Genomic DNA, 56,349 nt, shown 5'->3' on the forward strand with positions numbered 1-56,349 from the left:
GAAAAATTCAACATCACGAGCTTCAACACGCAGGTCGGAAACGTGTCGTTGACGCGTCTCACGGCCGAACAGGCGGCATGGCTGCAACAAGCGAATGCCGATCGCGCGACGTACGGTGCTTCGCCGTTGGTCTTCGACGAAATACTCGAAGAAGGGGCGCGACACTGGGCCGGCTATATGGCCGCGAACGGCCTCTATCAGGAAACGTGTCCGGCGAGCGACCCGTCGTGTCAAACCGCGCTCGCGTACGAGCAAAGCCATGCGGGAACGTACACGTCGAACGGAAGCAACATCGATTCCAAACAACCGCCGAGCACGTGGCAATCCGCCGAAGCCGACTTTCTGGCGCAGGCGAACAATTGTCCGCCGCCCGCGAACGCGGCGACCTGTCCGAACAACGCCGGTACGAGTAAATTCCTCAATCTGGTAAACGCGCGCTTCATCTGGGTCGGACTCGCGCTCGCGCCGAACGGGCGAGGAAGCGTTCCGGGAAGCTTCGCCGACTACTACGATGCCGAGTTCGGCACGCCGTATCAGTAAAGCCCCGAGGGAGGAGTTCCTTCCGGTTCGGAGCTAGTAGCCGAGGTGCACGACCTTGGAATCATCGCGCCGGTGCCGATCAAGAACCGGCGCGTCTGGCGCGATCTCGCGAAGATTCTTTCCACGGTGTTCAACCCGTTTCTGACGGCGCTGGCGCTCTTTATCATCCTGGCTCACGCCCGGGCGTTCGATACGACCAACTTTTGGTGGCTGCTCTTCTTGAGCACGTTCTTCACCTCGATCGGTCCGATGCTCTTCGTGTTCTGGCTCTATGCCACCGACCGCATCTCCGATCTGGATATGTCGATCCGCGAAGAGCGCGAACGCGTCTTCGGAGCCTTCGTCATCTTCTATTTGCTCGGCACGCTCGCGCTCTGGTTCACCCGCTCGCCTGCTCTGCTGATCGCTTCGATGGCGGGGTATACGCTCTCCACGATCGTCGTGCAGTACATCACCCGCTACTGGAAGATCAGCACGCACGCGCTTGGAATCACCGCGCCGCTGGTCGCGCTGACCCTGCTCTACGGGCGCGAATTGCTGCCGTTCTTCATACTCATACCGATGGTCTGCTGGGCGCGCGTCTATCTTAAAGCTCACACCTTCATGCAGGTGGTCGCAGGATGTGCGCTCGGGACCTTCTCGGTGATGTTCTTCTTCCGCCTCTTTCACATTAGCACGCTCTAGCGGGTCCTTCGGCCCAAGGACGCGCGTTCGGGCCGCTGAACCTTGCATGCAGTGCTCAACGAGATTCCGTCGGACGTCCTGCTCACCGCAACCGATGCGGCGACCGATTTTGTCATCCTCACCGACGCCACCGCCCCATCATGCGGCGGCCCGTTCATCACGTACGCTAACGCGCGCTTCCTCACCGAGACCCAGTACAAGGTCGACGACGTGCTCGGCAAAAGCCCGACGATGTTCTTCGGGCGAGCAACCGACACGAACGTGACGCTCGCCATTCGCACGGCGATCGAGGAGCAGCGCACGGCCAGCGCGCGGCTCGTGATCTACCGTCGCGACGGCAGCGCATTTTGGGCCGAATTCAACGGCTCGACGGTCCCCGGCGAGCACAACGATATCCGCGGCTGGATCGCCATCGGTCGAAACATCACCGAGCGAAAACGCGACGAAGATCAACTCGCGATGTTGTCCGCCGCGGTCGACAACACGTCGGATCAAATCGCGATTTACGCGATCAATGCGGTCGGGCGCCGCGCCCCGCGCCTGGTTTTCGTGAATGCAGCGATGCTCGCGCATACGGGATTCTCACGCGCCGAACTCTTCGCCGGGCGCACCGGCGTCGGTCCCGAGACCGACATGCGCGTTGTCGAACGCGTAACTGCGGCGCTGCGCAAAGGGGTGCCGATTCGCGAGCGCATGCGGCTCTATCGCAAGGACGGCAGCGCCTACTGGGGTGAGCTCGCCGGCCATCCCGTTCTCGACCCGTCCGGTCGCGCGACGCACTGGATAACCGTCGAGCGCAATATCGACGACGCCGTCCATCAAGAGCTGGCGCTGGCCGAGTTGAGCCGCATGCAGAACGATTTGATCGCGATGCTCGCACACGACGTGAAAGGCCCGTTGACGGTGATTGCGGGCTACGCGCAGCTGCTGCGCGAGAGCTTGCCGGCCACCGAGGACGCGTTGAAGGCACTCGACATCATCGACGAAACGGCCGAGCGTTTGACGCGCTTGGCCGACGAAACGCTCAGCATATCGTCGATCGAGAGTTCCGAGTTTCAGATCGAAAAAACGCTCTTCGACCTCGGGGAACTCTTGCAGCGCGTCGTCGACGAGCGCTCGGCACGCCATCCGATCAGCCTGTCGTATCCAAAAGGTGCGGCCCCGATAACGGCCGACCGTGAAAAACTCTATCAAACGTTCGATAACATCGTGAACAACGCGATCAAGTATTCGAAGAGCGCTGCGACCGTCGAAGTGAAGCTCTCGAGGCTCGGCGGTATCTATCAAATCGTCGTGACCGACCACGGCATCGGCATTCCGCGCAAGGAGATCGACTATATCTTCGGCCGGTTCGCGCGCGGCTCGAACGCCAAGGCGCAAGGCGTGCCGGGTACCGGTTTCGGCCTCTATCTCGTCAAGACGATCGTCGAATTACACGGTGGGACGGTGCGTGCCGAAAGTAAGGAAGGCGCGTGGACCTCGATCACCGTCCAACTCCCCATTACGCTAGGAACGTAACGCAAGCGGCGCGACCGCTTCGATGCGATCGCGCTCTGGGAGAGGGCCCATCAATCGCTCGACGTTCGCGCGAAACGCGCCAAGATCGCCGTTGGTCGTGTAGTGCGTGATGCCCGAACCGGGGGCCAGGCCGCGCTCGCGCACGAGCGTCGCCGTACGCTCCGCCTGAACCAGCGCCGGATCGACCCGCACGACGCTTTCGCCGAGAGCGCGCGCGAAATGCGCGTCGAGAATCGGGTAGTGCGTGCACGCGAGCAAGACGGCGTCCAGATCGTGCGGCAGTTGCGCGCAGTAATCCGCGACGGCTTCGCGCGCCGCCGCGCCGTCCGCCAGCCCCGCTTCCACCAACGGAACGAGTTTCGGTGCGCCGATCTCGGTGACGCGCGCGTCGGGAACGCGCAGGCAAATCTGACGCGCGTACGACCCGCTGCGCGCGGTCGCCGCCGTAGCGACGACGCCGATCTTCTTATAGCCCGCGCGTTCCGCCGCGATCGCGGCCGATTCGATCAAATCGAGCACGGTCGCCCGCGCGGGCGGCCAACCGGCACGATCCGCGACGGCGCACGATGTGTTGCACGCCATCACGATCGCCTCGACCGCCCGACCGTCGAGCCAGCCCACGTTGTGTTCGAGCAGCCGCACCAGTTCGCCGTCGCTGCGGTCGCCGTACGGAAGATGCGCTTGATCGGCAAAAAACAACAGATCGTGCGCGGGCAAGAGTTCGCGTACGCGACGCAGCACCGTCAGGCCGCCGAGGCCGGAATCGAAGAGTCCGAGCACTATTGCCCGCTGTCTTGCGAACCGGCGGGAGGCGCTCCGGCATAATCGCCGATACCGTCGGCGATCGCTTGGGCGACCTTTTGCCGCCAATCCGCCGATGCCAGCTTGGCAAAATCGTCGGGGTTGGTAAGAAACGCCGTCTCGACGAGAATCGCCGGCATCGCCGAATGCAGCGTTACGTACAGTTTGCTTTTGACGATGCCGTCGTCGCTGGTGCCCAGCGTCGTCGCGAGCCGTCGCTCGACGTCTTTGGCAAACGGAACGTCGGAGGGCTTCGAGTAGTACGTCGTCGTGCCGTGCGGACCGGCATTGATAAATCCGTTGACGTGAATGGAGACGAACATTCGCGCTCCGGCGTGGTTGCCGATATCGACGCGCGCTTGCAGTTCGTCGTGCGCCGAATCGTACGGACCGAAGACGTCTTTATCCGTGTCCCGCGTCATCGTGACCTGCCACCCGCGCCCGACCAGAAGCGTGCGCAGTCGCTTGGCCATATCCAGCGTGAGATTTTTTTCCTCGAGTCCGCCGCGCACGGTTCCGCCGTCGCTGCCGCCGTGTCCGGGATCGATCACGATCAGACGCGGATTCTGCGCGGCGTAGGGCTTCGCGCTATCCTCGGGTCGCGGCGAGAATTTCCACGCGTCGTTGCTATCTCCGGCGGGCGCATTCGCAATTGCGGAGCTGCCGATCGTGCCCGATCCGCTCTTCGGCGCATTCGCTACGTCGGCCGCGGTGCCGGATACGTCGATCGTAAGCCCGCTATCGGTCGGCCGCACGTCGACCGTGTCGTAATCGGTCAGGCTCAAGGCAACGCGCACCGTGCGATCGGCGGCTTGTCGTACGCGCACGGTCTGCACCGGGCCTTCGCCAGTTTGATCGCTCGGCGCCATACCGAGACTCGCTTCGTGAATGTCCACGTACCAGCGATTATCCGGTGGCCGAAGGCGGTGCCATTCGTAGGTGGCGTTTCCGCTGACCGCGATCGTAATATGATATCCCGCGGCCGTCGCGCTGCCGGTGACCGCATCCACGGTAACGCCCGACGCTTGGGCCGGCGCCGGCGTCACCGTCGCCGTTTGATCCGCCGGCTGTTCGGGCGTTGCCGCCGGCTGCCCGGCTATGGCGCTACCGAATCCCATCGTGAAATCGCGCTGATCGTCGGTCGACGGCGGCCCGTGCGCGGTTCCCGGCACGAGCGCGAGCGTCACGAGCGTCCGCGGATCGCGTACGGTGCCCTCGGTGCGAATGTCGATCTCACGTAAGCCGCTGGCCTGCACTCGCCGCGAGCGTTCGAGCGTCGTTCCGAGTCCTTCGAACGCGAGCACGATGCGATCTCCCGTTGCGCTCACTATGTGCGCGTCGATCGGAACCGCGGCGTGGGCGACCAGCTGCGTGCCGCCGCCGCTGCTGCGTATATCGATGCCGGCCAACTGCGGCTGAAGCACGACGTCGCTTCCGTCGCGTTTCGGCGCGAGATCGAGCGCGCGCACGAGTTCGTCGAGCGGCACGTACGCTTCGCCGTTCTTGATGAACGGTGCGAACGGCGCCTGTTGTTCGACCGGACCGACATCGTATCGCGTGTCGCCGACGGCAAAACTTACGACGATCGGCTGCGCCGTCGTCACCAGTACGTAGCGCTCGCCCGACTGCCACGTTACGGTAGCGCCGAGAGCCTCGAGCAACGCACGTAATCCGGGATCGTTGATGCCGATCGCTTCGCGGCCATTCTGCGAGTAGAGATGCGAGAACGTCAGCGGCTTTCCGGCGAAGACGTATGCCGAGCGCTGCTGCGCGGATGCGGGCACGGATGCGCCGCCGGCAACGAAGAGTGCCAGCGCTAAAGCGCTAAAAATCCGAACGCTGTAACGGTTGATCCAGCTCAAGATGCCCCCCAGGCAGCGTGCTAAGCTTTTCGCCGGCGATGCGAACGCCGACGGCATGAATGCCGGGCAAGCCGGTCAGCGTCCAGACGAGCGACTTGAACTCGCCGCTCTCCCCGAACGTACCGGTCTGACTCTCGACCTCTTTGGAGAGATCGACGACGGCCGTCGAACCGGTAACGTCAACGGAGAGGACATGCGTTCCAGTCGGGAACCGAACGGCGTTGACGTTGCTCGCAGGGCCGGCAACCGCTTGCGTCGCGGCATAGAGCGCCGCGTTATGTAGATGTTCGGCCGCGCTCTCACCCGAAGCTTGCGGACGCATCGAAACGCTCCACGGGATCTCGCTCTGACCATCGGCCTTGGTGTAATACACCGTGAGTTGACCGCCGACCGGGCTGCTCTGGCGAGAGAGAAAGAACCACGACGCCGCCGACACGAGAACGAGCAGCGCGATTAGAGACAGTATCCGTGTAGCTCTCACGGACTCCGCACTTCGGCGATTGCGCGGAAACGGCCTTGTGGGCAGGAACGCTCCCGTACGCACGCGATAGGCGATACATGGGTATCGCGCGCCGCATCGCTCTCGTGCTGCTCGGAGCATTCTTTATTGCGGCCGGCATCAATCATTTCGTGCATGCGGCATTCTACATTCGCATCGTTCCCCCGTGGCTGCCCGCGCCGGGGCTGCTGGTGGCAGTCAGCGGCATCTGCGAGGCTCTCGGCGGAGCGGGCGTGCTGGTTCCGGCAACGCGTCGTATCGCCGGCATCGGCCTGATCGCGTTGCTCGTCGCAGTCTTTCCGGCCAACGTGCAGATGGCGCTCCACCCGCAACTCTACGGCGACGTCGGCTCGCCGACCGCGTTTTACGTTCGTTTGCCGCTCCAGGTGGTCGTTGTCGCATGGGTATGGTGGACGTGCTTGCGCTCGCGCTGATCGTTCTCGCGCTCTCCATTTGGATCGTGCTGCCGGGTCCGAATTTGCCGCTCTTCGCGCTGACCGTTGGAGCGAGCGAGCTTTGGCCCATTCTCACGATCGTGGATATCGTCGCGCTCGCGGCGATCGTTCGCTTCGCGCGCGGACGGCTGCGCGCATTGCCCATCGCACTTGCCGCCGTCGCACTCGGATGCACGCTCGTCGTACCCGAAGCGTACGTCGCGTACGGACCGCACGTTCCGTTACAGGCGTTCTTTCGCGCGATCCCGCCGCGCAACGTCGCCTCGCCGCCGCCCGGTGCGCCGGTCGTCGTTGCGATTTACGGCGGCGCGTGGCAGCGCGGTTCGCCCGCTAACGATGCGGCGCTCAACGCAACGATCGCGTCGTGGGGCTATCGCGTCGTGCCGATCGATTACCCGCACGCGCCGCAAGCGCGCTGGCCCGCGCAGCGCGATGCCGTGCTCCGGGAGATCGACGCGATCGACGCGCGGCGAATCGTGCTGCTCGGTCACTCCTCGGGCGCGCAGCTCGCCTTGATCGCGGGCGCTCTGCGCTCGAAGCGCGTGAGCGCCATCGTCACCTACGAAAGCCCCGTCGATCTGCGGCTCGGCTACGAGTACCCCGCGCAGCCCGATATCATCCACGCGCGCGCGATCATCGGCGCGCTCTGCGACGGGCCGCCCGTTCGCAAGCCGGCGTGTTATCGCAGCGCGTCGCCGCGCTACGCCGTGCACGCCGGCATGCCGCCGGTCATGCTGATCGCGGCCGGCCGCGATCACGTCGTCAACCTGCAATTCGAACGTTTCCTGCGCGACGAGTTGCGCGGCGACGGCGTCCCGGTTACCTACCTCGAGCTGCCCTGGGCCGACCACGCTTTCGAAACGGTCGCCGGCGGCTTCCACGATCGAATCGCGCTATGGTACCTGCGCCGATTCCTAGCCCGAACGGCCGGTACTCAAGCGGGCGTTTCGCGCGATTCGTGGAACGCAGGCGAAGATGCTCGCTCTCTCTCACGTCGTCCTGCACCTCACGCTCGCGTGTAAGTCCACCGCAAAACTTTCGGCCGAAGCGGCGGTTCCGATTCACGTCGTGCTCGCCTACCCCGTGCGCGCGCCGGAGATGGATCAAACCTTCAAGGTCCAGCGCGATAGCGACAACGTCGCGATCGTGGAATTCGATGCTCCGCAGGGCGTGTACCGGCTATTCGCCGACATCGGCGGTAAACGGCGGTGCGGCGGCGTGGATTACCTCGTCGTGTTGCCGGATCACGATCGCTCCTTCGCGCTAACGCTTACCGACCGGCCGGTGCCGCCGATTACACCGGCGCTCGTTGCCGGCTCGGCGGAGATGATCGCGCATCCGACGGTCGTGCTCTTTCCCAAGAATACCGCCTGCAATAAGTCCGTCGGCGATCCGTTGAGCGAGCCCGTCGATAACGAGATCAGCCCCGGTGCGTACTATGCGGCGGTCAACTCCGCAATCGGCATTCACGAGCGCGGTTCGCGCATCATCGCGGTTCGGCTCACCGATTCGAGCGGCGGCTTTCATTACATTCGCGTGCGAATCGATTTTCCGAATTATACGAACGGGTGGCCGACGTTCACGCACTTCAACGTTTCGACCGATCTGATCGAATATGCGGCGGATAAACCCGAAGATACGCTGCTGTGTCCGCCGATGTATCGAACCTCAGTAGGCGGCCCCGGCTAACGCTCCGACCACCGCATCGCTCGAGCGTACGATTCCCATGCGGCGGAAAACTCCGCCGACGGCGTGCGCGTGTTCCTCGGCAGTCATTGCGGCCATCGCGTCTTCCACGAAAAGGATCGGGTAGTTGCGCTCGTAGGCGTCGCGAGCCGTTGATTCGACGCCGATGTTCGTGCTGATCCCGCAGAGTACGATGCGCGTTACACTGCGGCGGCGCAGTTGCAGATCGAGGTCCGTACCGTAGAACGCGCCCCAATTTCGCTTGGTCACGATCGTATCGCTCGCGCGCGCGCCGAGGTCGGGAACGATCTCGTCCCAACCGGCTGGTCTGGAGGCGGCCGCGACGGCGTCGTCGAGCAATGGCGCGAGCGCGTCGCCGCCGCCGGCGTCGAACGAGACACGCACGAAGACGACCGGCAATCGCTTCCCGTGGAATGCCTCCACCAGGCGACCGGTTCTCGTTACGACATCCTTCGCCGTGTGCGGAGCGGTTTCGCGATCGACCACGCCCCTCTGCAGATCGATGACCACGAGCGCGGTTAAGCCGCTAAAAAACTCGCGGGTATCGATCATCGTTGCGGTCAGACTCGACCGGCCATATGGAAACCGAGCCAAATGGTTCCTACGATGACGAGCAAGCCCACGGCGGAGAGGATGAGCGCGGCGTTCTTGTTACCGCGATCGCCGAACCGTCGCGCAAACACGTAAGCGAGCATCGCGGCGATGGCACCGAGGATATGCGCGATGATCTCCGGCGGCAGCGGCCGGTGCGAGGCGCCCCACATGCCGGCAACGATCAAGCCGACAACGACCTGCAAGCCGATGATTCCGACCATGACCCGCCGGCCCATCGGTACCCACCCGACGAAGATCGCCAGCAGCAGGACGAGGTAAGCAATCACGAGGTGAATTTCCAAAACGATACTCAAACGATAACCTCCGGCAAGCGAAGCGGCGACTTGCCTTACTCATACGTGCACAACTCTTGAAGCCCTTGCAACGTGCGGCGCACGCATGCTCGCGATTCTTTCGACGGCTGCCATCGGCAACGTTCATTCGGCCGTCATGTAACGGGTCTATGCTGTGTTCAGAGCCCGGGACATCCAGCACCATTAGGAGACAATCCATGACGACCAACAAGAAATTTCTGGCATTCGCGATCGCCGCCTTACTCGCCGTACCGGCCGGTTTGGCGATGCAGCACGCGGCTGCAGCGGCGACGCCGCCCGCGACGCACGCAACGATGACGGCTCCAGCCGCCGCCGATGCGGAGACCGCCGATGGCCCGTCGACGGGCGCCGACAAAGCCGATACCGAGCAACCCGGCGACAAGGCCGATACCGAACAGGGCGCCGCGAACGATAGCGAAACGAACGATTCGGGCCCCGATGGCGGCGAAGGCAACGGCTAGAGCCTAAATCCCCTGGGGGGAACAAAAAAAGAGCCCGCCGATCGGCGGGCTCTTTTCTTGTAAGCTTTACAGCTTAGCGGTAGCTCGGACGGCTCGCGAAGCAATCGCGGCAGTATACGGGCTTGTCGCCGCGCGGTTGGAACGGGACTTCCGCCACGCCGCCGCACTGGCTGCACGTTGCTTGGAACATCTCGCGACGCGCGCCGCCGCCACCGGCAGCTCCGCCGCCGCTGTAGTTACCACGGCCGCCGCCGCCACCCTGATTCGCCTTGCGCGCGGCGCGGCAATCGGGGCAACGATTCGGCTTGTTCTGGAAACCTTTGGCAGCGTAGAACTCTTGCTCGCCGGCAGTAAATGCGAACTCGCGCGAACAGTCAACGCAGTTCAGTTTTTCATCTTGGTACATGGACGAGGACTCCTTAGTCTTCTTCTAATTGATGGTGTGATTGGTATCGACTCGCCTAGCACGCTAAGATGGTAACCGACTTCGAAACCTTAGGTGGCCAGGCTATCACGCTCGAGCCGAAAAAGCAAGGTATTCCTTTTCCGGCTCCTATGGCCACTCCCACCCTGAACCCCTGGCCCGGCCCTTTGGTTGCCGCTCCCGGCAAGCACTACGCCCTCGGACGGGTAAGTAGAGCGCAATGAGTCGTATGAAGGCCCTCTTTTGTTGCTTGGCCGCCTGCGCCGCGATGGCGGCGCCCGCGAGTGCCCAGCTCTTTCCGGGCTTTCCGGGCACCTCGTCCGCACCGGTCTCGCCGGGCGGAATTCGTCAAGAGGGCGTCTATACGACGGCTCCGGTCATGCTCGATGGCCAGGTCCTCTTTCGGATCGCCTCGCTAACGTCGGCGCCCAGCGACTCGATGCCGCTCGGCCTGCGCCAGAGCTCTATCCAAAATGCGCTGGCGGAAATTGTCTCGGCGCAGGGCGCCGGGACGGCCTACGACCCGCAGAGCTTGCGGGTCCAAATGCGGATGGTCGGCGACCAGGCGCTCCTGGAAGTGGTCGACGCAAAACATCGCGACCCGCTTCCATTGCTGACGATTACCACCGTCGATGCCAAATACCATCAGCAGGCGGTCGCACACGTTGCGAAATCGTGGCAGAATACGGTACAAAAGGCGCTCGAAGCGGCACTTCGCATACGCGAGCCCGCACAGGTCCGCGATAACGTCGGCGATGTCGTGCGTCTGGGCATTGCGCTCGTCGTTCTCACGCTCATCGTGTGGGGAATCATGGCCGCCGTGGGGCGCAAGATCGCGGCCATCGAGGCGCTATCGGCGGCACGAGATCGCGAGCTGGAAAACGAGCAAGCGCGCTCCGCCCCGGAGCAGCCGCAGGCCCCCGAGAACCGCCGCCGTTTTCTGGCGCTGGCCTTACGCGCGGCCTCGCCGGTTCAACGCCTGCGGGTCTATCGCGCGATCGACGGGATCTTGCTCTGGGGTACGCTCCTGGTCTGGGTTGCCGCGATCACCTGGGGGCTCTCGCTCTTTTCGCAAACCACGCCGTACGCGCACGCTCTCGCGCGCGGCGCACTGGGCGTGCTCGCGATCTGGGTCGTTGCCGGACTGCTCGACCGCATACTCGACGTCGTTATCGCCCGATCGGCGACGGCGTGGCACTCGGGTTACTCGATGACCGCCGAAGAACGCGCGCGGCAGCTCCTGCGCATTCCGACGATCACCCAAGCGCTCGCGGGCTTCAAGACCTTCGTCGTCGTCTTTCTGGCCGCGCTCGCGAGCTTGAGTCAAATCGGTATCCCGATCGGATCGGTCGTCACCATCGGCGGCGTCGCCGCCCTTGCGGTGACCTTCGCAGCGCAGAATTTCGTCCGCGATTTCGTCGGCGGTTTTTTGATTTTGTTCGAAGATCAGTATGTGGTCGGCGACTACGTAACGATCAACGGGCACAGCGGATTGGTCGAGCAGTTAACGCTGCGCATGGTGCAGATCCGCGACGGCGCCGGCAATCTCATAACGATCTCGCACAGCGCCGTTACGCTCGTGATCAACCAATCACGCTACTGGTCGCGCGTGGACTATCGCGTCTCGGTCGATCCGGCCGCCGACATTTCGAAAGCGCTTGCGGCTCTGCGCGAAGCCGTCGAGGGACTCGCAACCGATCCGCAGTGGCGCAACGCCTTTCTCGGTCCGGTGGAATGGATCGGCGTCGAAGCGATGACGCGCGACTACGTCGCGATCCGCGCCAGCATTAAGACCGCTCCTCTACGACAGTTCGACCTGCGCCGCGAACTCAACGCGCGCGTTCAGGCAACGTTCGCCCGCGCCGGCGTGGGCTTCGGCGCCCCGCTTCCCGAGACGCTCTAGCGGAGCGGGTCTTTTCAGGGGCCGCATCATCCAATAGGTCCCGTCGTGGCGTATGCTAATCGTGTACCATGGGATACCAGCCGTTGCTCAACGATCTCGCGGACGATAAGGACGCGCTGGCGCGCGCCTTCGCGGCGCACGATCGGACCGCGTTCGAGGAGGCCTACCGCCGCTACGGGGCGCTGCTCTATTCCGTCGCGTACAACGTGCTCCACAATACCGACGACGCGCAGGATTGCGTTCACGACAGTCTCGTCCGAGTCTGGCGAAACGCCCGTGCCTACAGCCTGCAGCGCGGCGCACTTCGCTCGTTCTTGGCGGTCTGCGTCCGCAACGAAGCGATCTCCCGGCAGCGCACCGCAACGCGGCGCAGCCGCCTGAGCGAACGGATGGAACGAGAGGCAACGGTGAGTGAAGAGTTTGCGATCGAGGACTTCGTGGAAAATCGCCGGCTTCACGATGCGCTCGCGACGCTTCCCGAAGAGCAGCGTCTTCCGCTGCTGCTGGCCTATTTCCGCGGCAAGACGCACGTTGAAATCGCGCAAGAACTCGGGGCGCCGCTGGGCACGATTAAGAGCCGCATCTCCCACGGCCTGCGCAAGTTAGGCAGCACCCTTCAGGTAGAAACGGCGCCATGAACGATCACATCGACGAACTTGCCGAACTCTATGCGCTCGGTACGCTGGACGCGGCGGAGCACGCCGCGGTGGAACGTCACATAGCGACGTGTGCGGCGTGCGCGCGGCGTTTGCGCGAAGCCGAGGCGACGGTGACGGCGATGGCCGAACTTCAGCCGCGTCATAACCCGCCCGAGCCCTTGGGCCGCCGCATCCTGGCGAGCATTACGCCGCGCGGCACGCGATTCGATCCGCGCGCGTTCGGCGGCGCATTGGCCGCCGCGCTCATCGTCGCCGTGGGGGCCTTCGGGTACGCGAACGTTCAGATCGGCGGCATGCATCGCGCCATGTCGCAGGACGATCGAGCGCTCGCGCAAATCGCCGCCGGGCCGTTCGCACACGTCGCCTTCGAAACGCGAGCGCGACCGACCTCGGCGCAGGTGCTGTACTCGCGCGACGGTGCGTGGTACTACGTGGTCGTGATGCATCCCGATCCCGCGATGCAGATCGCTTACGTGCACGATCATCGCATGGAGATGCTCGGCCACGTGCGCATGCACGGCAGCAGCGGTACGCTCTACCTCCCGGTCAATCACAAAATGGACGATCTCGCGCTCATCGAGGACGGCACGGTGATAGCCGACGCGCACCTCACCTACTAGAAAGAGTCGAATCGAAATGAACGTGTTCTTGAGCGCCGTACTTACGGCGAGCCTTCTGGCGGGCGCGAGCGCCCTCGCGGGGCATTCCACCTCGCTGCCCTCGCTCCAACCCGTTTTGCAGGACACGCGCTGGTATAACGGGCGCGCCGACGCAGCCTCGCTCAAGGGCAAAGTCGTTGTGGTCGACGTGTTTACCGTGGATTGCATCAACTGTCAAAACGTCACGCCGGAACTGCGGAAACTTCACGCAAGCGACGCGCGGCGCGGCCTCGCCGTCATCGGCGTTCACACGCCCGAGACCTCGTGGGAGAAAAATCCGCGCCACGTGGCCGCCGGCTTGGCCCAGCTCGGGGTCACGTGGCCGGTCGCGATCGACGACGATCGACGCATTTGGAACGCCTATGGCGTAAGCGCGTGGCCGACTCAGCTGATTTTCGACCGTCACGGCGTGCTGCGGGCCACAATCGTCGGCGATTCACAAGACGCGCAAGTCGAGCGCGTGGTAAATGGCTTACTCTCGCAGCGTTAGCGCGCGCTCGAACATCGCGCCCACGGCGGCGACGATCCGCGCGACTGCGGGCGGCTTGTACGGGAAGCGCTCCGGAGAATCTTTCGCGTGCACGAACGTTGCGGCGTCGGCTTCGAACACGAGCAGTTCGCCGCCATCCGTGCGCGCCGCGTCGATGCCGAAGTAGTCGAGGCCGATCGCCGCGGCGAGAGCCTCCATTGTCTCGATCCAATATGGAAATACCGCGCCGGGATCGTTGAGGAAGGCGGCTTCTTCGTCGCGCATCCACTGGCAATCGAACATCGCGCTCGTCTTGTAGTGAATCATCCAGTTCGGCGAGATCGCCAAATGATACGGGTACGCGAGACCGTCGACGAACATGATGCGATACTTGCGGTAATATCCGTCGGCGCTGCGATACTCCACGTACTCCGTTACATCGAAACCCGGTTCGCTCGGCCGATCGGCGATGTAGGCCGCCAATTCGGCGTTGTTTTCGACCCGTTCCAAATCGCGCCCGGCATGGCTATCGATCGGCCGTGCGAGCAGCGGAAAGCTCGCTGCGTCAAGCGATACGTCGCGGGCGAGTCGCCGCGTCTGCGGAACGATGCAATGCGGGACGTCCCGTAACGCGGGCGCCAACGACGGCCGCGCCGTCTTCCACAGGTTGCGCGGATGATTGAATACGGGCTTGCTCTGCGAGTCGATAAACTGCGCGGCGAGCCCGACGGCGCCTGCCGCCGCCTCACTCTCAGAGACGGCATTGAAAATCAGGTCGTACGACGGGAGCGGCGACGATAACGCCGCGGTGTCGTCGTTGGGCAGATACAGCCGGTGGATCGCGATTCGTTCGTGATCGACCACGAAGTCGAGCGGAACGTTCGCGCTGCCCGGCGCCGGACGGGCAAGCACGAGCACCGAGCGGCGCGCGCCTTGCGGAGCGGGAGTGCTAAATAGAATGCACCGGGCGAATGCGTTCGCATAGTGATAGCGCGCGCTTTCCAGATCGTCGAAGTTGTATTCTATCTCGGCCGTCGCGAGTTGCGCGTCGGCCGCATCGGGCTCGAGCAATACCGCGCGGCGATACGCCGCCAGCGCTTCGGCGAAAGCGCCGGTTCGCGCGAGCACGTTGCCGAGCGCCGCGTGCGCGGCGCCGTTGCCGGGATTCAAGGCCACGGCTTCGTCGAGGAGAGCGCGCGCGCGATCGAGCGCGGGGAACGCCGGCAGCGTTCCAGGCGCGAGATGGTGCGCGGCAATATCCGGCCGAAGTTCGCAGGCGGCGGCAAACGCCGCGTCGCCGGAGGCTCGCGATGGGAACGGCGCCAACGCTCGATCGAGATCGGCCCTTGCGCGCGTGTGCTCCGGATCGACGAGCAAGGCGTGACGCTGGAATCCGATCGCGGCAACCGCATCGCCGCCGGCGCCGCAGAGCCGGCCCATCAAGTTGAGCGCGTCGGCATCGTCGGGCACTGCGCGCAGAGCGTCGGCGCAGAGTCGAAAGCTTTCGAGCATCCGGCCGGCCCGCTCGGCCTCGAGCGCCGCGCGCAAAGGAACCATGCCGTCGTCTACGGCGGCCAGCCGCCCAACCCTCGCCGGGCCTCGCTAGTTTTTACGTCGAGAACGTATAGAGCGGGTAGGCGCTGCAGTAACCGTTGCTATTCTGCTGCAAGCCGACGTTCCAGGTGCGGCCGCTCGGCAGCGACTGAATCGACGCCGAGTAATAAAAATCCGACCCATACGGGTGCGGGCCGTTCGGATCGCTGACCAAATTGAGCTGCGAGCTTTGCATTTGCGGGTCGACGTTGTCGCTCAGCACCAGGCTCCAATTACGATACGTATTGAAGAGCGTGTTGTTATTGCCGTTCGCGACGATCGTGATCGAGCCGATGTTCGGATTCACGCCCGACTGCCCGTTGGTTGGATTGGCAAGCTGGACTTGCGTGCCGGGATTACATTGAAAGCCCGAACCGCCGAATATCCCGCCCAGTGCGCCTCCGCCGCTGCCGCAGGCGGTTAGAGCAAGCAGGGCAACCCCGAGAGCCAGCGCGCGCGCATAAGACATGACTCAATACCTCAAGCAAGGAAGTAGTAGTCTTGCAACGTGAGGATTATCGGTTTTGTTCCGAGGATGCGAGCCGCGCGTACGCCGGCATGTCGCAGACCGAACGTGAGCGTCCTCGCACCTGCAGTAAGCGTGCGCTACCGAGAACCAGCCCGGGACCACAGCGGAGCGACGAGAGGCGAGGTATCGCGCGTGGCGGTCGTCGTCCACAGATAGTCGGACGGCAACGGATCGCACTTCGAGTACACCGTGGATCCATGAGCACGATTCCACGCAAGCGACGTGTGACTCGGACGAACCGGCTTGAATCCCGAAGTCTCCGTCATCGGATATTTCTCGGCGCGCGCGGTCGCCAGCACCGCATCGTCGAGAGACGCATTTCCGCTCGGCGTCACGACGGCCGCGCCCGTTACGGAACCGGCGGCATCGACGTGCACGCGAACCGATGCGGTCAAGGTGCTCGACTCATTTCGCAGCGATGCCGGAAACGCCGGGACGCCGGTGTGAAGCACATTCGGCACCTTGCACGATGTCGGGTGGAGCGCTCTCCAGCCGGCTGGATACGACGGAGTGACCATCGAGAGCGTTTGGTCGCGCGGGTTGCCGCGCGCTCCAACGTACGCGCTCATTCGGAGCGTCGAGGTAATGGCGGCGCAGTCGTGCAAGGCCGGCTCGTACGTTTCGTGCATGAACGTGCGCGCGATCATTTCCACAAGGCCGGGAATGGAAGGTGCCGAAACGACCGCGAGCTTGCGCACCACCCCGGCTGCATCCACCGTCAGGTCGACGGTCGCAATGTGGGAGGCTCCTAGCCGCCGCACGTATTTGCTCGGATCGGCCGGTCCAACCCAATACCTTTCAACGCTCGCCGTGCGGTCGATTTCCATCATCATTCGAATTCCGCGATTCGGTGACGCACAACCGCTCGCGAGTTGGAGCTGCGCCGGTAGCGGCGACGGTGCATACGCGAGCACCGGAGAGACCGATTGAAGAACGATCGCGATGAGGGCGAACAGCATCAGCGTACCTCCTAGGGCGGAAAGCGAGAGGCGAAGACTTCGGGGCCTAGCGTCGAGGAGGCGTTCGATTCGCGCGACGAGGGAGTGACGCGAGCCGACGGCGCTCGGGGCGGCGAACGGAGCGCGGGTACCCGCGCGGTTCGCCATGGCCGCTAAAGTCCGCGCGAACACGTCTCCCGCGCCGAGTCGCGCGACGACCCAGTCGTCGCATGCGATCTCGCGCTCCGTCGCGAGCCGGTTCAAAACGAACCACGCAGCCGGGTTAAGCGCAACAAACGCTTCGAGAATTCGCGCGAGCGCATTCGTCCACACGTCGTTGCGCCGCAGATGCGACGTTTCGTGCATGACGATCGCGTCCAGAGCGTCGAGCGACTGCTCTTCCACGAGCGAGGCGGGCAGGATGACGGCCGGACGCAGGAAGCCCATGGCGAACGGAACGCGGGCGCGCTCGGAGAGCAAGACCGGGTAATCGTGCGTCAAAGACCAGACTCGCGCTTTGCGCCGAAGCGTTGAAAGCTGGAAAAGATTGAACGCGAGAAGAGCGCCTCGTGCGAACGCCACGAGCACCCAGACGAGCGCGAACGTGATTGCGAGCTTCTGCGAGACAGGGATGCGCGGCGCTTGCGGCGTTTCGATCGACGGCGCAGCAGGCAGCGCAACGTCGGGTAGGTTTGTGAGCGCGGACGGAGCGGAAACCCCGGCCGGAGCCGCGATGCTCGCGGGGGCGGAACGCTGTGGCGATGCGGGCACCGAGACCGTCGCCAGCGGAACGAGCACGAGCGCTGCCAGCGCGCACAGCCAAATCGCGTAGCGCGTCGCCGCGCCGAGTCGCGGCAAGCAGCGCAGGCCCAGCCACACGAGGCCGACGATCAGCGCGCCTTCCCATAGGCTGTCGAACAACGCACCGGAAATAAAGAGCGCCGCCTGCGCTACGATCGTCATCATTTCCGTCCCTTCGGTTTGCGCTCGAGCAATTCGCGAATCGCTTTGCGATCGGCGTCGCGCAATGGAACGTCGTCGAGCAGGCTGACGGCGAGCGCGTTCGGAGAATTCTGAAAGAACCGCGACAGCACATGACTCACGGCGGATTTCGCGGCGTCGCTTCGCTCGACGAGGGGACGATAGGTGAAGGCGCGGCCGGTCTCTTCATGGGCGACGTAGCCCTTTTGTTCGAGCGTCCGCATTGTAGAAAGCACGGTGTTGTACGCCAACGGCGGCGGCGCCAGCGCCGATGTAACCTCGGAAACGGTCGCTCGGCCCTTGGCCCAGAGCGCGTCCATCAATCGCAACTCGTGATCGGTGAGCACCAGAGCCTTCTTACGCGGCATTAGCACCTCCTAGTTTCCTAGTTGCATAATACGTCGCGAAAGAACGCGTGTCAACTAGTATCCTAGGAGTCCGACTAAGGCCACGAGCGGCCAGCGCAGCAGACGGTGCTATATTGACAATATTCAATATTAGCGTAGTATCGAAGTATGTCAATGCAACGGTGCTGCCCACCGGCATCGGTCGTGAACGACGACTTCAACGACCGGGCCTCCCTTCTAAAGGCAGTCGCAGACCCATATCGACTCATGATGCTCTCGACAATGGCGGCCAGCGAAGGCGAGGTCTGTGTGTGCGACTTCACCGAGGCCCTTCCGCTTAATCAGCCGACGGTATCACATCACCTCCGCATCCTAAGGGAGGCAGATCTCGTGACCTGCGAACGCCGAGGCACCTGGGTGTACTACCGACTCGCAGCGGATGCCAAGGCGCGCCTAGACGATGCATTGACCTCCATTTTTCGACAGAAAGTACAAGCGTGAAGACCCACCTGAACCTTGCGACCACTGACCTCGCCAAAAGCGTGGAGTTCTACTCCACGTTACTCGACGCAACCCCGGCAAAACTTCTGGGAGACTACGCACTCTTCATCACCGAGCAACCGGGCCTCGAACTCGCCCTTGATTTGCGAGAATCCGTTTCCCCGACGCTCGATGCGCACTACGGCGTGTATGTCGAAACGGATGGCGACGTCGAACGCGCTATCACGCGCCTGCAGTCGGCGGGTCTTGCCTCGTCCATCGAGCGTGAAGAGACGTGCTGCTACGCCAATCAAACCAAAGTCTGGGCGACCGATCCGGAAGGCCGGCGTTGGGAGGTCTACACCGTTCACGAAGATACGGAAGAACGGGATAACGAGGAAACCACTTGCTGCACGAGCGACACCGAAGCGCAACGTTCATGCTGCGTCCAATAATGGCTGCACTCCTTGGTACACCTCGGAGCGCAAGGGCTCGCGTCGAGATCCACGTGCTCTTCCTCCGATGAATGGAATGCCTGCGTGACTTTACTGAAAAGAAGCGTCGCGGAAGCCTTAGGTACGGCATTCTTGCTAGCGGCGGTGGTAGGATCGGGAATCATGGCTCAACGTTTAAGCGGAGGGAACATAGCGATTGCACTTTTAGCCAATACGCTTGCCACAGGCGGTGCGCTCTTCTGCCTCATCTCTGCGTTCGGGCCGATTTCCGGAGCGCACTTCAATCCCGCGGTCACCCTGTGCGACGCATGGCAGAAGGGCTTACCATGGCCGGAAGTTCCGGCATACGTTGGTGCCCAAGTGATTGGCGCGTTGACGGGAACGGCGATGGCTAACCTGATGTTTGGGCTGCCGCTTTTCTTCCCGTCGCATCACATCCGCACCGGCGGCGCGCAGTGGCTTGGCGAGTTCGTCGCCACGTTTGGGTTGCTCGCCGTGATTTGGGGATGCGTGCGCTTCAAGAACGGCCTGGTCCCCTTCGCCGTCTCGGCGTACATCGTCGGAGCGTATTGGTTCACGTCTTCCACGTCGTTTGCTAATCCGGCCGTGACGATCGCGCGGTCGATGAGCGACACGTTCGCGGGTATCCGCCCGAACGACCTATTTGGGTTCATCTTAGCGCAACTATTCGGCGCGTTTGCCGCCACCGCTGTCTTCGCATGGTTAGCGCCAATATCGAAAGATGAAGCGAAATCCGTACTGCTTCCCCATGAGGTTCGGGAGATTTCGACACATGCCGTCTGACAAGAAGCCATTCGTGCTGTTCGTTTGTCGCCACAACACTGGCAGAAGCCAGATGGCGGAAGCCTATCTCCGCCACTTTGCCGGCGACGCCGTGGAAGTTGCATCCGCGGGCACGGAGGCGGCCGATATGCCAAACGAGGGAGTCGTCGCAGTGATGGGTGAGGACGGCATCGATATATCTTTAGCCAGGCCGAAAGTAATCGATGCAGGTATCGCGGCTCGTGCGGACCGCATCATTACGATGGGCTGCGACGTTCGGGGCGTAGCGCGTATTGACGACGACTGGGGACTGCCGGATCCCAAAGGACAACGGGCGGAGCGCGTGCGGGAAATCCGCGATATGGTCAAAGAGAAGGCCAAGACGCTGGCAGCGGAACTTCTGATAACGCAAAAATGAAAACGCCCTATCCCAAGGAATGCATGGTATTCATGTCATTTTTGGGATAGAGCGTACAATGGTGGAGCTGTCGGGGTACCGCCCCCCGAGTCCGAAAAGCCGGACCAATGCTTTCTCCAGGCTCAGCTTCGACTTTATCTTACTCGAACGTACTCCTCGAAGCAGGGATTACCGTTCGCAGCAGATCCTGTTTCTCGCATGCGCTGCGGATCAGCTTCGCATACCAGCCCGACTTTGTGGCGGGAAGACGGAGTGGTTCGGGCCGACTCTCCGCGTCCCGTCGCTAACCTAAATTAGGCAGCGAGTGCGTATTGATTGTTCGCGTGTATAACGCTTGCGATCGTTTTTGGAGAGCTCGCAACTCCGCCTGCTTACATTGACCGCGGATCTTCCCGTCGAACCTATTTCAGCCCCGCGACCGTCATCCATCATAACACGGGTGGCAAGTTGAGGGTGGCAGCCCGGCGCTCCCGAGCGAAAGCGAGCAGATCGGCCTCCGGCATGGGCCGGGCCAGGTAGTAGCCTTGAACTGCCAAACATCCAAGCTCGCGCACGGCGTCGAACTGCTCGATCCCCTCGATGCCCTCCGCAACGACGTGTAAGCCGGCACTGTTCCCCAGCTGCACGATCGCTTTGGTGATCGCTCGATCGAACGGGTTTCCGGGCAGATCGGCGATGAAGCTGCGATCGATTTTGAGCGTATCGAGCGGAAATCGTTTGAGATGGCTGAGCGAACTGTACCCGGTGCCGAAGTCGTCCATTGCGAGCCGTACGCCGAGCGATCGCAGGCGCGTCATGATCTCGATCGCGTTACCGACGTTGAGCATGACGCCGCTCTCGGTCAGTTCCAGCTCCAGCATTTCGGGCAAGAGCCCCGACGCGCGAATGGCGCGCTCGACGGTGGTGACGATATCGCCTTGCTCGAAATCGCGCGCCGAGACGTTGACGGCGACGGGAATCGCCATGCCCGCGAGCGACCACGCGCGCGCGGCCGCGCAGGCTTGCCGCAAAACGAATTCGTCGATCGCGACGATGAGGCCGGTCTCTTCCGCAACATCCATGAAAGAACCGGGTGCGAGGATGCCGCGTTCGGGGTGCCGCCAGCGAACGAGCGCTTCGGCGGCAAGCACGCCGCCCGTCACGACGTCGACGATGGGCTGGAAGACCAGCAAGAACTCGCTCGCCTTGAGCGCCGCGCGCAGGCCGTTTTCCAGCTCCAGGCGCTCGCGGGCCGCGGCGTGCATCGGGCGATCGAATACTTCGAATGCGGTCTTGCGGCTCTTGGCCGCGAACATGGCGGTATCCGCATTGCGAATCAACTCGTTCGCGCTTGGGCCGTGTTCGGGGTAGATGCTGATGCCGATGCTCGGACGCGTATGCAGGAGGCGCCCATGCAACTCATACGGATCTTCGAGCGTCTGCAGCAATCCGCGTGCGAGTGCCGAGGCCGCCGCGACGCCGCCGATCTCCGGAGCGATGATGAGAAACTCATTGCCTCCCCACCGCGCGACCATCGTTCCCGCCGTCACCGCGCTCTTGAGCCGCTGCGCCGACTCGCGCAACACGTCGTCGCCGGCGCCGTGACCGAGGGTTTCGTTGATCGACTTAAACCCGTCGAAGTCGATGAAGAGTACGACGAGGCTTTCCGGGGTTGCGCGGCCGAGCAGACGTTCGAGCTCGCTCTCCGCCGAGCCGCGATTATGCAGCCCCGTCAGCCGATCGTGACGCGCGAAAAAGTCGAGTGCGGCCTCGGCCGCTTTGCGTTCGGTGATGTCGAGCAGCGTACCGATCAACATGACCGGCGTGCCGGCATCGTCGAACTCGTATCGCCCCTGCACGTGCACCCAGCGCACTACGTCGTCCGCGCGCACGATGCGGTGATCGAGGCGATAGGTTCCGTCGCCGGCCTGGGCCGCAGCTAGCGTACGATTCACGAGCGCGCTATCGTCGGGGTGCGTCAGCAGGAGCCGCCGCCGCAAAGCGGGGTTGCGCACTTGCTCGGGCGTTACGCCGAAGATCCGACAGAGTTCGTCCGACCACGTTGCTTCGTCTGTCCGCAGATCGCGCCGCCACGTACCGAGATGCGCGGTTTCCTGCGCTTCGCTCATCCGCTGTTCGGAGTCGCGCAACGCCTGCTCGGCCAGCACGCGCTTCGTTGCGTCGATCGCGACTACGGCACGCGTCGCACGGCCCTCGAAGTCGCCGGTCGTTGCGATCGCCTCGACCAGAAGCACGTCACCGGATTTCGTGAGGTGCCGCCACGGACCGGCGACCTTCGGATCCAAACTCCGCGAGCGAATCGCCCGTTCGGTCTTCGCCCGATCCTCCGCCGGCCGAATATCCAGCAGCGTCATCGCGAGAAACTCTTCGCGGGTATATCCGTATCGCTCGATTGCGGCGTCGTTGACGGCTAAAAACCGCAGCGTTTCGCGATCGTAAAACCACGCTGGACAGGGAAGATCGAAGAGCGAAACCGTGTACCCAGCCACTCTTTTTCTATCGGCCAACTCATTCGAGGGCGTAAGGTCGGGTCCCGTCTCCGGCCTCGGCGTTTCCACCTCGACTACACCGCTCGGGCGCCTTCGGCCTTGAACAGGTGCGAGACGAAAAACGAGACGATCATCATGACGATCGCGCCTTCGAGTGCCGGCACAAATCCGTCGACTTTGAACCCGGGCGCGATCGCAGCGGTGAGCCAGAACATCAGCGCATTGATGATAATAATGAAGAGCCCAAGCGTGACGATCGTCAGCGGCAACGTGATGAGCAAGACGAGCGGCCGGATGATCGCATTGACGAGACCGAAGATGATCGCCGCAACGAGGGCCGCGACGAACGAACTTACGTGAAACCCCGGTATGTAGGTCGCAATCAGGTAGAATGCGACGGCATTGACGAGCAGCCGGATAATGAGATGCATGTCACTCTCCTAAGGCAGCCTTGATCTGGGAGGCCAGGGCGGGCGTCATCCCTTTGACCGCGGCAATCTCGTCGACGCTCGCGCGTTTGAGCGAGGCGAGAGAACCGAAAGCCGTAAGTAACCGCTTCTTGCGAACCGGCCCGACCCCTGCGAGCGCGTCGAGCGCCGAACGCGTCATCGCCTTATCCCGCCGCTGGCGATGGTAGGTGATCGCGAACCGGTGCGCTTCGTCGCGGATGCGCATCACCAAATGAAGCGCGGCGGAGTTGGGCGGCAGAACGATCGGATCGGATTGCCCGGGCAGATAGAGCCACTCGTGTTCCTTGGCGAGGCCCGCGACCGGCACGCCCGTCATATCGAGTTCCTCAAGCACCTCGACGACCGCTCCGAGCTGACCCTTCCCGCCGTCGATGAGCAGCAAGTCGGGACGCTTGTCGAACTTCTCTTTTTTCGAGAGTTCCCGTTCGATGCCGCGATCGGAGCTGCCGTCGGGATCGTGACGTTTGACGTCCTCGTCGGTTTTCGCGCGCAGATAGCGCAAGCGGCGACGCAGCGTCTCCTGCATCATCGCAAAATCGTTCGGACCCTTATCGTATTGAATCTTGAATTTGCGGTACTCGCTTTTCTTCGATCGGCCCTCGTGAAACACGACCATCGAACTGACGGCGTTGGTCCCCTGAATGTTCGAGATGTCGTAGCACTCGATGCGATGCGGCAAATCCGGAAGCTCCAACGCATCGGCGAGTTGCGTGAGCGCCTGCGCCTGCGCGGTTTCCTGCACTTCTTGATTGACGAGGAATGCCTTGAGGTTTTGCTCCGCATTCTTCTGCACCAAGCGCATGTACTCGGCGCGATCGCCGCGCTGCGGCACCAGCAAACGAACGCGCTGGCCTTTAATCTCGGTTAGCCAACTCTCGATCACGCTCGAGTCGCCCGGGAACCCTTGCACCAGGATCTCTTTCGGCACCGCCGTCGCGCTCGCGCGGGTGCGCGCTCGCCGCTTGATCGCCACCGGCACGTCGTTGCCGCGCGCCTCGCGATGCTTTGCAAACGCCGAGGCGCCGGCCGGCTCGGGTGCTCCGGCGGTCCGCGCCGTGTAGAACTGTTTTACGAACTCGCTGAAGAGTTCGGCATCGGGTTGCTCGTGAACGCCGTCGAGAATGAAGTGCTCTTGGCCGATCAGCTTGCCGCCGCGGACCATAAAGACTTGCATGCACGCCTGACCCTGCCCGCGCGCGACGGCGATCAGATCCATGTCCAGCCGCGTACGCCAGACGACGGTCTGCTTCTCGGTGACGCGGCGAACTTGAACGATGCGATCGCGCAGCCGCGCCGCCGTTTCGAAACCGAGGGCCTCGGCGGCTCGAACCATGTCGTTCTGCAGCCGCGCCAGCAGCGAGTCTTGCTTCCCCTCGAGAAAGAGCACCACTTCTTCGATCATCGCGTCGTATTCGGCCTCGGATTGGTATCCAACGCACGGCGCCAAACAGCGCTTGATGTGGTATTGCAAACACGGACGATTGCGCCGCCCGTCGATCGGCTCGCGGCACGTACGCAGCGGAAAGACCAAGCGCACGAGATCGATCAACTCGCGCAACCCGTGCGCGTTGGTGTACGGGCCGAAGTACCGCGCGCCGTCGTCCTTGACCACCCGCGTGAAAACGACGCGCGGAAAAGCTTCGTCGGTGACTTTAAGGTACGGATAGCGCTTGTCGTCGCGCAGGCGCACGTTGAAGGGCGGCTGATACCGCTTGATCAGATTGGCTTCGAGGATCAGCGCCTCGATCTCGTTGTTGACTACGATCGTGCGCACGTCAACGACGCGCTCGACCATATGCTGCGTGCGGATATGGTGTGCGGCGCTCTCCTGAAAATACGAACGCACGCGGCCGCGCAGCGAGATCGCCTTGCCGATGTACAGCACCTCGCCCTCCTTGCCTATCATCTGATAGACGCCGGGGGCGTCGGGGATCTGGCTGAGCGTCGTTGCGAGCGAGCGGCGATCGATGGTGGACATCCGTACAAATTCCTTCGAGGCGCGGCCCCGAGATGCTTCGAACACGGTGGCTCGGCATGGAGTTGCTTGCATGGAGGCTGCCGCTGCGCCGGTGGCAGAGCGAGGCGTTCGAGACGTGGTGGGCCGATCGCCCGGCAACCGCGCTCGTGGTGGCGACCCCCGGCGCGGGCAAGACCCGCTTCGCGGCCCGGCTAGCCCACGCACTGCTGCAGGCAGGCGAGGTTCGTCAGGTGATCGCGGTCGTGCCGCGCGAGCATCTCAAGGGACAGATCGCCGCCGCTATGGCCGGGGCGGGCATCCACCTCGACGCGCGTTTCGATAATGCGGCCGGCGCGATCGCCTCGGATATGCACGGCGTCGCCGTGACGTATCAGCAGGTAGCCTTTTCGCCGCAGCTCTATCGCGCGCTCGCGCGAATGCCGACGCTCGTCATCCTCGACGAGCTGCATCACGCAGGCGACCAGGCAACGTGGGGGCAGGCGCTTCGCGACGCGTTCGGCGGCGCGCGCTATCGCGTCGGAATGTCGGGAACGCCGTTTCGCAGCGACGGGACGCCGATTCCGTTCGTGCGCTATCACCACGGCCTCTCGCAGGCCGATTACACGTACGACTACACGCAAGCCTTAAACGACGGCGTCTGCCGTCCGTTGGTCTTTCCGCTTCAAGGCGGGTACGCGGAATGGGTGAGCAAGGACGGCGTTATGCTCGCCGCATCCTTCGATACTGCGCTAAAATCGCGCGCCCAGCAGAGCGAACGGCTGCGCACGGCACTCACGCAAAAGGCGTGGCTCGGCGACGTCATCGTGAAAGCCGATGAAAAGCTGCGCGAGATTCGCCGGAGCGGACACGGCGATGCGGGCGGCCTCATCATCGCCATGAATCAAGCGCACGCGCGCTTCGTCGCCGACCTCGTGCGCGAACGCGTCGGAATCGAGCCGGCGATCGTCCTCTCCGACGAAGACGGCGCGTCGCGCAAGATATCGAAGTTCGGCCGCTCGCGCGATCCGTGGATCGTCGCCGTGCACATGATCTCCGAAGGGGTCGACATCCCGCGGCTGCGAGTCGGCATCTTCGCAAGCAACGTCAATACCGAGATGTATTTTCGGCAGTTCTGCGGCCGTTTCGTGCGCACGCAGCGCACGGGCGGCACGCAGCACGCATTCGTCTACCTTCCCGACGATCAGCGGATCCGCGAGTTGGCCTCGCGCGTCACGATCGACGTCAAAGCCTATCTCAAGGTGCAGCGCGAGTTCGACGATCTGACGCTAGCCAACCGCGTTCAAACCGAGACCGGCGAAACGACGAGCCTTTTCACGAGCATCAACGCCATCGTGCAGGACGAGCGCGTGCTCGACTACGGGCCGCTCTTCAATCCGCAGACCTACTACGTGGAGGAGGCACCCGTCGAACTCGCCCGCACCCTCGAGCCCGAGTTCGTGCTGAGCAAGAGCGAGGAGAAAGAACTTCTGCGCAAATCGCTCCAGGGACTCGTCGCCCAGGCCTCGCAGCGCTTCGGCATCGAGCACCGCAAGATTCACGCCACGCTCAATCAGCGCTTCGGCGGCCCGATCGCCGCCGCGACCTCCGACACGCTCAAACAACGCCGCCACGCCGTCCTTCGCTGGCTCGAACGCGACAGATACGACGGCTTGAAGTAATCCAGGCTAGAGCTTCGCTTCGGCCTTGGTGCGCGCGCGCACGATGAAGAACGCGGCGATGCCGACGACGACGGCCAGCGCGAGCACGATGAGTCCGAACTTGTGGATGATCGGAACGATCTGATCGATGTGATTGCCGAGCGAGTTGCCCAAGAGCACCAAGCCGCCGCAGAAGATCAGCGAGCCGAAGAACGTCCACAGATAGAACGGCACCAGCGGCATTTCCGCAATGCCGGCCGGAAAGCCGACGATGCCGCGCAACACGGGCACGAACCGGCAAATAAAGATCGCGAAGCTGCCGAAACGCGCGAAGAACGCTTCAACCCGCAGCAGCTCGGCCTCGTGGAAGCGCACGTATTTGCCGTACCGCTCGATAACCGGACGGCCTCCGTAGAAGCCGATCGCGTACGCGATACTTTGGCCCGCCAATTCGCCGAGGACGGCCGCCGCAACCGCGATCCACAGGCTCGGCAGATGACCGGTGGCAACCAAGGCCCCGGCCGCCGGGACGATGACCTCGGCCCCGACCGGCGCACCGATGTTCCCAAGCATGAGCGCGACGAAAAGACCGATATAGCCGACGTGCTCGACGAGGTTCAGCGCGATGGTGGTGAGGTGCTGCACGGGATTCCTTACTCGGAGGCCGCGGCGGTATTTCGCCCCGACTTGGCGCGGCGGAGTATCTCGGAAGCCAAGCTTCCGCCTTCTTGGCGCATGGCCTCAAACAGATCGGCCGGCTCGACGTCGCGATCCGCCGCCCGCTCTTCGGCCAGCGCGACGATCTTGCGCACGCGCGGCGTGACCAGGATGCCTTCCCACGTTCGGTCTTCGCCGGTTCCGAGCGCGCGACGAACCTCCGAGTGCGCCTCGGCGATCTCGATTCGGTCCAAACGCAAGCGTTCGATCACGGCGGCGTCGTGCTCTTCGAGCAACGCGAGCAGCAAATGTTCGGCGCCTACGTAATAGTGATTGTGGTTGCGGCACTCTTGCTCGGCGGCCCGCAGCACGCGCCGAGAAGCGGCACTAAATCGAGAAAACAATATATCCCGTGGTATGGGCCGGATGCCGGTGCTTGGTGGCAGCCCCAGGCATTGCAGCATGCTGCTTGGGGGTAAATATCGGGGCGACTGGATTCGAACCAGCGACCTCTACGTCCCGAACGTAGCGCTCTACCAAGCTGAGCCACGCCCCGACAAAAACTCCCATTGATTCGGACGTTCGAGATGCCTTCCTGCAAGTCTTGGCATCTTCTCTCGAAGACAAAACAGGCCCGCCGACGCCGTTAGCGAAGGTTCTGGCCGCTCATGAGATACCTCATCGTCGGGTGCGGCCGCGTCGGATCCACCCTCGCGAAGCTCCTCGATGCCGACAATCACGAAGTTACCGTCATCGACGAAAACCCCTCCGCGTTTCGCCGCCTCGGGCCCGGTTTTAAAGGGCACGTGGTCGTTGGAACGGGCATCGATTACGACGTGCTCGCGCGAGCCGGCGCCGAGCAGACCGACGGGTTCATCGCCGTAACCAACGGCGACAATCGCAACGTGATGGCGGCCCTGATCGCGCAGCGCATGTTCGCCGTCAAGAAGATCGTTTGCCGCATTTACGATCCGCCCCGCGGGTTGATGTATCGCGATCTCGGTATCGACACGGTCTGTCCGACGACGATCGGCGCGAAGATGATTCGCGACATGCTGATGGAAGCGCCTTGGGACACGCTGCAGTCCTTCGATTTCGGTAAGGTTACCTCGCTCACGGCCATCGTCGGCGCGTCGTACGCGGGTAAGCGCGTGAGCGATGTCGAGCAGCCCGGACGCATCCGCATCGCCGCCATCCGCACCGGCAAGACCGTGCGCGTTGCCGCCAACGACACCGAACTCGCCGAAGGCGACGAGATCAATGCCATCGTCGCTCCCGAGGCGATCAGCGAGTTCGCTCAAACGTTCGGATCTGCCGCGCCCGCGGCGAAAGTCGGCGCGTAGGATGTTCGTGCTCATCGTCGGCGGCGGAAAAGTCGGCTCCTATCTTACTCGCGCGTTACTGCAAGAGGGCCACGAGGTCGTCGTGGTCGAGAAGGAAGAGCGCAAAGCGAAAATGCTCGAAACGCTGCTCGAAACCAACGTGACGGTCGTCGGCGACGGCTGCGACCCCTTAATCCTCGAGGGCGCCGGCATCGGCCGCGCCGATGTCGTGGTCGCCGACACGGGCGACGATGAAGACAATCTCGTCGTCTGCTTGATCGCCAAGAAAAAAACGAAAGCGCGCTGTATCGCGCGCGTCAACAATCCGGGCAACAAGTTGATCTTCGAATCCCTCGATTCCGAGGATCCGATCACGGTCATCTCTTCCACCGAGATCATTCTCGACGTTCTCAACGAACACGTGAGCGCCTCGAAAGGCACCAATCTCGAGACGATGCACCTCTTTGGTAAAGGCCAGATGCAGATGGTCAAGGTCGGGGTCCCGGCCCGTTCTCCGGCCGACGGCAAGCGCGTGAGCGATCTCGACTTTCCGCGCAACAGCGTGCTGGTCGCCGTCGTACGCGACGAGGAAGACTTGGTAATTCCCACGAGCGACACGGAGCTGCACGTCGGCGACAAAGTGATCGCCATCGTACGCGACGGCGCGGCCGAACAATTGCGCGCGCTGCTCGCCGGAGGCGAGGCCTCTAACGGAGGCTCGCCGTAAACCGCAACGAACGCAAACGCGCCGCCTCCACGACGACTCTTGAAGACTCGGGCACGCAGGCCCGGCTCCTCGTCTACATCGCCGCCGCATCCGGTGCGGGCAAGACGCGCCGCCTGCTCGACGACGCTCACCGTGCCCGCCTAGCGGGCAAGAACGTCGTCATCGGCTGGCTCGAGGTGAGAGGCCGCGCCGATCTGGAACGGCTCGCCGAAGATATTCCACGAGTGCCCCCGCACTTGGTAAAAGTCGGTACCGCGAGCGTTCCCGAATTCGATTTCGAGGCGGCGGTCGCCATGCACCCCGACGTCGTCTTGCTCGACGACCTCGCCCACGACAATAGCCCCGGCTCCCCGAACGCCAAACGCTGGCAGGACGCGCTTGCGTTACGCGAACGCGGCATCTCGGTCTTGAGCGCTTTCAATATCGCGCATCTCGAGACGGCCGCGCCGATCGCGCAAATCGTGACCGGATGTCCGGTTCGCGAGACGGTGCCGATCTCGTTTCTCAAGGCCGCCGAAGAGGTCATCGCACTCGACGTCTCCCCGCAGCTGCTCCAGCGCCGACTGATCTCGCAAAAGGCCGTCAAGAGCGAAACCCTTCACGCACTGCGCGAACTTCTGCTGCGCACGATCGACGATCTCACGATTCCGGCCATATCCGCCGACGCCGTCTCGACGGCGGCCGCGATCGTGCTGCCCGGCTTCAATCCGGTCCCGTTCATCCGCCGGACTGCCGCCATCGCATCGGCGCTCGATCTCGCGCTCGAAGTGCACACCGCGCCGAGCGTCTCCGTCGACGAGTTCGCGGCGCTCACGCACGGCGAGTACGAATGCGAAGTCTTTCCCGGCGACGTGCAGGGAGCGATCGAGGATATCGACGACTTGCGAGCGTCGCTCGTTGCGGTTCCGATGAGCAAGTTCGCAAAACAATTGGCCAATCGCAAAGCCGAACGCGATCTCTTTCTGGTTGGCACCGACCAAACGTTTCTCTCGCAGCCGCCGCTCTCGTCGCGTCTCTCCGGCGCGCTCGGCGACCGGCTGCGCATCGGCTACGGCAAACTTACGGTCTATCTCGGCGCGGTGGCCGGCTCCGGAAAAACGATGGCCATGCTCGATCGCGGCCATCAGTTGCTGAGCGAAGGCGTCGACGTCGTCGCCGGTTTCATCGAGACGCACGGGCGCGCGGAGACGCAGGCGCTCGTCGCCGGACTCGAAGTGGTGCCGCGCAAGCGCGTCGATGCCAACGGCGTGGCCCAGGAAGAGTTCGATCGCGACGCGCTCATCGCGCGCCATCCGAAGGTCGCGCTCATCGACGAGCTGGCCCACACCAACGCCCCGGCATCGGCCGCGCGGAAGCGATACGAGGACGTGCTCGCCGTGCTGCGCGCCGGAATCGACGTCGTCACGACGCTCAATATCGCGCACCTCGAGGCGCTCGGCGACGCCATCTTTCGCTTGACCGGAACGACCGTTCGTCAGACGCTGCCCGATGGAATTCTCGCGCTAGCCGACGAGGTCATTTTAATCGACGTCACGCCCGAAGCGCTGCGCGAACGCTTGCGCGAAGGGAAGATCTTTCCGCCCGAACGCGTGGAGACGGCGCTTGGAACCTTCTTCCGCACCGATAACCTTCGGGCGCTTCGCGAACTCGCCGTACGCGAAGCGATGCAAGCCAAAGATCGCGAGCGGGTCTGCGCCCCGTTCGAGCGGCTGCTGCTCACGATCGCGCCCCGCGAGAGCGATATCGCGCTGGTCACGCGCTGCTCGAAGATTGCCGGACGCCTGAGCATCGATTTTGCCGTCACCCACGTGGCGGCAGCTAACGAGCATCCCGACGCGGCGATGCTGGCAACGCTGGAGCAAGCCGTCAAAGCGGCCGGCGGCAAATGGATCTACGATCGCAGCGCCGATCCGCCCAAACGGGTGATCGAAATGGCTCGCGCGGTCCTCGAAACCACCGTCGTCGTCGGCGGCACGTTGCGCAACCCGCGCTGGCCGCAGCCCAACGCCTACGCGCGCCGTTTGATCGATGCCGGGGCGCGCGAACTCATCATCCTCGCCCGCCGCCACGAGGGAACGCAGGAACTCACCGGTTCCGACTAAGCGTCGAGCCCCAATTCGCGGACGCGCGGTTCGATCGTAAACGAACTGACCAGCACGGTTACCAGCACCACCGCAAACGTCGCATCGATAATGATGGGCCGCTGCTCGATCGCGAGCGGAGTCGCGAGCGCGAGCGCGAGCGAGAGCGCGCCGCGTACGCCCGCCAATCGCACGACGGTTTTCCAGCGAAGATCCAACCGCGGACGAACCAGCGCCAATCCGCCGTACGCCAGCAGGATGCGCGCCGCGGCGACGGCGAGCAGCGTGAGCAGAATCACGAGCGGAGCGTGCAGCAGGCGGGTGACGTCGAGGGCGGCACCGACCAGAAAAAAGAGCACCGCGTTGGCGGCGGCGGCGGCGATCGACCAGGCGCGCTCGACGCCGTCGGCGCGCCGCACGACGTCGTGCCGCGTCTCCAGCGCGCGCAAAACGATACCCAGCGACACGACCGCGAAAATGCCGGACCACTGCAAGCGATCCGCCGCAAAGTACGCTCCGTACGCCGCTACAAACGTCAAACCGGTCTGTGCGACCGCGCCGATTCCGCGGCGCAGAATCAGCGAGGTCACGAAGGCGGCAACCACTCCCAGCCCGATCCCGAACGCGGTTCCTAGCACGGCACCGGCGGCGATTTGGACGGTGCCGGCAGCAGTCGCTCCAATCGCAAACGTCATTAAGATGACTCGATACACGACGACGGCGACCGCATCGTTGAGCAGCGCTTCGCTCTCGACGATCGTGGCGAGCGTCTTTGGAACGACCAACTGGCGAAAGATCGCCACCACGGCGACCGGATCGGTCGCGCTAAGCACCGCGCCGAGCAAAAGTGCGACGCGCCACGGCAGGGCGCCGGCAACGTGCGTTGCCGCGCCGACGATCGCGGCCGTTACGAGCACGCCCGGAAACGCGAGCAACACGATCGGACGCCACACCTGACGCATGACCCGCAAGTCGAGCTGCCAGGCCGCTTCGAAAATCAGCGCCGGCAAAAACACATAGAGCGTCACCGTGCCGAAGAGGCCCGTCAGCCGGCCGGGAAAAGCGACGCCCACACCGATGCCCGCGATCAGAAGCACCGCAATCTGCCAGAGCTTCACGACGATCGCACGATTCGGCGCACCTCGCTAGTGCGTGTGTGTGAAGTTGCCGACGCGCACGCCGCGTTCGCGAATGGCGGCGATCGCGCGCTGCATCCCGAGCGGGTTGCTAGGGCGGCCCACCGCGGCGAAATACCACTCGGGGTCGATATTGAGCGTGCGCGTCTGGATCATGGTCACGCGCGCGCCGTCGAGGAACGCGCCCATCGCCGCCAATTCGGCCTCGTCGTCGGTAACGCCGGGATGCGTAAGCAGGTTGAGCGAGACGCGTAGACCCGCGTCGACCGCCAGCCGGATCGAATCGAAGACGTTTTCGAGCGTATATCCAAGCGGGCGATAATACGCCGCATAGACGTCCGGGCGAAACGAATTGAGGCTCACGCGAACGGCCTGGAGTCCGGCATCGATACAGCGACGCAATTCGCCCGTCATGCTGCCGTTCGTGTTGAGGTTGATCGTGCCGTTCGCGCGGCGAGCGCGAATCAACTCGATCGCGCGCGCGATCGTCACGCCGCGCAGCAGTGGCTCGCCTTCGCAACCTTGCCCGAACGAAACGATACCTTCCGGCACGCGTTCGAGATGATAGATTCCGATGCGCGACAGTTCTTGGGCGTTGGTCTCGAAGGCGATTCGCGTTTGCGGCGAAGGCAGGTGTGCCTCGGGAGCGAGTTCGGAGATGCAGCCGACGCAGCGCGCGTTACACTTCGGCGAGACCGGCAACGCGGCTTCGCCGCGCGCGAGAAACACGTTTTGCGCCGTGAAACAGCCGTACTCGCGCGAGCAGAGCGCGACTTGCTCGAGCACGCGATTGTGCGGATCGGTCGCGAGACGGCGCTCGAGAATGCCTTCGAGTTCGCCCGACTCGAAATAGCGCGGCTGCCAGTCTTCGCCCTCGTCGGTACGCATCGCCGCGACGTGCAGCGCGTCGTCGACGACGCACGCGAAGGTGTATCCGAAGAGCGGCAGCGTCGGCGCGTCTTCTTCTTTCACGTAGGCCGGGACGAGTAGCCGCGTGTAGCCCGCGGGCAAGATCGCCGCCAAGGCGTAGCGTCGTTTGGTACTTCCGCGCGCGAGCATCGGACGGCGGCCCGGCAAGATCGTTTCCACCGTGCCCGGCGGAGCGGGAATCAATTCGCCCGGCTCGACTCGACGAATCAGGCCGCCGTCGGCGAGCGGTTCGCGCGATTCGTCGTAATAGATGCGCCCCTCGCGGTCGCAATACGCCAGTCCGATCACAGCGATTTTGCAAACAGGTGCTGCGTTTTGAGAACCGCATACCCGTGGCGCCGATAGAACTCGTGGGCGCGCTCGCGAACCACGTTGGCGCGCAGCCGCACGGCGGTACACTCGCGGGCTCGCGCCCACGCTTCGACCCGCTGCAGTAACGCCTCGCCGACGCGCACGCCGCGGTACTCATCCTCGACGACGAGCCCATCGACGACGGCATGCTTCGCGGCGGTCAGCGGCGCGCTCGCATGTGCGCCGATCCACCCGACCACCCCCGCGCGCGGGACGACGGCGACGAACAGTTCGCGCTCGTTCGTGCGCGCCGCGAGAAAGGTCTCGACGTGCGCGATCGTCACGTCGTACCCCAGTTGCAGAGCGAGCGCGGCGATGCGCCGAGCATCGGATGCAAGCGCCTCGCGGACGTTGACCTCGAGCCGCTCAAACGAGGACTGCATCGGCGACCTCGATCGACGTATCGAACGCCCGCACGGCGGGACCGGTTAGATACGACTCTCCACGTCCGTCCCACTCCACGCGCAGCCGCCCGCCCGGCACGTACACCTCGACCGGCGATTCGACCATCCCGCGCACGATCGCGACCGCGGCGCAGGCGACCGCGCCGGTGCCGCACGCGTGGGTGAGACCCACCCCGCGTTCCCAGTGCCGTACGTCCAAACGTCGCGCGCCGGAACGAACCGCCACGTGAACGTTCGTGCCCTTCGCGAAGGCCGGATCGCGCTGCAGCTGTATGCCGGCCGCCGGCAGATCGATCGCATCGAGCGCCGCGGCGAAGATGACGACGTGCGGGTTCCCCATCGAAACGAACGCGGCATCCGGAAACGGAATCGCACGCGGTTCGAAGCGCGGCACGCCCATGCGTTCGCGAATCTCGTACGAACCGCGATCGTCCTTGGCAACGACCGCCGTTTCGATGATTCCGGCCAGCGTCTCGATTCGCAGCGTATCCGCCGATCCGGCTTCGCTCAAGAAGCGCGCGACGCAGCGAATCCCGTTGCCGCACATTTCGGCCTCGCCGCCGTCCGCATTGATGACGCGCACGCGCGCGTCGGCGTTCGCGGAAGGCAGAATGGCGAGTACGCCGTCGGCGCCGATGCTTCCGCGGCGATCGCAGACGGAGCGGGCGAAGGCGGAGAGATCGGCGAGTTGCGACGAGCGCTGGTCAACGACGACGAAATCGTTGAGCGTGCCGTGCATCTTCGTCACGGCCACGGTGGGCATCAGACGGCGGGAACCTCGTCGACCTGCGCGGGCGCGGGATCGTGGTTCGCGGCGTTAAACGGGCCGAGCGGCGAGATCGTCGATACGGCGTGCTTGTAGATCAGATGCGTCTTGCGTTCGTATTCGAGCAAAATGGTGAATGGATCGAAGCCTTTAACGATGCCGCGCAGTTGAAACCCATTCATCAAATAGATCGTGACGGGGACGCCCTGACGTTTGATCTCGGCGAGGTACGTGTCTTGCTGACTCGCGGGCATGCGATGCGGCTTCATGCCCACGCGAGCTTTTCCCTTGCCGCGGCGGCCACCGCGGCGGCCGGCAGCCAATGCGTCTGCGGCTCCGAACGAAACCACGCTTGCTGCCGTTTGGCGTAGCGGCGCGTCGCGCGCACCAAGAGCGTGCGCAATTCGGCAAGCGTGCACCAGCCGCGAGCGTATGCGAGCGCCTGCGGATAGCCGACCGCGTTCGCCGCGACCGCCTCCGTACCGACTCGCTCGGCTTCCTCAACGAGTCCGGCGGCCAACATCGCGTCGGTGCGCCGCAGGATGCGCGCGTCGAGCGCAACGGAGTCGATTTCGAGAAAGACCTTCACGAACGGGATGCCGGCCGCGGGCAGCGTGAGCGATTCGGCGGCGTCGCCGCGCACGGCACCGGCGGGTGCGAGCGCGATCTCGAGCGCCCGCAGCACGCGATACCGATCGGCGGGGTGCAGCATTGCCGCCCGTCGCGAATCGCGCCGGCGGAGCCACTCGTGCAGGAACTCGCTATCGTGAATGCGCGCCTCGCGCGCCAACCGGTCGCGCAGCGCCGCGTCGTATGCGGACTCAAGCGCGACGGCGCCGGTGAGGGCTCGTAGGTAAAAACCCGTGCCGCCGGCGACGATCGCGCGCTTCCCGCGAGCGTGAATCGCCGCGATCGCCCGCGTCGCATCCGATGCGAACCGCGCCGCCGAATAGGCGTCGTGCGGATCGAGGAAGCCGACGAGATGGTGCCGCACCGCGGCCAACTGCTCCGCCGAGGGCGCCGCGGTGCCGATCGGCATGCCGCGATAGATCTGGCGGGAGTCCGCACCCACGATCTCCGCGTCGAATTCGCGCGCCAGCGCGATCGCGAGATCGGTCTTTCCCGACCCGGTCGGCCCCGCGAGAATCAACACGCCGGGCGCGGAAGCGCTCACAACCGTTTGAATAAACGAGCGATCGCGTCGGGCGCGAGATGAACGATCGTAGGACGGCCGTGCGGGCAGTGCATCGGGTTCTCGCACCGCTGCAACCGATCGACGAGCGACGTCATCTCGGCATGCGCGAGCGATTCGCCGGCGACGGTTACGGAATGACACGCCAACGACGCCCAGATGCGCTCGCGCACGTCGCGCGCTTTTGGCTCCTCGGTGAGATCGTCGAGAAAACCGCGCAGGTCGAAGGGACGCGCGCCGTACCCGGCCGGCGTCGCAACGATGCGATACGTGCGCTCGCCGAACGACTCGATATCGAGCCCGCCTTCGCGCAAGAGATCGAGCGTTCGATCGAGCGCGACGCTCTCGCTCGGCCCCAGTTCGAAACTCATCGGGACCAGCAGCGGCTCGCTCGGCGCGCGCGTCTGCGCGCGATTCACGATCGCTTCGTACGCGATTCGCTCGTGCGCGGCGTGCTGGTCTACGAGCACGAGCGCCTCGCCGTCGGTCGCCACGATGTACGTGCGATCGAGCTGGGCGAGCACGCGCAGCCGCGGCGCGTCCGGCGGCGGCTCGCCCGACTCGAGGCCGCGCTCGATATCGAAGAGCGATTGCAGCGCGGGCGGCGTTGCGTCCATCGCACCAGGCGCGAGCGAGACGTGCAGCACGTCGCGAAACGTTTGCGTCGCGGCACGCCGGAGGGTCGCCGCGATCGTGCGTTTGGCCGCATCGAAGACTTGATGCCCGTAACGGAGGCGCACGTCGTTCTTGGTCGGGTGAACGTTCGGATCGACGTGCTCCGGCGGCAGCGTGAGAAAGAGCACGCCGTACGGATGGCGCCCGATCATCGCAAAGGTGGAGTAGCCGGCCGTCCAGGCACCGGCGAGCAGCGTGCTGCGCAACAGACGGCCGTTAACGAAGAGCAGCTGCATGCGCCGGTCGCCGCGATCGCTGCCGGGCCGGCTGACGTATCCCGAGAGCGTTCCCTGCAAGCCGGCGGCGGCATCTACGTCCAGCGGCATCAGCGTTTCGGCCGCCGGTTTCCCGAAGACCGTCGCCAACCGCTGACGCGGATCGTCGCTGGCGGGCATCACCCACGTTTCCTTGCCGTCGTGCGCGAGCGCGAACGTGATGCGCGGATAGGCGAGTGCGAAGGTCGAGAGCCAGCCGGAGATGCGATTGAATTCGGCGCTCGCCGATTTTAAATATTCGCGACGCACGGGAACGTTCTCAAAGAGGCGCTCCGCACGCACCATCGTACCTGGCGGTGCGGGCACCGGTTCGACCGGCTCCGCGCGTTCCGCGTGCGCGCGAATGCGCGCGCCGATCTGCTCGCCTGCGCGGCGCGTGACGATCGTAAGGTGCGCGACCGCCGCGATGCTGGCCAGCCCTTCGCCGCGAAATCCGAGCGAATCGATCGACTCCAAGTCGCTCGCGATCGACAATTTGCTCGTTGCGTGGCGCAACACGGCGAGCGGCAATTCCGCGGCCGGTATCCCGTCGCCGTCGTCGACCACCTCGACCAAGGCGATTCCGCCGTCTTTGAGGGAGACGGTAATGCGGGACGCGCCGGCATCGACCGCATTTTCGACCAGTTCCTTCACCACCGAGAGCGGGCGCTCGACGACTTCGCCGGCGGCAATCTGGCCGACCGTTTGCGGATCGAGAAGCGCGATCACCCGTCGCTTCCCAGGAACGAAAGCTGACGCTCCGGCGCAACGGTTTTCGGCAGCCGCTTGCGCAACGGCACCTGCACTTCGAGGTCGGCGTGACCCGAGAGCGCGTCGGCGATCTCGGTGGCGCGCTCCACGACCTCCGGCGGCAGACCCGCCATCCGCGCGACTTCGATCCCAAACGAACGCGACGAACTGCCGGGAAGCACGCGATGCGAAAAGACCGGAGCGCCGCTGCGGCTGGTATTCTCGACCGCCGTGATGTGATAGTTTGCCACCAGCGGCCAATGCTCCGAGAGTGCGACCAGCTCGTGGAAATGCGTCGCGAAGAGCGTCATCGGCGCGTGCGTTTCGAGACCCAGCAAAAACTCGCAGATCGCCTGCGCGATGGCCAGCCCGTCGATGGTGCCGGTGCCGCGCCCGACCTCGTCGATGAGCAGCAAGCTGCGCTGCGTGGAGCGGCGCAGAATATTCGCCGCCTCGGCCATCTCCAAATAAAACGTCGATTGTCCGGAAGCGAGATCGTCGCCCGCGCCGATCCGCGTGAAGATGCGATCGACCACGCCGAGCGTTGCGGATTTTGCGGGAACGTACGATCCGATCTGCGCCATGATCGTTAGCAGGGCCGCCTGACGCAAGTAGGTGGATTTACCGCCCATATTCGGTCCGGTCAGCAAGATGAATCGATGGTCGTCCGCGCGCAAGTGCAGATCGTTCGGCACGAAGTTCGTCCGCAGGACCGTTTCCATGACCGGATGGCGGCCGTCGACGATCGCGAGCGTGCTGCCGTCGATCAGCTCGGGGCGCACGTATCCGCGTTCGGCCGCGCATTGGGCGAGCGAACAGAGAACGTCGATCTCTGCCAGCGCATCGGCCGCCGCGAGCAAGTCGTCGATCCGCGCGCCGATGCGATCGACCAATTCGCCGAAGAGCTGATCCTCCAGCCGCAATTGACGCGACTGCGCCGTCTGAATCGCGATCTCCAATTCTTTGAGTTCCGGCGTGATGAAGCGCTCGCCGTTGGTCAGCGTTTGTTTGCGCACGTAGTCGGCGGGCACTTGCGCGACGTAGGCCTTACTCACTTCGATCGCATAGCCGAAGGCGCTCGCGTACTTAATCTTCAGCGATTTAATGCCGGTCCGCTCGCGTTCGCGCTCTTCGAGTTCCGAGAGCTTCGAACGAGCGTCGGTTCGAAGACTCACGCATTGCGCGAGTTCGGTGCTTGCATCGGGCCGAACCACGCCGCCGTCGTTGAGCTGCGCTGGAGGTTCGTCGACGAGCGTCCGCGCGAGATCGGCGGCCAACTCCGTGAAATCCGCCATCCGTCCGAGTTGCGCCGCCAGCGACGGCGGCGTGACTTGACGCAGCGGGCGTACGATCTCGAGCGTGCGGCGCAGCGATGCGAGGTCGCGCGGCAGCGCGCGCTTGAAGCGCACTTTCTGTGAGATGCGCTCGATGTCGAAACACCCGCGAAGCAGTTCCTGCATCGAGTCGCGACGCACGTGTTCGTCGATGAGCGCCTGCACGCCGGCCTGTCGCTGCAGGATCGCGTCGCGATCGATCAGCGGCGCCAGGATCCAGCGCGCGAGCATTCGCGAGCCCATCGACGTGGCGCACTTGTCGAGGGTGGCCAGCAGCGTCGCCTTCGGATTCGCACCGAGCGCCTTCGTTAGCTCGAGGTTTTTGCGCGTGTTGGGATCGAGCGAGAGAAAGGTTTGCTGACGGTAGTACTGCGGCGGGTTGAGCGCTTCGCCCGCGCTCACGCCGGTGCGTTTTACGAAGGCGAGCAGGGCGTCGAGCGCCCGGTGCATCGCGAGCGATTCGTCGACGGAATACCCGGCGATCGCTTTGCGTTCGCGCGTTCCGACCGCCGAAAGATTCGGCGCCGCGACGCGCGCGCCGAAGCCCTCGATCGCTCCGGCCATCGTGGCCCGCAGATCGGGCGGCAAATCGGCAACGACCTCGGCGGGTCCGATACGGCCGATCTCCGCGAGCAGTTCGTCGTAGGCAAGGTCGCCGCTCAACGCCGTGGCCGCACAGTAGCCGGTGGAAACGTCGGCGTACGCGAGCGCGAAGGTCTCCTCGACCACCGTGATCGCGGCGAGATAATTGTTCTGCTTGCCGTCGAGCAATTGATCTTCGATCAGCGTCCCGGGGGTGACGATGCGAACGACGTCGCGACGCACGAGTTTGTTGGGCTGCGGCACCTCCAATTGCTCGGCGAGCGCGACGATGAAGCGCTGCTGCACGAGTCGCGCGAGATACTGCGCGAGGGCGTGGTGCGGAACGCCCGCCATCGCCACACGCTGTCCGCCGCCGGCCTCTTTCGAGGTCAACGCGATCGAGAGCGCGCGCGCGACCGTTTCCGCATCCTCGCCGTAGGCTTCGTAGAAGTCACCGACGCGCGCGAGCAAAATCGCTTCGGGATGGCGGTTCTTCATCCCAAAGTACTGCTCGAGCATCGGCGAGTATTGGTTCATAGCGCTCTAGACCGCGAGCAGATCGAGCACGGGCGGCGCAACGCGAATGCCCACGCCGGCGCAGCGTTCCGCGCGACGGCGAATCGTTCCGGAGCAGCCCCAGACGTGCGCGCTCGCTACCTCGACGTCGAGCCATGGCTCGCGCGCGTAGAGGACGTCGTCGTAGTCCGGCGGCATCGGCGCGATCACCGTTACGTTATCGAGCGTCTTGGCGGCGAGTTTTGCCGGATCTTTGCGCGACGGTCCTTGGATCAGGCAGCGAACCACGCTGCCGATCTTGCGATCGTGATACGCCCGCGAGGCGCGGTTCTGCGCGGCGGCGAGCCGGTCGAAGCGCGCGTGTACGACGTCGTTGGGAACCGGCTCCCAGTTGGCGGCCGGCGTACCGCGGCGCGGTGAATAGATGTACGAGTAGACGTTTGCGAAGACGCCCGTTTCCACGAACTCGAGCGTACGCTCGAAGTCTTCGCCGGTTTCGCCAGGAAAGCCAACGATGACGTCGCTCGTGATCGCCCAGCCGGGAAGGTAGCGGTGAATCCACTCCACCCGCGCGGCGAACTCGGCAAGCGTATATTTGCGGTTCATCCGGCGCAGGATCGAATCGCTGCCCGACTGCAGCGGAAGGTGGATGCGCGGATTGAGTGCCGGCAGATCGGCGAGATCCCGCACGATCTTCTCGGTAAAATCTTTCGGATGCGGTGAGATGAACGCCAAACGTTCGAGCCCGGGAGTCGCTGCCGCCGCGCGAACGAGATCGCCGAAATCCGCGCCGGTAGCCGGATCCTTGTGCGCGTTGACCGTCTGTCCGACGAGCATCACCTCGCGCGCGCCCGCGGCGACGCGTTCGCGAACCTCGGCGAGAATCTCGCTCGTCGGCCGATGATCGAAGCGTCCGCGAACGTGCGGAACGATGCAAAACGTGCAGTAATACGAGCAGCCGCGCTGCACCGTCACGAAGCCGCGCAACGACGTAAAGGCATCGGTGATGCAATCGGCGGCGCCGCCGAGCGGCAACAACAGCGCGCGCTCCTGCGCGAGTTCCGTCTCCTCGAATTCCGGCCGCCACGCTTCGAGCGTGTCTGCGAGCAGGGCCAATTCTTTGGTCCCAAACACCGCATCGATGTGCGGGGCGCGCCGCTGCATGCGATCGCGATCCTGTTCGGCCAAACAACCGGTCACGATCATGCGCAGATTCGGATCGGCCTCTTTGAGCACTTTGAAATGCCCCATGCGTCCGTACGCGCGCCGTTCGGCATTGTCGCGAACCGTGCACGTGTTGAGGATGAGGACGTTGGCTTCTTCGGCCTTCGTTGCGAGCGTATAGCCCGCCGCTTCGGCGCGCTGCGCGATGTACTGGGAATCGGCTTCGTTCATCTGGCAGCCGAACGTCTCGATGTAGATGCTTGCCATGGCCTTCTTACCGGGATTTTCCGCCCGTTATCGCGAGGATCAGGTCGAGCGGAAGATAGAGCTTCCCACGGACCATTCCGGCGGGTGCGTCGTACACCTGATCGCGGCGATCGACGGTGAAGCGCGCATCGCCGACGCGGCCCACGACGACGTGACCGCCCCAGCGAATCACCAAGCGCCCGCTAGCGTCGATTTTACTCGCCGATTCCGGAAAATAGTCCGCGACCGGCGCGACGACGGCGGAGCGGGTGTCGTCGAAGGGCGACCGGTACAACACGTGCGTCGTCTCGTCCGGATAGACGCTAACCGAGCGGTCGTAGCGTTCGTGCGGCTCGCGCACCACGATTTTGTGCGCGCCGACCGGCTCGTCGTAGCTGGATCGCAGCGGCTCCGGCGCCGCACCGTCGAACGATACGCGCGCCCGTCCGTCGAGTCCGTGCAGGACGACGACGCCGCGCTGCTTGACCGGATGCAGCGGATCGAGCTGAACGCTCGCCATGGTGGTTTGCCCGCCGTTGACTTGCTGGTCGTCCTCGGATACCTTCCAGCCGGTCTTCGTGAAGGTGACCGTGTGTTTGCCGGCCCGCAGTCCGTCGAGTAAGACCGGCGTGCGACCTATGTAGCTTCCGTCGACCCACACGTCGGCTCCCGTAGGCAGCGACGACAAATAGAGCGCCCCGAACGCAGTCTCCGCCCGCGCGGGAACGATCGGTATGCAGGCCAACAGCGCGACGATGAGCAGTCGTCCGAGCAAAAATCTTCCCATGGATTTCGCATGGTTTTCATTTTAAGCGCCAGCCCGGCCTGCGCGCCAAAGTATTTCCGCCCCGAGTCCGAATAGGCTGTTCCCGTGCAACCCATAGAATTAGACGAAGCTCCCATGCTTCGGCCCGCGACCGTTGCGATCGTCGGACGCCCGAACGTCGGCAAGAGCGCGCTCTTCAACCGCCTGATCGGCCAGCGCCTCGCGATCGTCGAGGATACCCCCGGCGTCACGCGCGACCGTCTCTACGGGCTCTGCGAATGGCGCGGACGGACGTTCAGCTTGGTCGACACCGCGGGCATCGACCCCGACGCCGATAAAGAGGGCGACCACGTCGTCACCTCGACCCGCCGCCAGGCGGAGGTCGCTGCCGAAGAAGCCGACGCGATCATCTTCGTCGTCGACGCTTCGACCGGGCGCAATCCCATCGATGAAGACGTGGCGGGCATTTTGCGCCGGACGCGACGGCGCGTGGTGCTGGTCGCGAACAAAGCCGAAGCGCCGAGCGCCGCTAGCGCCGTACACGGCGAGTTCGCCGCCTTCGGATTCGGCGAGCCCTTTGCGGTTTCAGCGATCCACGGCGAAGGCACCGGCGACTTGCTCGACGCCGTCCTCGACCTCTTGCCGCCCGACGCGCCGTCGGCCGTCGCCGAAGGCGAACTCTCGATCGCCCTGGTCGGCCGGCCCAACGTCGGCAAGAGTTCGCTGCTCAACTCGCTGCTCAACGAGGAGCGCGCAATCGTCTCCGACGTCCCCGGTACCACGCGCGACGCCATCGATACGATCCTTCAGTTTCACGACCAGAAGATTCGGTTGATCGATACGGCCGGCGTTCGCAAGAAACCAAAACAGCACGGCGCGATTGAATATTATTCGGCGCTGCGGTCGCTCTCGGCGATCGCACGCTGCGATATCGCGATACTGCTCTTCGATTCGATGCAAGGATTGCTCGCGCAGGACCGGCGCCTCGCCGGCATGGTACTCGAGGAACGCAAAGGGCTCATCATCGTCGGGAACAAGTGGGATTTGGCCCGCGAACAGGGCGAGTTCAGCCAATCCGAACTCATCGACGTGATCTACAGCCACGTTCCGTTCGCCAAATTTGCGCCGGTTACGTTCCTCTCCGCCAAGACCCGTCGCCGCCTCAGCAGCCTGATGCCGCTCGTGATGAAGGTTTCGGCCAATCTGGATCGCCACGTTCCGACGGCGAAGCTCAACTCGGTCATACGCGACGCGACGCTCGCGCATCCTGCGCCGGCGCCGGGCGGAAAGCCGTTCAAGATCTACTACTGCTCGCAGCCGTCGTCGCATCCGCCGCTGTTCGTCTTTCATTGCAACGACCCCGAACTCGTGCAGACCTCGTACAAGCGCTTCTTGGAAAACATCATTCGCAGCAGCTTCGAATTCGAGGGCGTTCCGCTCACGCTCGAGTTCCGCGCAAGGCGGCGCGACGAGGAAACGGAGTAAGTGGCCACGCCGCCCGTTATCGTACTCGCCGTCGCCGCGGTCGCATTTCTGATCGGTTCGATTCCGTTCGGGTACCTGATCGGACGCGTCTTTTACCGGACCGACATTCGAAAATCGGGCAGCGGCAATATCGGTGCGATGAACGCGTTGCGCACGCTCGGCAAAGGCGGTGCCATCGCCGTCTTACTGCTGGACGCGGCAAAGGGGTTTCTGCCGGCATTTCTCTCGCTCGCGATCCTCCATAGCGATCTCCTCGCCGTGATTGCCGCCATCGCGTCGGTGCTCGGACATTGTTTCTCGCCCTGGCTCGGCTGGAAAGGCGGCAAGGGCGTCGCGACCTCCTTTGGGGCGATCTTCGCGCTCAGCTGGCAGGCCGGAATCGTGGCGGTTGCGGCTTGGATTGCCGGGGCGCTCGCGACCTCGTACTCGTCGGTCGGGTCGATGCTCGGCAACGTCGCCGCGCCGTTCGCACTCTTCTTCTTCACGCGGAGCGTCCCGATGGCCGTCTACGGCGCGTTCGCCGCGGCGTTCATCGTCTACACGCATCGTGAGAACATCGGCCGCCTGCGAACGGGCACCGAGAGCGGGATTGGGTTCCTGCGGCGACGGGGGCCCGACGCCAACCAGGGCTAGCGCAGCCGGGGTGCGTATTGGCCCTGGTCATGATTTCTTCGAACGATTTCCGTAACGGCGTCACCATCGTTATCGACGGCCACCTCTGGACCGTCATCGAGTTTTTGCACGTCAAACCGGGCAAGGGATCGGCTTTCGTGCGGACGCGTTTGAAGAACGTGAAGTCGGGCGCGACCGTCGAACGTACCTTTCGCGCCGGCGAGAAGCTGGAGCGGGCGACGGTCGACAACCGTCAGATGCAGATGCTGTACAACGACGACGACGGTTACCACTTCATGGACCAGGAGTCGTTCGAGAACGTCACCATCCAGCGCGATCTTATCGGCGATCCCGCCGACTTCCTCAAAGATGCGATGGTCGTGGACGTGCAATTTCACGACGGCGTGCCGATCGGCGTCGATCTCCCGGCGCACGTAGAACTGAAGATCGTCGAAACCGATCCGGGCTTTAAGGGCGACACCGCGACCGGCACCACCAAGCCGGCGAAACTCGAATCTGGTGCTACCGTCAACGTGCCGCTTTTCGTCAATCCGGGCGACACGATCCGCATCGACACCCGCGATCGCCGTTATATCGGCCGCGCCAACGGCTAAGCCGGTTCCGGCGTGACCGAGGCTACGGCGCTTCTTTACGGAGCGCTTTTTCTCGTCGGGATCGCGGCGAGCACGTTCGGCTCGATGGTCGGTCTCGGCGGCGGCTTCATCATGGTGCCGATCTTACGGCTCTTTTTCGGCCTCTCGCCCGCGATGGCGGCCGGCACCTCGCTGATGCTGGTGGTCGCCAATAGCGGCAGCGGTTCGGTCGCGTACCTGCGCCAAAAACGCGTCGACATTCGACTCGGCTTGCTGGTGGCGGCGGGCGGTTTCCCGGGCAGCATCCTCGGCGCGATTCTGGTCGCGCACGTTTCGGGCGGCCTCTTCGACGTGCTCTACGCGCTGCTCTTAGGCGCCGTCGCCTTCGACATCATTCGCAAACGCGGCGCGCGTGCCGGCGAGCGCGACGAACGGACCGCGATCGCCGGCGCGCGCGCGATGCCGGTGTGGCGATCGCTTCTAACGGGCCTGGCGGTAGGATTCGTTTCGAGTCTCTTCGGAGTCGGCGGCGGCGTGGTGCTCGTTCCGGTACTGCTGTATTTCTCCGCACTTCCAGCCCACGCGATCAGCGCGACGTCGCACTTCGCGATCGTCCTCACCTCGCCGGTCGGACTCGTCGCGCAAATCGTGCAGCACAACATTCGCGCCGCCTATGCGATTCCGCTCGTTCTCGGCGGCATCATCGGCGGCCAGATCGGCGCGCGTCTCTCGATGCGCCTCAACTCGCCCCTGCTCATCAAGTTCGTAGCGATCGCACTCCTCGTGGCCGCCGTCGCGCTGGTTCTGCGCCACCTTTAGGCGGCGAGCATCATCGGCTCGGCGCGGCGCCCGCGCAGCGACGACGTGCGAACGTAGCGTTTTAGCGCGCTGTAACTCGCGGGAAACGCTTCCTCACGTACGAGCGTCTCGTGAAGCGCCCGCAACGAGTCTCCCTCGAACAGCGCGCGTTGGATTCGCTCGCGAAAGCGATCGCAGACCGATACCGGCTGGCGCGGCCGCTCGAACGGCACGACGACGCCGCCGATGAGGCCGGAGCGCCGGCCGTACGCCGCGATCGTCTCGCGGCGATGCCCCGTCTCGTTCTCGATGCGGCGCAGCGTTTTCCCCGCACGCAGCATCGCAAGGATGCGTTCTTCCTGCTCTCGGGTCAGCGTGTTCATCGATCGTTCTTTCGCATCCCGGCGGTACCCGAACCTCCATGACCTGGCCGCTTTTCGGTGTCCGTTTCGCGCGCCGGGCACGGACTGGTTTATACTGCGTCGATGAGCCATCTCGTCCCCATCGTCGTCGAACAAACCGCCCGCGGCGAACGCTCGTACGACATCTTCTCGCGGTTACTTCAGGACCGCATCGTTTTCGTAACCGGAACGATCGAAGACAACCTCGCCAATCTGGTTATCGCGCAGTTGCTCTTCCTCGAACGCCAAGATCCCGATCGCGATATCGACCTGTATATCAACAGCCCCGGCGGGAGCGTGAGCGCGGCGCTGGCGATGTTCGACGCGATGCAGCTCGTCAAGCCGGAAATCGCGACCATCTGCGCCGGATTCGTCGCGTCCGCCGCCTCGGTGCTGCTCACCGGCGGCGCGCCGGGCAAACGCATGGCGCTCCCGTACAGCAAAGTGCTCATCCACCAGCCGTCGATCGGGCAGATCGGCGGCCAGGCCACGGAGATCGAAATCACCGCGCGCGAACTGATCGCGACGCGTCACATCATCGCCGACATCTACGAACGAACCACGCACCAAACGCGCGAGCGAATCATGCACGATATCGAGCGAGACTACTATATGACGGCCGCCGAGGCATTGGAATATGGCATCGTCGATCGCATTCTGGACGGCGACGCACGCCACGCGTGAACTCGCCGCAGGCTATCGCAATTGCGATCGCTCGGTCGGCTCCAGTCGCAGCACGCTGGCCGGTGCGTTAAGCCAAGCGTTCAGCTCCGGGAGAACGTCGTTCCACTCGGCGGAGCGCGCCAGCGAGTCGACGTGCCGGTCGTGCTGCGCGGCGTCCTCGAAGATCGCAAACCAGACGAACGTATTTTCGCCCGATCGGACGGGTAAATCCGGATACGAATTCTCAGCGGTTTCGGTTTCAAAATACGCGATCGGGCGCGCGCCAAAACGCGTCATCGGCGGCGCGACGCGCTCCTCGAAGAAGCGTACGAACGCCGGACCCGCCGGCTCGCGCAGATCGTAGATCGTCGCGGTTACGAGCGAACGCGGACGCTCGGTCGCGCCCGCCGGAGCCCGCGGCGATTGCGGCACGGCAAATTCCGATGCCGTTGACGGCCGAAGGAGCAACACGTTGTCCGAATCGATCATCGTGGCATTGGCGGCATCGCGATGGGCCTTCCACACCGGCCCTTTGTAGAACGCGCCCAGGGCCAGCCTGCGTGCCTCCATGTCCGGGAAACCGCGTAGCCAGACGAACATGTCGGGGCGATCTCGATCGCGGAACTGACCCACCAGCCGAATGCCGGCCTCCTCTTGGCTTTCCACGAACTCGCGCTCGAATAAGTCGATGAGCGCGTCGCGTTTACCGGGATGCAGCGTGTACCGGCGCAGTTCGAAAACGGAACTCATAGTCAGGATGTTAGCGATTACCGTTAGCTGGAGTCCACAAACCGAGCATGGCGCCGGTCGGATCGGCGATAACGCTGAACGACCCGTATCCCGGAATCTCCGTCACATCTTTGACGACGGTGGCGCCGAGCGACGCCGCCTTCTTCGTCGCGTCGGCAACGTTCGCGACGGCGACGTAGGCGAGCCATGCAGACGGAGCGCCGGGCACCGGATTGCGCATCATTCCGCCGCCGGTACCTTCACCCACATCGATCGTGGTGTACGACTCCGGACCCATCGGGACGTCCTCGAGCTTCCAGTCGAACAGCGCTCCGTAAAAGGCTTTCGCCTTTGCGAGATCGCTGGTGCTCAGTTCCACGTGCACGAAGGAATTTGCCATAACGTTCTCCCGTTGACGCCCCGTATCAGGACGAAACCATACTTGAACGGGCCCTGTCAAGGCTGCGCGGAAACGTTACGAGGCGACGTACCGGTACTGCCCCGGCTGCCATCTGCAAACGCTCTTGTCGCGCATTGCGAACGACTCGCAGCCGTCTACGTCTGCGTTGAAATCGACGTTGAGCGATTTGGTTGCTTCCCAATCGACCGCCGGTTCTTGCCGCGCCGCCGCGCGCGCCTTCGTGTAGGCGAACTGCGGGTTCTTCGTGAGCGCGTTGAGCGCTTGCGCGAGGCGCTGGGCGTCAGTCACGCGGCACTACGTGCGGCGCGGTTCTCCCGCACGATAGCGATAGACGATGCGTCCCTTCGTCAGATCGTACGGCGAGAGTTCGAGATCGACGCGATCCCCGGGAAGAATTTTGATGCGATGGCGGCGCAGACGCCCGGCGATATGCGCGAGAATCGTGTGACCGTTCTCAAGCTCGACCGAAAACGTCGTGCTGGGGAAGATCTGTTTGATCGTGCCGAAGACTTCGAGCGGCGCTTCTTTCGTCGGCTCGGCGGCGGGCCGCGGCGTGCTGGGGCGCGGTGATTTTTTTCGGCTATTCCGAGCGGCTATGATGGCCTCACTTTCAAAACGTGCATACCGGTAGAACTCAGACTACGACAAGGAAGTTGTGTTTGCAAAGAAACCGAACGGACGTTCGACCGGGCGGAGTAGCGGGCCTCCCGCCGGCTGCAAAACGAACGGACCGGCTAACCGCCGGTCCGTTCGCCGCTCGCTCGCTGCGGGTCCTATTTGGGATACGTCATCTCTTTGGGGACGACGAAGGCGTCGAATTCTTCGGAGGTCACGTAGCCCAAGCCGACCGCGGTCTCTTTGAGCGTCGCCTTATTGTGATGCGCCTTTTTGGCGATCTCCGCGGCCTTGTCGTACCCGATCTTCGGGGAAAGGGCGGTGACCGTCATGAGGGATTCACTCAAGTACTTCGCAATGATATCTTCGTTGGCTTGCAGCCCAACGACGGCGTGCTCGCGGAACATCGTGCACGTATCGCGCAGTAAATTGCACGAGTGCAGGAAGTTGTAGATCATCACCGGGTTAAAGACGTTGAGTTCGAAGTTGCCCTGCGAGGCACCAAAGCTGATCGCGAGATCGTTTCCGAACACTTGCGCGACGACCATCGTCATCGCTTCGGATTGCGTCGGATTCACTTTGCCCGGCATGATCGAGCTGCCCGGCTCGTTCTCCGGAAGGGTGAGTTCGCCGATCCCGGCGCGGGGACCCGACGAGAGCCAGCGGATGTCGTTGGCGATCTTCATGAGCGCCGCACCGAGCATCTTGAGCGCGCCCGAGGCGAAAACGAAGTCATCGTGCGAGGCGAGCGCGGTGAACTTGTTCGGGTGCGACCGCAGCGGCAGACCGGTCAGCTCGGCGAGTTTTTTCGCCGCGCGATCCGCGAATTCGGGATGGGCGTTGAGCCCCGTTCCAACGGCCGTTCCGCCGATGGCGAGATCGTAGAGATGGTTGAGCGCTTCGTTGCAGGCGACCATCGCACGATCGATTTGGGTCACGTAGCCCGAGAACTCTTGGCCGAGCGTGAGCGGCGTGGCATCCTGCAAATGCGTACGGCCGACCTTCACGATCTCTTTCCACTGCTTGGACTTCGCGTCGAGCGCGTCGCGCAATTTTTTCACGGCCGGCAGCATCTCGACCATCGCCTCGGCCGCCGCCATATGCATGGCCGTCGGAAAGGTGTCGTTCGAGGACTGCGACATGTTCACGTGATCGTTCGGATGCACGGGCTTCTTGCTGCCCATCTCGCCGCCGGCGATCTCGATCGCACGGTTCGAGATCACCTCGTTGACGTTCATGTTCGTCTGCGTCCCCGAGCCGGTCTGCCACACGCGCAGCGGGAAGTGCGCGTCGAGTTTACCGGCGATCACTTCGTCGGCCGCGGCGACGATCAGGTTCTTCTTCGCTTCGTCGAGCTTGCCCAGATCGTTATTGACGAGCGCGGCGGCTTTCTTGAGCGTAGCCATCGCTTTGATGACGGCCTTGGGCATCTGATCGCGCGGCGTGCTGCCGTCGCCGATATCGAAATGGATGAGCGAGCGCGCCGATTGCGCGCCGTAATACTTGTCCGCGGGTACGTCAATGGGTCCCATCGAGTCTGACTCGACGCGCGTTTTGGCCCCGTTGGTGTTCAAATTCGCAGTGGTCATGGCCCCGATATCTTCGCTCTTTTGGGCCTCTTTCAGCCTCGACCTAGGTCGCAGGCCGCCTGCCCTGGGCCGCGGCCCCCAAGGTCGTGCCGACGGGCCGAGTCTCCACCACCTCGAAAATCGTGAGGGGAAACCGAGGATCGAAGCCCCGCCGCGAGCAGCGGCCGCAGCTCATCGGGGCGGCCGGGCGGCGCTTTCGAAGGACCTCCATGGCGCAACGCTCGCAACGCAAAATATAGCGCTTGGCGGATTCGTTGAGCGGCCTCGCGCTGCCCAAATCGTGGTAGATCGAGGTCAGACCACATTCGCGCATCTTCTTCTTGAAGCGCGCGCCGTGACCCGTATCGCGATGACGGTCGAAGAGCCAGGCGTGAATCATCTCGTGCAAGAGCGTCTCGCGCAGCGCCTCGGGATGAGTCTGGAAATGCTTGGGCGAGAGTTCGATCAGCAGCGGCCGCACGCTATAGGTGATGCGCCCGGCGGAGTTTGAAAAGCGCGCGTTGTACCGAATGCGGCAGGCCGGTACTTCACCGTTGAAATGAAAGTTATTGAGCTCCGCGAAGAGCAACTGGAGATCGGTCTCCGAAGCCTGCACCGTTATCACGAAGAGTTTTTCGGCGTTCGTCCAAACGAGTCTTGTGCCCGATTCAAAACAACGCGGTTTACCGCCGCGCCTCTACGTGCCCATCGTTGCGGTCTTCGCGATCGTCTTCTTGGGCGCGATGGCCTGGCTGCTTCGCATCGGATTCGGCACGAGCGGCGGCGTCTTCGGTTCGGGAACCGGAGCGCCGGCGGCCGGAGCGAGCGCGCTGCCCGTCTCCGCGCAGTCGCAGGGTTCCAACGTCAACGTCGAAGGCGGAGGTCCGCCGCCGGCGGTGCAGGTGCAGCTCGCGCAGTTGCGCGCGCGCATAACGAAGAATCCGAAGGACGACGTCGCGCTCACGCAGCTCGCCGATCTCTACCTCGCGGCCGGCATGTACGCGAAAGCCGTTCCACTCTACAAACGAGCGCTAGCTGCCAACCCGCGCAACGCCGCCGCCGCCGAAGGCTTCAGCCAAGCACAAAACGCCCTCTCACAGGAGCACTAGACACAAGCGTGCGCATTTATATTTCTTGCGACATGGAAGGCACGGCGGGGGTTTGCAGCTGGATGCAGTGCGACCCGTCGAATACGGTCGAGTATCCCGTCTACCGGCGATACATGTCGCAGGAAGTGCGCGCGGCAATCGAAGGCGCCCGCAGCGGCGGCGCGACGGGCGTGCTGATCAACGACTCGCACTGGGATATGCGCAACCTGCTTTGGGACGAGTTGCCGGCCGACGTGCGCCTGATCTCCGGTTCGCGCAAGCCCTTTTCGATGGCGCAGGGTATCGATGGCGACGTTGCCGGCGCGTTCTTTACCGGCTATCACGCGAAGTCGGGCGATAAGGACGGGGCGCTCGCGCACACCTACACCGCCGACGTCCTTTACAACGTGCGCATCAACGGAACGGCGTGCAGCGAAGCGCTCTTAAACGCGGCGCTGCTCGGTTACCACGGCGTGCCGCTGCTGCTCGTAAGCGGCGATCGCACGATCGTCGAAGAGGTCGGCCGGCAGATGCCGTGGGTTACCCCGGTGATCGTCAAGGAGAGCATCGGGCACTACGCAACCAATTCGCTCACGCCGGCGGCAGCTCAGGCGGCGATTCGCGCTGCGGCCGGCGACGCGATGCGGAACGCCGGATCGGCGAAACCGTTCGTCTTCGAGCCTCCGATTAGGATGGAGCTGGAAACGACGCGCGTGGAACAAGCGGATTTCATCGAGTTGATGCCCGGCTTCGAGCGCATCGGCGGCCGCACGGTACGATTCGTTCACGACGATTATGCCGCCGTATTCCGCGCGTTCGTGGCGGCCTTTCGTTTGGGCGGCGCCGCCTCGGTCGTGGCATGAAGCTCTACATTTCGAGCGACATGGAAGGCGTCGCCGGCGTCTGCAGTTGGGAGCAAGTCGACGCGCGCGGTTACACGCCCGAATACGCGATCTATCAGCGCTATCTCACGCAGGAAGTCCGCGCTGCCATCGACGGCGCGCGCGATGCGGCCGCGTGCGAGATCCTGGTCAACGACTCGCACGGTCCGATGCGCAATCTGCTCTTCGACGGTTTACCCGACAACATCCGCGTCACGTTCGGAAATCGCAAACCCTTCTCGATGGTGCAGGGTATCGATGCGGGTTTCGACGGCGTCTTCTTCACCGGCTATCACGCGGCGATCGGCTCGGCCGGCGCCACGCTCTGTCACACGTATACGCCCGGCGTGATCTACGATCTGCGGGTCAACGGCGTGCGCTGCAGCGAGGCGACGCTCAACGCCGGCCTCGCCGGACACTACGGCGTGCCCGTGCTGTTGGTAACCGGAGATCGCACGACGATCGCGGAGGTCACCGCGCAGATGCCGTGGGTGACCGGTGCGATCGTGAAGGACAGCATCGGGCACTTGGCCGTCGACTCGCTCTCGCCCCAAGCCGCGCAGGCTGCCATACGCGCCGCCGCGACCGACGCCGTACGGAACGCCGCCGGGGCTAAGCCGTACGTCTTCGAGCCGCCCATTACGTTGGAGATCGACGTCACGCGTGTCGAGCAGGCCGACCTTATCGAATTGATTCCCGGCTTCGAACGCACGGCCGGCCGCACCGTCCGGCTGGTGCATGACGACTATCCGACCGTCTTTAAAGCCTTCGTCGCGGCCTTCCGAATGGGAGCGCTCGCGCTCTCCTAACGCGTTTCGCCGCGAATCGTCGGCGACGAGATCGCGACGACGGCAACGGCGAGACAGGCGAGTGCGGAGATCGTCATTCCGGCGCGCGCGCCGTAATGATCCGCCACGTAGCCGAAGAACAGCGTTCCGATCGGGACGCCGCAGAGCACGAGAAGGCGCACGGCGCCGAAGACGCGCCCCACGTAGTCTTCGTGGATGACGCGCAACCGAAAACCGATCACCTGCGAGATCTCGAATTGCACGCAAGCGTTACCGATTGCCCAGAACAGGCCGGCGATCCAGAGATTGTGCGTGAGCACGACCGGAATGAAGAGGATCGTGTCCACGATATAGGCGGTCGTGAGCGCTCGTCCGAACGGCCACCGGCGCGCGAACTTCGAGGCAAAGACCGATCCGGCGACCGCGCCGACGCCGGCAATCATCCAGAAGAGCGAAACCTGATAGTCGCTCGCACCGAAGCCGCGTTTTAAGAACGGGATCAAGATCGTGAATCCGCCGAACCCGACGATATTGAGCGTCAAACCGATGAACGATTGCGCGCGCATCCCGGGATCGGCAAAGAGCAGCCGAAAACCGGTTCGCATATCTTCGACCAGTTCGCGCCCGTTCGGCAGCCCGCTGGTTTTTTCGGGGCCGAGCGTAGGAATTCGCGAGAGTGAGTATTGCGAGACCAAATACGTCAGCGCGTTGAGCAGCAGGGCCGGCAGCGGCCCAAATGCCGCCAGCAGCGCGCCGCCCGCCGCAGGCAGGGCCATCTGCGAAACGCTGTCGGCGCCCATCAACGCGGCTTGCGCCGCGGTCGCACGCTCTTTGCCGAGCAAGAACGGAATGCTCGACGATTGACCGCCCATGAAGACCGCCGCGCCGATCGAAAGCACCACCAGGCCCGCGTAGACGCCGGCCACCGGCAGAGCGTGGCGTAGGAACAGGACGGCCATCGCGACCATGACTAAAAAGCGCACGACGTCCGCGCCGATCATCAGCGCGCGCCGGTCCACGCGGTCGGCGAGCGACCCCGCGGGAACGCTCAAGAACGCGAACGGTACGAACTCGCACGCATACGCGACGCCGGTCGAAAGCGCCGACCCGGTCAATCGGTAAACGAGCAGCGGGATGGCGAGCGTGCGCAGCCCATCGCCGGCCATGCTGAAGGCCTGGCCGATATAATATTGACGAAAACTTCGGGAAGCGAAGACGCCTTCGCGCTCGGCGACGGCGGTGGCGGACGACATACGAAACTCCCAACAACTGGTGCGGATGGTACGTGACGTGGGATGTGGGGCGTATGTCGCTATCGCATAGTTAGGCGATTTTACAAATATTCGTCTACGTTGTCAAGTTTTTTGCGTCGCGTACCAGCATGCCGCCGACGACCGCGCCGATCGCTCCGAGCACGGCAACGAGCGGTTCGTACCAATTGGGTACGAGCGACTGCGGGCTCGGGAAAATCAACGCGAAGACGCCGATCGAAAGGAGCGCCACGCCGAGGCCTGCGGCGTGATAGATCGGGCGCGACGGGGCAACCCGGGCCGTGAGCGCACCGCCGGCGATACTCGAAACGAATGCGAGCACGGCGTTGGCCGCGATAAATTTCGGCGGCGCGACTGCCATCGGCAGCCCGTGAAACATCGCCGCCGCGATAACGATCGCGCCGAGGAGAATCATCACGAGCACGACCACATACCCGCACCCGATCGCAAAGATCGTACGAACGTACGTCCTCATCGCCCACCCCTCACGCGCATCGCCGTTCGACAAGCTCGTCCTTCGACAAGCTCGTCCTTCGACAAGCTCAGGATGACAAGGGGCGCCGCCGCTGTCGCTGGGCCGCCGCCGATTGTCCGCTGGGCAACGGGCCTTGTCGTCGTTCTCATGCTGCGCCGTCGTCGTTTGTCATGCTGAGCCTGTCGAAGCACGAGTCCGGTCGTCCTTCGACAAGCTCAGGATGACAAAAAAGGGGTGTTATCGTTGTTGTCATGCTGCGTCGTTGCTGTTTGTCATGCTGAGCTGTCGCTGCTGTTTGTCATGCTGAGCTTGTCGTTGCTGTTTGTCATGCTGAGCTGTCGTTGCTGTTTGTCATGCTGAGCTGGCGTTGCTGTTTGTCATGTTGAGCTGGCGTTGCTGTTTGTCATGCTGAGCTTGTCGAAGCACGAGCGCGTTCCTCGCATCGTCCGTCCTTCGACAGGCTCGTCCTTCGACAGGCTCGTCCTTCGACAGGCTCAGGATGACAGGAAGGGGCAAGTTAGGCTACGGCTTGGGGTTTGGCTAGGGCGATGGCGATGGCGGCGACGTCGGACTCGGTGATCGAGAGGCGGCGCATCGCGGATTCGTATGCGTCGATGGCCTCTTCGCTCTTGCTCGAGGCGGCTCGCTCTTCGCGCAACCGCTTGATCTCTTCGGTCACGCGCCCGGCAAGTTCGGGCGTGACCTCGATGCCGTGACTTGCGAGCTCTTCGGAATGATGGCGCAACGTGTCCTCAACGAGCGCAACGCCGGAGTGTTTGCCGAATATCCAGTTGGTCTCACCGCCGACGAGGGCGGCGGGCACCGCTTCGTACATGCGGTGATCGATCAGCATGGCGTGCGTGTGGATCCCGGACTCGTGTGCGAAGACCTTCTCGCCCACGATCGGCTCGTGCTGCTGCATCGGGATGCCGCTAATGCGCTCCATAAAACGCGCGAGTTCGCGCAATTTGTGATACTTGAAGCCGGGAATCTCCACGCCATAGAGCACGTTGAGCGCGGTCACGAATTCGTGAAGTTTGACGTTGCCGGCCCGCTCGCCATAGCCGTTGGCGGTCACCGAAACCACTTTGAATCCGCACGAAACCGCGGTGATGGCATTGATCGTCCCTAGGCCGTAGTCGTTGTGGAAGTGGCAAACCATCGGCAATCCCTTCGGCATCGCCGCCACGATCCGGCTGGAGTACCACTTGGCCGCTTCGGGCGTGAGGCAGCCGACGGTGTCGGGCCACGCGGGACGATTGCCGCCCGCCTCCATGCCGGCCTTAAAATATGAAATGAAATATTCAACGTCGCCGCGACTGCCGTCTTCGGCGCCGAATTCGATCTTCGTGACGCCGCGCGAGCGCGCGTAGGCAATCGCGTCGCACTGCAGCTTGATATTCGCATTGCGGTAAAATTCGAGCGGAAGGTCGAGCCATT

At 63.7% G+C, this 56,349-nt stretch carries 61 protein-coding genes, 1 tRNA gene, 1 other RNA gene and 1 pseudogene (1 of these 64 only partly in view); 27 read left to right on the forward strand and 37 right to left on the reverse strand.

Annotated features, from left to right (window positions below):
* The 3 genes from VIG32_11650 to VIG32_11660 all read left to right on the forward strand — a co-directional run.
* A partial coding sequence (locus tag VIG32_11650) for a CAP domain-containing protein (GenBank protein HEY8298663.1) occupies positions 1-540 on the forward strand: 540 nt, incomplete at its 5' end.
* A 45-nt stretch (positions 541-585) separates the two neighbouring features.
* Entirely contained in the window at positions 586-1,224 is a 639-nt protein-coding gene (locus VIG32_11655; protein ID HEY8298664.1) for a phosphatase PAP2 family protein, read from the forward strand.
* Between the two features lie 51 nt (positions 1,225-1,275).
* A complete protein-coding gene (locus VIG32_11660) occupies positions 1,276-2,742 on the forward strand; it encodes an ATP-binding protein (protein HEY8298665.1) in 1,467 nt (488 codons plus the stop codon).
* On the opposite strand, the gene murI is transcribed toward VIG32_11660, so the two are convergent.
* From murI to VIG32_11675, 3 genes are read right to left on the reverse strand one after another with little or no spacing between them, the layout of a single operon-like run.
* Positions 2,731-3,522, reverse strand: a complete 792-nt coding sequence (gene murI / locus VIG32_11665; GenBank protein HEY8298666.1) for a glutamate racemase — start codon at positions 3,520-3,522, stop codon at positions 2,731-2,733. The genes VIG32_11660 and murI overlap by 12 nt on opposite strands.
* Entirely contained in the window at positions 3,522-5,405 is a 1,884-nt protein-coding gene (locus VIG32_11670) for an N-acetylmuramoyl-L-alanine amidase (GenBank protein HEY8298667.1), read from the reverse strand. Before VIG32_11670 ends, murI begins: the two co-directional genes overlap by 1 nt.
* A complete protein-coding gene (locus VIG32_11675; protein HEY8298668.1) occupies positions 5,368-5,886 on the reverse strand; it encodes a GerMN domain-containing protein in 519 nt (172 codons plus the stop codon). The genes VIG32_11670 and VIG32_11675 overlap by 38 nt, the downstream gene beginning before the upstream one ends.
* A 77-nt stretch (positions 5,887-5,963) precedes the next feature.
* Between VIG32_11675 and VIG32_11680 the strand changes: the two genes are divergently transcribed.
* Genes VIG32_11680 through VIG32_11690 form a run of 3 tightly spaced genes read left to right on the forward strand, consistent with a single transcriptional unit; the run spans position 5,964 to position 8,048 of the window.
* Positions 5,964-6,338 carry a hypothetical protein gene (locus tag VIG32_11680; GenBank protein ID HEY8298669.1) on the forward strand — a complete coding sequence of 125 codons (375 nt, stop codon included), beginning with the start codon at positions 5,964-5,966 and terminating at the stop codon, positions 6,336-6,338.
* Entirely contained in the window at positions 6,320-7,381 is a 1,062-nt protein-coding gene (locus VIG32_11685) for an alpha/beta hydrolase (GenBank protein ID HEY8298670.1), read from the forward strand. Before VIG32_11680 ends, VIG32_11685 begins: the two co-directional genes overlap by 19 nt.
* On the forward strand, positions 7,335-8,048 hold the full coding sequence (locus tag VIG32_11690) for a hypothetical protein (protein ID HEY8298671.1): 714 nt from the start codon (positions 7,335-7,337) through the stop codon (positions 8,046-8,048). Before VIG32_11685 ends, VIG32_11690 begins: the two co-directional genes overlap by 47 nt.
* Here the strand turns inward: VIG32_11690 and VIG32_11695 are convergent.
* The gene (locus VIG32_11695) at positions 8,028-8,618 is read right to left on the reverse strand and encodes a hydrolase (GenBank protein ID HEY8298672.1); all 591 of its coding nucleotides are present in this window, start codon (positions 8,616-8,618) and stop codon (positions 8,028-8,030) included. The genes VIG32_11690 and VIG32_11695 overlap by 21 nt on opposite strands.
* An 8-nt stretch (positions 8,619-8,626) precedes the next feature.
* Complete coding sequence (locus tag VIG32_11700; GenBank protein ID HEY8298673.1) at positions 8,627-8,974, reverse strand: hypothetical protein; 348 nt, start codon at positions 8,972-8,974, stop codon at positions 8,627-8,629.
* A 197-nt stretch (positions 8,975-9,171) separates the two neighbouring features.
* On the opposite strand from VIG32_11700, the gene VIG32_11705 reads away from it, so the two are divergent.
* Positions 9,172-9,456: a hypothetical protein gene (locus VIG32_11705; GenBank protein HEY8298674.1), complete on the forward strand. Its 285-nt coding sequence runs from the start codon at positions 9,172-9,174 to the stop codon at positions 9,454-9,456.
* A gap of 73 nt (positions 9,457-9,529) precedes the next feature.
* On the opposite strand, the gene VIG32_11710 is transcribed toward VIG32_11705, so the two are convergent.
* Positions 9,530-9,862 carry a zinc-ribbon domain containing protein gene (locus VIG32_11710; protein ID HEY8298675.1) on the reverse strand — a complete coding sequence of 111 codons (333 nt, stop codon included), beginning with the start codon at positions 9,860-9,862 and terminating at the stop codon, positions 9,530-9,532.
* Positions 9,863-10,100: 238 nt separating this feature from the next.
* On the opposite strand from VIG32_11710, the gene VIG32_11715 reads away from it, so the two are divergent.
* From VIG32_11715 to VIG32_11730, 4 genes are all read left to right on the forward strand, one after another.
* Positions 10,101-11,783, forward strand: a complete 1,683-nt coding sequence (locus VIG32_11715) for a mechanosensitive ion channel family protein (GenBank protein HEY8298676.1) — start codon at positions 10,101-10,103, stop codon at positions 11,781-11,783.
* A gap of 68 nt (positions 11,784-11,851) precedes the next feature.
* Positions 11,852-12,421 carry a sigma-70 family RNA polymerase sigma factor gene (locus VIG32_11720; GenBank protein HEY8298677.1) on the forward strand — a complete coding sequence of 190 codons (570 nt, stop codon included), beginning with the start codon at positions 11,852-11,854 and terminating at the stop codon, positions 12,419-12,421.
* On the forward strand, positions 12,418-13,062 hold the full coding sequence (locus VIG32_11725; protein ID HEY8298678.1) for a zf-HC2 domain-containing protein: 645 nt from the start codon (positions 12,418-12,420) through the stop codon (positions 13,060-13,062). Before VIG32_11720 ends, VIG32_11725 begins: the two co-directional genes overlap by 4 nt.
* Positions 13,063-13,078: 16 nt before the next feature.
* Positions 13,079-13,591: a redoxin family protein gene (locus VIG32_11730; GenBank protein ID HEY8298679.1), complete on the forward strand. Its 513-nt coding sequence runs from the start codon at positions 13,079-13,081 to the stop codon at positions 13,589-13,591.
* On the opposite strand, the gene VIG32_11735 is transcribed toward VIG32_11730, so the two are convergent.
* The 4 genes from VIG32_11735 to VIG32_11750 form a co-directional block, all read right to left on the reverse strand.
* Positions 13,574-15,127 (reverse strand): tetratricopeptide repeat protein, encoded by a 1,554-nt coding sequence (locus tag VIG32_11735; protein ID HEY8298680.1) that lies wholly within the window; start codon positions 15,125-15,127, stop codon positions 13,574-13,576. The genes VIG32_11730 and VIG32_11735 overlap by 18 nt on opposite strands.
* A gap of 52 nt (positions 15,128-15,179) precedes the next feature.
* Positions 15,180-15,632, reverse strand: a complete 453-nt coding sequence (locus VIG32_11740; GenBank protein ID HEY8298681.1) for a hypothetical protein — start codon at positions 15,630-15,632, stop codon at positions 15,180-15,182.
* Between the two features lie 137 nt (positions 15,633-15,769).
* A complete protein-coding gene (locus VIG32_11745; GenBank protein ID HEY8298682.1) occupies positions 15,770-17,596 on the reverse strand; it encodes a M56 family metallopeptidase in 1,827 nt (608 codons plus the stop codon).
* On the reverse strand, positions 17,593-17,979 hold the full coding sequence (locus VIG32_11750) for a BlaI/MecI/CopY family transcriptional regulator (GenBank protein ID HEY8298683.1): 387 nt from the start codon (positions 17,977-17,979) through the stop codon (positions 17,593-17,595). Before VIG32_11750 ends, VIG32_11745 begins: the two co-directional genes overlap by 4 nt.
* A gap of 476 nt (positions 17,980-18,455) precedes the next feature.
* On the opposite strand from VIG32_11750, the gene VIG32_11755 reads away from it, so the two are divergent.
* The 3 genes from VIG32_11755 to VIG32_11765 all read left to right on the forward strand — a co-directional run bounded on the left by VIG32_11755 (position 18,456) and on the right by VIG32_11765 (position 20,094).
* Positions 18,456-18,893, forward strand: a complete 438-nt coding sequence (locus tag VIG32_11755; protein ID HEY8298684.1) for an ArsI/CadI family heavy metal resistance metalloenzyme — start codon at positions 18,456-18,458, stop codon at positions 18,891-18,893.
* 84 nt (positions 18,894-18,977) lie between these two features.
* Positions 18,978-19,697, forward strand: a complete 720-nt coding sequence (locus tag VIG32_11760) for an MIP/aquaporin family protein (GenBank protein HEY8298685.1) — start codon at positions 18,978-18,980, stop codon at positions 19,695-19,697.
* Positions 19,687-20,094, forward strand: a complete 408-nt coding sequence (locus VIG32_11765; GenBank protein ID HEY8298686.1) for an arsenate reductase ArsC — start codon at positions 19,687-19,689, stop codon at positions 20,092-20,094. Before VIG32_11760 ends, VIG32_11765 begins: the two co-directional genes overlap by 11 nt.
* Positions 20,095-20,153: 59 nt before the next feature.
* Here VIG32_11765 and ssrA read toward each other — a convergent pair.
* The 4 genes from ssrA to uvrC all read right to left on the reverse strand — a co-directional run bounded on the left by ssrA (position 20,154) and on the right by uvrC (position 25,031).
* Positions 20,154-20,508: a transfer-messenger RNA gene (ssrA, locus tag VIG32_11770) on the reverse strand.
* Positions 20,509-20,522: 14 nt separating this feature from the next.
* Positions 20,523-22,583, reverse strand: coding sequence for an EAL domain-containing protein (locus tag VIG32_11775; GenBank protein HEY8298687.1), 2,061 nt, complete (start codon positions 22,581-22,583; stop codon positions 20,523-20,525).
* A 74-nt stretch (positions 22,584-22,657) separates the two neighbouring features.
* A complete protein-coding gene (locus VIG32_11780) occupies positions 22,658-23,014 on the reverse strand; it encodes a phage holin family protein (GenBank protein ID HEY8298688.1) in 357 nt (118 codons plus the stop codon).
* A 1-nt stretch (position 23,015) separates the two neighbouring features.
* Complete coding sequence (gene uvrC, locus VIG32_11785; protein ID HEY8298689.1) at positions 23,016-25,031, reverse strand: excinuclease ABC subunit UvrC; 2,016 nt, start codon at positions 25,029-25,031, stop codon at positions 23,016-23,018.
* A gap of 56 nt (positions 25,032-25,087) precedes the next feature.
* Here uvrC and VIG32_11790 point away from each other — a divergent pair, with 56 nt between their 5' ends.
* Complete coding sequence (locus tag VIG32_11790; GenBank protein ID HEY8298690.1) at positions 25,088-26,689, forward strand: DEAD/DEAH box helicase family protein; 1,602 nt, start codon at positions 25,088-25,090, stop codon at positions 26,687-26,689.
* A 6-nt stretch (positions 26,690-26,695) separates the two neighbouring features.
* Here VIG32_11790 and VIG32_11795 read toward each other — a convergent pair whose 3' ends face one another.
* The 3 genes from VIG32_11795 to VIG32_11805 form a co-directional block, all read right to left on the reverse strand.
* Entirely contained in the window at positions 26,696-27,313 is a 618-nt protein-coding gene (locus VIG32_11795) for a DedA family protein (GenBank protein ID HEY8298691.1), read from the reverse strand.
* Positions 27,314-27,321: 8 nt separating this feature from the next.
* Positions 27,322-27,696, reverse strand: a complete 375-nt coding sequence (locus VIG32_11800; GenBank protein ID HEY8298692.1) for a Clp protease N-terminal domain-containing protein — start codon at positions 27,694-27,696, stop codon at positions 27,322-27,324.
* A 111-nt stretch (positions 27,697-27,807) separates the two neighbouring features.
* A tRNA-Pro gene (locus VIG32_11805) sits at positions 27,808-27,881 on the reverse strand.
* Between the two features lie 112 nt (positions 27,882-27,993).
* On the opposite strand from VIG32_11805, the gene VIG32_11810 reads away from it, so the two are divergent.
* The 4 genes and pseudogenes from VIG32_11810 to VIG32_11825 all read left to right on the forward strand — a co-directional run bounded on the left by VIG32_11810 (position 27,994) and on the right by VIG32_11825 (position 31,476).
* Complete coding sequence (locus tag VIG32_11810) at positions 27,994-28,668, forward strand: NAD-binding protein (GenBank protein ID HEY8298693.1); 675 nt, start codon at positions 27,994-27,996, stop codon at positions 28,666-28,668.
* Between the two features lies 1 nt (position 28,669).
* On the forward strand, positions 28,670-29,374 hold the full coding sequence (locus tag VIG32_11815) for an NAD-binding protein (protein ID HEY8298694.1): 705 nt from the start codon (positions 28,670-28,672) through the stop codon (positions 29,372-29,374).
* A 68-nt stretch (positions 29,375-29,442) separates the two neighbouring features.
* Positions 29,443-29,967, forward strand: a pseudogene (locus tag VIG32_11820) (sensor histidine kinase KdpD).
* Positions 29,968-30,282: 315 nt separating this feature from the next.
* Positions 30,283-31,476 carry a sensor histidine kinase KdpD gene (locus VIG32_11825; GenBank protein ID HEY8298695.1) on the forward strand — a complete coding sequence of 398 codons (1,194 nt, stop codon included), beginning with the start codon at positions 30,283-30,285 and terminating at the stop codon, positions 31,474-31,476.
* Here the strand turns inward: VIG32_11825 and VIG32_11830 are convergent.
* The 10 genes from VIG32_11830 to VIG32_11875 are packed head-to-tail and all read right to left on the reverse strand — an operon-like array spanning position 31,473 to position 42,542.
* Positions 31,473-32,573, reverse strand: a complete 1,101-nt coding sequence (locus VIG32_11830) for a cation:proton antiporter (GenBank protein ID HEY8298696.1) — start codon at positions 32,571-32,573, stop codon at positions 31,473-31,475. The two genes, VIG32_11825 and VIG32_11830, sit on opposite strands and share 4 nt — an antisense overlap.
* Before the next feature lie 27 nt (positions 32,574-32,600).
* Positions 32,601-33,809: a radical SAM protein gene (locus VIG32_11835; protein HEY8298697.1), complete on the reverse strand. Its 1,209-nt coding sequence runs from the start codon at positions 33,807-33,809 to the stop codon at positions 32,601-32,603.
* Complete coding sequence (locus VIG32_11840; GenBank protein ID HEY8298698.1) at positions 33,806-34,255, reverse strand: GNAT family N-acetyltransferase; 450 nt, start codon at positions 34,253-34,255, stop codon at positions 33,806-33,808. The genes VIG32_11835 and VIG32_11840 overlap by 4 nt, the downstream gene beginning before the upstream one ends.
* On the reverse strand, positions 34,239-35,039 hold the full coding sequence (dapF, locus tag VIG32_11845) for a diaminopimelate epimerase (protein ID HEY8298699.1): 801 nt from the start codon (positions 35,037-35,039) through the stop codon (positions 34,239-34,241). Before dapF ends, VIG32_11840 begins: the two co-directional genes overlap by 17 nt.
* Positions 35,039-35,311 carry an RNA chaperone Hfq gene (hfq, locus tag VIG32_11850; GenBank protein ID HEY8298700.1) on the reverse strand — a complete coding sequence of 91 codons (273 nt, stop codon included), beginning with the start codon at positions 35,309-35,311 and terminating at the stop codon, positions 35,039-35,041. The genes dapF and hfq overlap by 1 nt, the downstream gene beginning before the upstream one ends.
* On the reverse strand, positions 35,308-36,216 hold the full coding sequence (gene miaA, locus VIG32_11855; GenBank protein ID HEY8298701.1) for a tRNA (adenosine(37)-N6)-dimethylallyltransferase MiaA: 909 nt from the start codon (positions 36,214-36,216) through the stop codon (positions 35,308-35,310). The genes hfq and miaA overlap by 4 nt, the downstream gene beginning before the upstream one ends.
* Complete coding sequence (gene mutL, locus VIG32_11860; GenBank protein HEY8298702.1) at positions 36,213-37,892, reverse strand: DNA mismatch repair endonuclease MutL; 1,680 nt, start codon at positions 37,890-37,892, stop codon at positions 36,213-36,215. The genes miaA and mutL overlap by 4 nt, the downstream gene beginning before the upstream one ends.
* The gene (gene mutS, locus VIG32_11865) at positions 37,889-40,366 is read right to left on the reverse strand and encodes a DNA mismatch repair protein MutS (protein ID HEY8298703.1); all 2,478 of its coding nucleotides are present in this window, start codon (positions 40,364-40,366) and stop codon (positions 37,889-37,891) included. The genes mutL and mutS overlap by 4 nt, the downstream gene beginning before the upstream one ends.
* Positions 40,367-40,372: 6 nt before the next feature.
* Positions 40,373-41,776 (reverse strand): tRNA (N6-isopentenyl adenosine(37)-C2)-methylthiotransferase MiaB, encoded by a 1,404-nt coding sequence (gene miaB / locus VIG32_11870; GenBank protein HEY8298704.1) that lies wholly within the window; start codon positions 41,774-41,776, stop codon positions 40,373-40,375.
* A 7-nt stretch (positions 41,777-41,783) separates the two neighbouring features.
* Positions 41,784-42,542: a PEGA domain-containing protein gene (locus VIG32_11875; GenBank protein ID HEY8298705.1), complete on the reverse strand. Its 759-nt coding sequence runs from the start codon at positions 42,540-42,542 to the stop codon at positions 41,784-41,786.
* Positions 42,543-42,656: 114 nt separating this feature from the next.
* On the opposite strand from VIG32_11875, the gene der reads away from it, so the two are divergent.
* From der to VIG32_11895, 4 genes are read left to right on the forward strand one after another with little or no spacing between them, the layout of a single operon-like run.
* A complete protein-coding gene (der, locus tag VIG32_11880; protein HEY8298706.1) occupies positions 42,657-44,006 on the forward strand; it encodes a ribosome biogenesis GTPase Der in 1,350 nt (449 codons plus the stop codon).
* Complete coding sequence (gene plsY, locus VIG32_11885) at positions 44,007-44,639, forward strand: glycerol-3-phosphate 1-O-acyltransferase PlsY (protein ID HEY8298707.1); 633 nt, start codon at positions 44,007-44,009, stop codon at positions 44,637-44,639.
* Between the two features lie 29 nt (positions 44,640-44,668).
* Positions 44,669-45,232, forward strand: a complete 564-nt coding sequence (gene efp, locus VIG32_11890) for an elongation factor P (GenBank protein ID HEY8298708.1) — start codon at positions 44,669-44,671, stop codon at positions 45,230-45,232.
* A 12-nt stretch (positions 45,233-45,244) separates the two neighbouring features.
* Positions 45,245-46,030 carry a sulfite exporter TauE/SafE family protein gene (locus VIG32_11895; GenBank protein ID HEY8298709.1) on the forward strand — a complete coding sequence of 262 codons (786 nt, stop codon included), beginning with the start codon at positions 45,245-45,247 and terminating at the stop codon, positions 46,028-46,030.
* Here the strand turns inward: VIG32_11895 and VIG32_11900 are convergent.
* Positions 46,027-46,392: a hypothetical protein gene (locus VIG32_11900; GenBank protein ID HEY8298710.1), complete on the reverse strand. Its 366-nt coding sequence runs from the start codon at positions 46,390-46,392 to the stop codon at positions 46,027-46,029. The genes VIG32_11895 and VIG32_11900 overlap by 4 nt on opposite strands.
* A gap of 102 nt (positions 46,393-46,494) precedes the next feature.
* Here VIG32_11900 and VIG32_11905 point away from each other — a divergent pair, with 102 nt between their 5' ends.
* Positions 46,495-47,094: an ATP-dependent Clp protease proteolytic subunit gene (locus tag VIG32_11905; GenBank protein HEY8298711.1), complete on the forward strand. Its 600-nt coding sequence runs from the start codon at positions 46,495-46,497 to the stop codon at positions 47,092-47,094.
* A gap of 12 nt (positions 47,095-47,106) precedes the next feature.
* Here the strand turns inward: VIG32_11905 and VIG32_11910 are convergent, their stop codons facing one another.
* From VIG32_11910 to VIG32_11935, 6 genes are all read right to left on the reverse strand, one after another.
* On the reverse strand, positions 47,107-47,823 hold the full coding sequence (locus VIG32_11910) for an NIPSNAP family protein (GenBank protein HEY8298712.1): 717 nt from the start codon (positions 47,821-47,823) through the stop codon (positions 47,107-47,109).
* Between the two features lie 10 nt (positions 47,824-47,833).
* On the reverse strand, positions 47,834-48,202 hold the full coding sequence (locus VIG32_11915) for a VOC family protein (GenBank protein HEY8298713.1): 369 nt from the start codon (positions 48,200-48,202) through the stop codon (positions 47,834-47,836).
* Between the two features lie 75 nt (positions 48,203-48,277).
* The gene (locus VIG32_11920) at positions 48,278-48,511 is read right to left on the reverse strand and encodes a hypothetical protein (protein HEY8298714.1); all 234 of its coding nucleotides are present in this window, start codon (positions 48,509-48,511) and stop codon (positions 48,278-48,280) included.
* Positions 48,512-48,517: 6 nt separating this feature from the next.
* Positions 48,518-48,721, reverse strand: coding sequence for a translation initiation factor IF-1 (gene infA, locus VIG32_11925; protein ID HEY8298715.1), 204 nt, complete (start codon positions 48,719-48,721; stop codon positions 48,518-48,520).
* 275 nt (positions 48,722-48,996) lie between these two features.
* Positions 48,997-50,427, reverse strand: coding sequence for a class II fumarate hydratase (gene fumC / locus VIG32_11930; protein HEY8298716.1), 1,431 nt, complete (start codon positions 50,425-50,427; stop codon positions 48,997-48,999).
* Positions 50,428-50,470: 43 nt separating this feature from the next.
* Positions 50,471-51,031 carry a SprT-like domain-containing protein gene (locus tag VIG32_11935; protein ID HEY8298717.1) on the reverse strand — a complete coding sequence of 187 codons (561 nt, stop codon included), beginning with the start codon at positions 51,029-51,031 and terminating at the stop codon, positions 50,471-50,473.
* 76 nt (positions 51,032-51,107) lie between these two features.
* Here VIG32_11935 and VIG32_11940 point away from each other — a divergent pair, with 76 nt between their 5' ends.
* From VIG32_11940 to VIG32_11950, 3 genes are read left to right on the forward strand one after another with little or no spacing between them, the layout of a single operon-like run.
* Positions 51,108-51,515 (forward strand): tetratricopeptide repeat protein, encoded by a 408-nt coding sequence (locus VIG32_11940; GenBank protein ID HEY8298718.1) that lies wholly within the window; start codon positions 51,108-51,110, stop codon positions 51,513-51,515.
* Between the two features lie 8 nt (positions 51,516-51,523).
* On the forward strand, positions 51,524-52,357 hold the full coding sequence (locus VIG32_11945; protein ID HEY8298719.1) for a M55 family metallopeptidase: 834 nt from the start codon (positions 51,524-51,526) through the stop codon (positions 52,355-52,357).
* Positions 52,354-53,184: a M55 family metallopeptidase gene (locus VIG32_11950; protein ID HEY8298720.1), complete on the forward strand. Its 831-nt coding sequence runs from the start codon at positions 52,354-52,356 to the stop codon at positions 53,182-53,184. Before VIG32_11945 ends, VIG32_11950 begins: the two co-directional genes overlap by 4 nt.
* Here the strand turns inward: VIG32_11950 and VIG32_11955 are convergent.
* The 3 genes from VIG32_11955 to VIG32_11965 all read right to left on the reverse strand — a co-directional run.
* A complete protein-coding gene (locus VIG32_11955; protein ID HEY8298721.1) occupies positions 53,181-54,416 on the reverse strand; it encodes an MFS transporter in 1,236 nt (411 codons plus the stop codon). The two genes, VIG32_11950 and VIG32_11955, sit on opposite strands and share 4 nt — an antisense overlap.
* 94 nt (positions 54,417-54,510) lie before the next feature.
* Positions 54,511-54,909 carry a hypothetical protein gene (locus VIG32_11960; GenBank protein HEY8298722.1) on the reverse strand — a complete coding sequence of 133 codons (399 nt, stop codon included), beginning with the start codon at positions 54,907-54,909 and terminating at the stop codon, positions 54,511-54,513.
* A 517-nt stretch (positions 54,910-55,426) separates the two neighbouring features.
* Positions 55,427-56,349: the 3' portion of a hypothetical protein gene (locus tag VIG32_11965; GenBank protein HEY8298723.1), read on the reverse strand. Its footprint extends 472 nt past the window's final position; 923 of the gene's 1,395 nt are visible here — the last part of the coding sequence; its start codon lies off the right edge, out of view; it ends in the stop codon at positions 55,427-55,429.

The organism is Candidatus Baltobacteraceae bacterium (assembly GCA_036559195.1).
Taxonomy (GTDB): domain Bacteria; phylum Vulcanimicrobiota; class Vulcanimicrobiia; order Vulcanimicrobiales; family Vulcanimicrobiaceae; genus JALYTZ01.

Bases quoted from the DNA above. Each gene is read 5' to 3' on its own strand.
- VIG32_11905 (HEY8298711.1), top strand. From the start codon at position 46,495: ATGAGCCATCTCGTCCCCATCGTCGTCGAACAAACCGCCCGCGGCGAA.
- VIG32_11710 (HEY8298675.1), bottom strand. From the start codon at position 9,862: ATGTACCAAGATGAAAAACTGAACTGCGTTGACTGTTCGCGCGAGTTC.
- VIG32_11690 (HEY8298671.1), top strand. From the start codon at position 7,335: ATGCTCGCTCTCTCTCACGTCGTCCTGCACCTCACGCTCGCGTGTAAG.
- VIG32_11735 (HEY8298680.1), bottom strand. From the start codon at position 15,127: ATGGTTCCTTTGCGCGCGGCGCTCGAGGCCGAGCGGGCCGGCCGGATG.
- efp (HEY8298708.1), top strand. From the start codon at position 44,669: ATGATTTCTTCGAACGATTTCCGTAACGGCGTCACCATCGTTATCGAC.
- VIG32_11765 (HEY8298686.1), top strand. From the start codon at position 19,687: ATGCCGTCTGACAAGAAGCCATTCGTGCTGTTCGTTTGTCGCCACAAC.
- VIG32_11730 (HEY8298679.1), top strand. From the start codon at position 13,079: ATGAACGTGTTCTTGAGCGCCGTACTTACGGCGAGCCTTCTGGCGGGC.
- VIG32_11695 (HEY8298672.1), bottom strand. From the start codon at position 8,618: ATGATCGATACCCGCGAGTTTTTTAGCGGCTTAACCGCGCTCGTGGTC.
- mutS (HEY8298703.1), bottom strand. From the start codon at position 40,366: ATGAACCAATACTCGCCGATGCTCGAGCAGTACTTTGGGATGAAGAAC.
- VIG32_11810 (HEY8298693.1), top strand. From the start codon at position 27,994: ATGAGATACCTCATCGTCGGGTGCGGCCGCGTCGGATCCACCCTCGCG.
- VIG32_11955 (HEY8298721.1), bottom strand. From the start codon at position 54,416: ATGTCGTCCGCCACCGCCGTCGCCGAGCGCGAAGGCGTCTTCGCTTCC.
- hfq (HEY8298700.1), bottom strand. From the start codon at position 35,311: ATGAAGCCGCATCGCATGCCCGCGAGTCAGCAAGACACGTACCTCGCC.
- VIG32_11960 (HEY8298722.1), bottom strand. From the start codon at position 54,909: ATGAGGACGTACGTTCGTACGATCTTTGCGATCGGGTGCGGGTATGTG.
- VIG32_11815 (HEY8298694.1), top strand. From the start codon at position 28,670: ATGTTCGTGCTCATCGTCGGCGGCGGAAAAGTCGGCTCCTATCTTACT.
- VIG32_11840 (HEY8298698.1), bottom strand. From the start codon at position 34,255: ATGCAGTCCTCGTTTGAGCGGCTCGAGGTCAACGTCCGCGAGGCGCTT.
- VIG32_11950 (HEY8298720.1), top strand. From the start codon at position 52,354: ATGAAGCTCTACATTTCGAGCGACATGGAAGGCGTCGCCGGCGTCTGC.
- VIG32_11720 (HEY8298677.1), top strand. From the start codon at position 11,852: ATGGGATACCAGCCGTTGCTCAACGATCTCGCGGACGATAAGGACGCG.
- VIG32_11680 (HEY8298669.1), top strand. From the start codon at position 5,964: ATGGGTATCGCGCGCCGCATCGCTCTCGTGCTGCTCGGAGCATTCTTT.
- VIG32_11910 (HEY8298712.1), bottom strand. From the start codon at position 47,823: ATGAGTTCCGTTTTCGAACTGCGCCGGTACACGCTGCATCCCGGTAAA.
- der (HEY8298706.1), top strand. From the start codon at position 42,657: ATGCTTCGGCCCGCGACCGTTGCGATCGTCGGACGCCCGAACGTCGGC.
- VIG32_11715 (HEY8298676.1), top strand. From the start codon at position 10,101: ATGAGTCGTATGAAGGCCCTCTTTTGTTGCTTGGCCGCCTGCGCCGCG.
- VIG32_11825 (HEY8298695.1), top strand. From the start codon at position 30,283: ATGAGCAAGTTCGCAAAACAATTGGCCAATCGCAAAGCCGAACGCGAT.
- VIG32_11740 (HEY8298681.1), bottom strand. From the start codon at position 15,632: ATGTCTTATGCGCGCGCGCTGGCTCTCGGGGTTGCCCTGCTTGCTCTA.
- uvrC (HEY8298689.1), bottom strand. From the start codon at position 25,031: ATGTCCACCATCGATCGCCGCTCGCTCGCAACGACGCTCAGCCAGATC.
- VIG32_11725 (HEY8298678.1), top strand. From the start codon at position 12,418: ATGAACGATCACATCGACGAACTTGCCGAACTCTATGCGCTCGGTACG.
- fumC (HEY8298716.1), bottom strand. From the start codon at position 50,427: ATGACCACTGCGAATTTGAACACCAACGGGGCCAAAACGCGCGTCGAG.
- VIG32_11900 (HEY8298710.1), bottom strand. From the start codon at position 46,392: ATGAACACGCTGACCCGAGAGCAGGAAGAACGCATCCTTGCGATGCTG.
- VIG32_11750 (HEY8298683.1), bottom strand. From the start codon at position 17,979: ATGCCGCGTAAGAAGGCTCTGGTGCTCACCGATCACGAGTTGCGATTG.
- VIG32_11705 (HEY8298674.1), top strand. From the start codon at position 9,172: ATGACGACCAACAAGAAATTTCTGGCATTCGCGATCGCCGCCTTACTC.
- miaB (HEY8298704.1), bottom strand. From the start codon at position 41,776: ATGGCAAGCATCTACATCGAGACGTTCGGCTGCCAGATGAACGAAGCC.
- VIG32_11780 (HEY8298688.1), bottom strand. From the start codon at position 23,014: ATGCATCTCATTATCCGGCTGCTCGTCAATGCCGTCGCATTCTACCTG.
- VIG32_11875 (HEY8298705.1), bottom strand. From the start codon at position 42,542: ATGGGAAGATTTTTGCTCGGACGACTGCTCATCGTCGCGCTGTTGGCC.
- VIG32_11915 (HEY8298713.1), bottom strand. From the start codon at position 48,202: ATGGCAAATTCCTTCGTGCACGTGGAACTGAGCACCAGCGATCTCGCA.
- dapF (HEY8298699.1), bottom strand. From the start codon at position 35,039: ATGCCCACCGTGGCCGTGACGAAGATGCACGGCACGCTCAACGATTTC.
- VIG32_11745 (HEY8298682.1), bottom strand. From the start codon at position 17,596: ATGATGACGATCGTAGCGCAGGCGGCGCTCTTTATTTCCGGTGCGTTG.
- VIG32_11790 (HEY8298690.1), top strand. From the start codon at position 25,088: ATGGAGTTGCTTGCATGGAGGCTGCCGCTGCGCCGGTGGCAGAGCGAG.